This window comes from Bremerella volcania, assembly GCF_007748115.1.
In the GTDB taxonomy this organism is placed as follows: domain Bacteria; phylum Planctomycetota; class Planctomycetia; order Pirellulales; family Pirellulaceae; genus Bremerella; species Bremerella volcania.
Genome location: NZ_CP036289.1, coordinates 3,343,029 through 3,400,699, shown reverse-complemented (window position 1 = coordinate 3,400,699; position 57,671 = coordinate 3,343,029). Strand labels below are relative to the sequence as shown.

Genomic DNA, 57,671 nt, shown 5'->3' with positions numbered 1-57,671 from the left:
CGACTAAGACATCCAGACCGGCCGCGGAAAGTTCACGCTCGGCGGCGCGAATGTCGCGTCGATTCTGCAATAGCTGAACAGGAACGCCAACGCCCAGCATGCTCGAGTCGAGATTGACAAAGTCCCACGAGGTTCGCTGAACCGGCTGAGGATATCGACCGCAAAGGAAGTTGATTTTGTTTTCGATCTCGATGATGTCCTGCTGCACGATCAGAAGCTGGCTTTCGTTCTTGCGAACTTCCGCGATAAATCGCTGGACTGCCAGTTCGGTGCCGCGGGCCGCTGCCTTCTGAGCTTTGGCGACTTCAAGACTTTGCTTTTGAATCGCGATCGTTTGATTTAAGTAGACCATTCGCTGATCCAATGCGGTGAGTTCGTAGTAGTTCTCGGCGATCTCGGCGACAAGGCGCGTCACGAAGTAGTCTCGCACTTCCACGGCCTCGGCGTATCGCTGCATCGCCGCATCGCGGGCGTTTCGCAGTTCGCGCCAGATGTCGACCCGCCAGAAGAGGTTCGCCGTCAAGCCGACGTTCGGCAACGGATCAGGAAACTCGCCGCCGCGAGGAGTGAGGAGTTGTTCTTCCGCGGCACCCAGCGGAGTCCATTTACTGGTCCGATCAAAGCCCCCCTTCGCCCCAACGCTGACAAACGGAAGGTATGCACCACGGCGAGCCAGGATCTCGTTGCGAGCGACTTGGATCTCTTGGTTGCGAATCTTCAACTCCTGATTGGAAGCCAGGCCTTCGGCAATGAGTTGGGCTAGTGCCTGGTCGTTGAAGAACTCGTAGACGCCAACGTTGGCTACGTTATCCGTACTCGTCTTTCCTTTGTAGTCGGTGGGAATGTACGGGTTGGGATCGACGCAGCAGAGCTTGGGAATGCCGCACCCTGATAACCATGGCAGAGTGAAACAAGCAATCAAGGTTACAACAAGGTACGTCTTAGCCCGCAAGATCGCTTTCTGCGCGCAAGAAGATCTCGGTCTCATGTGTGAGCCCTTTATGGCGTCATGCCAATTTGCAACATCAGAATGTGAAGTGTGGGGTTATGCCGCTTCGTCCACGAATGGTCCTCGGACCCCCGGCGCAGAAAAAGCCACATAACTGCTATCGACAGAAAATCGATACCATTAGATATATTGCTCCCCTGCCGCTTCGAACGGACTTAAATTGCCCAGTTTTACATCTGGGTTTGGGGGATGCATAGGGAAACTGCGAGGTTCGCCTTCTGCATGCCATTAGCAGAGCACCACATATTGATAAAAAAAGCCTCGCTACACGCAAATTGTGTAGCGAGGCTTTGTGCTCGAGTTGCTAAAACAGTTACCCAGACGACTAGAAACCTTGATGCTCCCCGTGTGGGTTTTCTCGTTCGAAAATCTCACTTAGCGGCTCGTCGTGCTCGTCGCGAATGAGTTTCTTTCCGTCCGAAATTTTAGCGAACAGGTAATATAGACCGGGAATAACGAGAACGCCGACCAAGGTACCTAAGAGCATACCACCGACCGCCGTCGTACCGATCGTTCGGTTACCGATTGCACCAGGACCGGTTGCCCGAACCAAGGGAATCAGACCTGCGATAAACGCAAACGACGTCATCATGATCGGGCGGAAACGCAGCTTGCTACCATCGATGGCAGCATCCTTGATGCTTAGGCCTTCGTGACGGCGCTGGACCGCGAATTCAATAATCAGAATCGCGTTCTTTCCTAAGAGGCCCACGAGCATCACCAAACCAATTTGGGCATAGACGTCGTTGGCCAGTCCCATGGACTTCAGGAACAAGAAAGATCCAAAGACACCGATGGGCAACGAGATAATCACCGCCAGCGGCAAAAGGAAGCTTTCGTACTGCCCGACCAGCACCATGTACACGAAGATGACCACGATCAGGAAGATCCAAATGGCTTTGTTTCCTGCTTTCGCTTCGTCGTAGGCAAGACCGCGCCAGTCGATATCGAAACCGTGGGGCAAGGTCTCGGCAGCCACTTCTTGAATGGCCGCGATTGCTTCACCACTACTATAACCAGCAGCCGGTGCCCCTTGGATAGGAGCGGTCGGGTACAAGTTATAGCGGCTGATTTCGTTGAGCCCTTGCTTCTTCTCAATTCGCATGAAGGAGGAATAGGGGACCATTTCCCCTTCCTCATTCTTCACGAACATGTTATCCAAGTCTTCCGGGTAGCGCCGGAACTCAGGCGCTGCCTGGACATAGACTTTGTAGAACTGGCCAAAGCGGACGAAGCCCTGTTCCCAGGTACTACCGACGACGATGGACAGGTTGTCCAGGGCATCGCGAATCGAAACCCCTTTCTGCATGGCCACGTCGTTGTCGATGATGATCTCGTACTGCGGATAGTTCGCAGCGAAGAAGGTGAACAGACCTTTGAGTTCCTTGCGTTGCTCGAGGGCAGCCATGAACTTGTCCGTTTCCTCACCAAGCGCCTGGTAGTCGCCGCTGTTGGTTTTGTCTAACAAATTCACCGAGAAACCACCCGCGGCACCAAAGCCTGGAACTGCCGGGGGCTCAAAGAATTCGAGCTTCACGTTGGCGATCGCCGTGCCGCGTTTTTCAAGTTCCTCGATGATTTGCTTCGAGGTACGTTCGCGGTCGGCCCAAGGCTTCAAGTTAATGATACAGGTACCGGCATTCGAGCCACGACCTTCGGTAAGAACTTCATAGCCGGCAATCGATGAGACGGAAACGATTTCGTCCATCTCTTTACAGATGGCCTGCAGTTCGTGGCACTTGGAATTGGTGTACTCAAGCGTCGAACCTGGCGGCGTCTGCACGATGCCGTAGATCATCCCCTGATCTTCCAGCGGAATGAAACCGGTTGGAAGAACCTTGTTGACGACCAGAATCCCATAACTGAAAAGGCCGATGACTACGATTGTAAGAATACGTCGTGTGACGACCAGGCCGACAATACCAACGTAAGCTTGGGTCACCTTTTCCACGGCTCGGTCGAACATGTGGACGAAAATGCCGATCGGTCCACGCTTCTTTTCTTCCCCTGGTTCACTCCCGGAAAGAGCGGCCCGGAAGGAGAAAATCGCCAGGACGGCGGAAATGCCGCCGATGATAATCATCCGCAGTGGCGTCAGCTCTAGCTGCTCCGAAATCACCTCGTGAACGATCTCGACATGCAGAAGTTCATAGATGCCATAACCGGTCGCCAGTCCTAGAACGATCACCAACAAAGCTCGCGGGATGAACGCATAGCTGCCGGCCATCTTCTTCAGCACTCGGTTGACGAAGCCTGCGATACCGCGTTGCGGGCCTTTACGATGGATCGGCTTGAGGATCATCGCACACAGCACCGGAGTCAAAGTCAAAGCCACCACGCCAGACAGAATGATGGACATCGCCATCGTCAAGGCAAACTGTCGATAGAAAACGCCAACCGGACCAGGAATGAAAGTAACAGGAATAAACACGGCGGTCATCACAAGGGTAATTGCAATAATCGCACCGCTGATTTCGTGAACCACTTCCATGGTGGCCTGGTAGGGCCCTAAGTGCTTGGCGTGCATTTTTTCGTGGACGGCTTCCACCACCACGATCGCGTCGTCCACCACCACGCCGATCGCCAGCACGAGCGCGAACAACGTAATCAGGTTGATCGACATGCCAAACATCATCATGAAGAAGAACGTACCGATCAGCGACACCGGCACAGCCAGGGTCGGAATCAGCGTACTGCGGAAGTCTCCCAGGAAGAGGAACACCACCAGCGACACGAGGATAAATGCTTCAAACAGCGTATGCAGCACCTTTTCGATCGACGCGTCCAAGAAGTGAGAGACGTCGTAGGTCACGGCGTAGTCCATGCCGGGCGGAAAGGAGTCCTTCTTGATCTCCTCGATCTTTTCCTTGACCTGTTCGATAACGTCCGCCGCGTTCGAGCCGGGCGTTTGCTTAAGCACGATAGCCGCCGAAGGCAAACCATCGATATCGGAGTAAAGGTCGTAGAAAGAAGACCCCAGCCACACGTGAGCGACGTCGCCCAGCCGAAGGATTTCCCCTTCATCGGTCGAACGGAGAATGATCTGACTGTACTCTTCCGGAGTCTTGTATCGTCCCACCCAGGTGAGAACGTACTCGAGCGTTTGCGACGTCTGGCCGGTTGCCTGGCCAAGTCGTCCCGGAGAACCGATCATACTTTGCTCGTCCAGGGCCTTCATGACGTCTTCGGCGTCGACTTTATATGCCCGCATGCGGTCAAGATCTAACTCAACGCGCATGGCATACGAGCGGTTACCGAGAATGGAGGCCTGGCCCACGCCGGGAATACGCTTAATCTCGTTAAGCACGTTGACCGTGGCGTAGTTGTACAGAAAGTTTTGATCGAGATTCGGGTCTTCACTAAAGACGTTCACGTACATCAACATGCTCGGCATGTTCTGCATCACGATCACGCCTTCACGTTGAACGATCGGCGGAAGCTGGTTCATCACCATGTTGACGCGGTTATTGACGTTCATCACCGCGACGTTGGGATCGGTGCCAGGTTCAAAGACGATCTGAATCGTGCCTTCCCCAGCACTGGTGGCGTCCCCCATCATGTAACGCATGTTGGGCACGCCGTTGATGGACTGCTCCAAAATCACCATCGTCGAGTCGATCAGGATTTTGGCGCTGGCACCCGGGTAGCTAACAGATACCCGGACGCTCGGCGGAGCCACCGAAGGAAATTGGGAAATCGGGAGCGAAAAAATCGCCAAGCCGCCCATAAACAAAATGAGCAGCGAGATCACGATGGCCAATGCTGGCCGATGTAAAAACTTAGTAAACATGACGGAGGGCTCCTTATTCCGCGTGGTATTTCAGATTGCCGAGTACGTCTTCCGGCGCTTGGAATTCGTACTCAATGTGGTCACCGTCACGCACCTGTCGGATGCCCTCGAGAATGATCTTATCTCCCTCTTGAAGTCCTTTCTTAATCACAAAAATGTCGTCTTGTTCACTTTGGATTTCAATGTCGCGTTGGTGAACGATGTTGTCCTTGTCGACGACGAAAGCGTAGCGTTTGGCCAAGATTTCGTACGTTGCCCGCTGAGGAATGACGATCACGTCCTTCAACGTGCGGTGAATGAGAATGGTCCCGGTTTGGCCATTGCGAAGGAGACCCGTGGGGTTCGCGAAGTCTGCCCTGAAAGCGATGTTCCCGGTCGTGTTGTTGAAGTCGGCCTCGATGGCACCAATCTTGCCCGGTTGCGGGAAGATCTCGCCGTTGGCCAGCTTCAATTCAACTTGCAAATGCTCTTCACCGTTACCGGCGGCTTTGTCCAGGTCCAGCTGTCGTTTGTATTCGAGATAGCGCGCCTCGGGCACATTGAAGTAGACCCACATCACGCTGTTGTCAGAGAACGTGGTAAGGACTTCTCCTTCTTCCACCAGGCTACCAAGCTGAACGAGCTGACGGTCGACGATCCCTTCAAACGGGGCGCGCACGTTCGTGAAATTCAATTCGGCCTCGGCCAATGCGACTTTGGCTTTGACCTTGGCCAGTTCTGCCTTCTTGATGGCCAGTTCCTGGGGCGAAACGATGTTCTTGTCCAGTAGGTTCTGGGCATTTTTCAGTTCGATTTCAATGCGGTTCGCCTCCGCGATTTCCGAATCGAGTTTGGCCTGGTACAGCGTGGGGACGATCTTAAACATCAAATCCCCTTTCTTGACCAGCTCACCTTCGTTGATCCGGACCTCTTCCAGGTAACCACCTTCCAAGGCGCGAATCTCGATATGCTTGCAAGAGTGAATCTGGCAGACATATTGCTGGGTGCTAATGACGTCTTTACGTATAGGACTCGTCACGACGATTTTGTGAATCGCGTGATGTCCTCCTTCACCGTGCGACTCACCATGAGAATCGTCATGCGACTCGGCATGGGAATCTTCGTGTGACTCCGAGTGCGCGGCCTCATGGTGCTCTTCATGGGATTCTGCCATCGACTCGCAGCCGGAGATGAGTACCAGCGAAAGCAATGCCAGCGCGAGAGCCGCTGTGGTTGTAGTCTTCATAGGGTTATCTGATACCTCTTATCTAAGAGAAATGACCCGGACCATGTTGGCGGGATGTGGGGAATTGGCGGTTGGTCGCTTGGGGGTGATATCTCGATCGTTCCCTAACGAGCCCACCTCGGCACGACACGTGTGTCGCCTGCCACGCAATGAAGAGCGATGATCAGGCCACGCGCGTTCGACGCGAGTGCTTTTAACTTGGGGGGCTATGATGGGGCACAGAAAGACAGGTCTCGCTCAGCTGTCATTCTCGACGGAAAGAGAGACTGTTTTAGATCGCGACTGCACTAGGCAGCAGGCGGCCCACGAAGGAGGTAACTAGTAGTTACCCGATCCGAAACATCAGGAGTCGGCAGGATGTCGAGGCGTGCTGAGGGGACCTCGATGTAGGGCGTTACCAGGTCAGGCGTCGTCGCAAAGAACGCGATCTCTGCCTTGACTTCGGTCTGACACTCCGAGAGTTCGGCACATTCAGAATCAGCGGAATGCGGATGGCTCGGCTTGCCATTAGGTAATTGGTGAATCTGCGAAAGACCACCAATGATCAAGACCGCGTAGAGCACAACCAGGAAGGCCTGCCACGGTTGGCAGCGACTGGACAGAACCTCAGGCTTGGTTTTGCCGTTTGACAAAAGATCCCCACAAGCAGCTTTCGCTAACCGTCGGAGGGTGTCAACTTGAGGGCCAAAACCAAACACAATAGACTCGATTCTGCGGCGAAGATGTGTAACTCAGTAGTTTTATCGACCCGAGAACACTTAAAAGATATTAGTTTGCATTCCCAATTTACGCAAGTCAGTCTAATTTTGCTCATATTGTTAGGTATTTTCCCCTTAAAGGCCATGTGTCTCCCCGCAATCGTGCGGGAAAGTCTGCCAGAAAGTCGTTGTTGAGCGTGGTCACTGGGCAACGAAAACAATCAAATTCTTGAAATTCGCCCTGAAATGCTGCTGCGATTTCAACCATCTCCGAAGCCGAGAGCGGCTTTGACTGCGTTTGCTGGTTTGCCTACGACCATAAATCTTACGCTGGCAACTGCTTGCTGTGCTAACCGCGATTGGTCTTCAGATCGTGGAGACGAGACAACATCCGATTGGCGATGATCTACCTCATCCTTGGGTAGTCCGAGCGGCTCAGTCCGTTTCGTCGGGAGGTTTGAGTAGCCACACATGGCCTAACTTGGTGGGCCATTTTCGTCCAGGTATATCCACGGCGATTGCACCATAACTCACCGTCCCAGCAGGACTTCCATGCGGTAGTCATCGCCCCAGCCGCATTTTAATCGTTTGTTCTTCACGCCGACCTTGGCTGTCTTGTTGTTCTTCAGCAGGCTCAGGCTCGTCCTTCGTAGCAGGCTAAAGTTGGCGTCGGCGTGCCCTTTGCGGATGCGAGATTGATCTTCACCGAACGTCACGTCCAGTTGCCAGTGCAGGCTGTTTTCAATGCCCCAATGACCGCGAACGGCCTCGGCGAAACGCTTGCCGGAAAGGTACTTGCTCAGGATATAGTATCGCACCTCGCTCGTCTCGTTCCCGCCTTGCTTCACGATATTGATCGTCATCCCGATCGCCCTCAAGTTCGACCAACGATCTCGTGTGATGATCTCGTCGTTCACAGGGCAGATATAATAGGAACGCGACTCCTCGCGACCATGCCCTTTCTCGTGCGTTTCGTGACGGTGTACTTTGGCTCGCTTGAAATTGCTTTCCTGCTGCGCGACAAAAAAATCTTCGATCGAATCGTGGAGGGTCGGCTGATTGCGCTTCACGGCCAGGCAATAATCGGCTCCCTGGTCGACGATCTTCTGAGCGATGTCCTGTTGGCAACCTTGAGCGTCAATCGTCACTAAACTGCCGGAAACCTCGACGATTTCAAGCAGTTTGGGAATGGCGGTGATCTCGTTGCTCTTCGCGTCGGTTACTACCTGGCCGAGACTCACATGATTGGCAGTCGCCCAGGCACTGACCATGTGAATGGCCGCCTTGCTGCTGGCCTTGTCGAAACTCCGCCGCAGCGTCTTGCCGTCAATCGCGATGATCTGCCCGTCGGTGATTTCGTGTAAGGCGGTGATCCAAGTCAGCAAACACTTCTCAAACTCAGCCGGATTCAGCGAAGCCAAGATCGCATTAAAGCGATCGTGCGAAGGGATGCCGGAACTCAAATCAAGGAACTTACCCAGCCACTCCTTCTTCATCTCGGCCCAGTCGGCGATAGCCACAAAATCATCCGCCCCACTCATCACCGCACACAGCGCGATGGTCACGATATTCGTTAACGGATAAGTCACCTTGCGAGTCCGCGGATCGGTCAGATCGGCAAAGCACTCTTGAAGGGAAACAGGCGAACGTGACGACATGAGAAAGGCACCTGAGAACACCGGATCAGGCCGCGACAACCTCCGTCACAAAATCGCCTGACCGCCATTGCCTCAGTGTCGCAGATAACCCATCATGGCGCAATCGCCGTGCAGGTATATCAAGATCGTTGGACCAACGAGGATAATTAACATGGAATCGTGAGGTTGGCCGGGTTCCTGACAAGCGTGCCAGTTTTCGCTCATCAGGAACCGTAGCCCAACCTTCGCGAGCTATTGTGGCTGGTTACCTTCGGTGTTGAAATCGTTGGAACGTCGGATCGTTTCGCAAATACCGCGAACTGTTTCCTTGTAATGATCATCAAGTTTGGCGTCGACGGCGAAGCCGGCGGCGACCAACTGGTTGTTACCTGCATCGAAGACGCCGACGGCGAAGTTCAGGTCCGCTCCGGCTTTCTTGCCCTTGCCGCTGCCTGTGACAGCCACGCCGCCGTTTTTACCCTTGGTGGGCTCGTCGAACTTCAGCGCGGTCATGTAGTTGTTCAAGCCGTCTTCCACCTTCTTCATCGCGGCATTCACGTCGGTGGTCGATTTCATCGCTACGAACATCGCCCAGCAGTGTCCGTCGGGGCTAACCGCTGAAATGTAATTGTCGCCCGTTCGCTGTTTCCAGTCTGTGGGAAACGTTACACCTACAATGGGTTTGCCATCTAGGCGAATGACCGACTCACCCGCGGGTTTCGCGGCAGGTTCGGCCACCGGCTGCGTGGTTGCCGATGGGGTTGTCTCGCTCTCGAGGATCACGTTGGGAGACGATTCGTTGAAGTTGGTTCCCTGGTAGTTTTGGTATTCCGCACTCGACTGATACTGGCTACGGGCCTCTGTTTCGCGATTAATCGCACTCCGTGTTGCCCCGGTAACGACACCGACTTTCGCTCCGGTCGAAGCCCCAGATTTTCCACCGACCAGGCCACCGACAGCTGCCCCTCGCATTCCGCCTCGCAGGGCGCCTTGGGCCATTACCTGGTGTGCAAGCAGAGAAACCCCTAACACTGCCATCCCTAGAACTAGTAATTTTCTCATGGCTTTTCTCCAACGGAAAAGAAAGATACTTGCCCCTGGAACATTACTCCTTTGGATTCGCACTTTGCCGATTTGTGAGACCTGCATGGGTCGATCGCTTAAGCGCCGTGAAGAGGACGGATAAACGATGTCATTTATGGGTAATTGTCTAAGCCCTTGTTTAACATCTACATAACTTGATGTGATAAAGGGTGGTATAACATTCAACCTTCGATGTCTTTGGTTCGATTGTCGTTTCTGCCTGGTGATCGGCAATCCACTTTCGGCAAAAACTCAAGATTCAATTTCCTGGAGGAATGTTGTGTGAACACAGACAATTCGCTAGAAGTCGCGCTTCTAATCGAGTCCAATAAAAGTGGCCCTGGAAATATCTGGAACCGAGGCAACCACCTGTGATCACCCACACGTTTCTAGAGTTCGAGGCATATGCTTCCGCTGTTGGCGATGCCGACGTAAGAATGGTATTGCCGCGTCTAGATAAACCACGTTGGGAGATCTCCGAATTCAACGTGGATGATTTTCATCTTCAGTATGGCAGCGAATGGAGCGGCAACATTGCCGAAGGGGTTACCAGGCCAGACGGCAAAATCTTGTTCATTCCTTTACACGGTCGTCATCATGCCAATGGCTTGCCGCTGGACGAACATTCGGTGTTCGTGATGAATGCGGCCAGTGAGTTCACCATCAGCGTTCAAGAGCCGCACGACTGGTGTTCACTGTTTCTGCCGTCCTGTCCATCCGAGCCCGCTTTAAGTCATAGAGACAGTCAGGCGAGTCGCTCGCCTAGTGCCTACTCTGTGGAATTGGATGACCAGGAGATGGCGAACCTTCGCTGGTTACTGACGCAGTTGCACGATTCGATTCAATGCAACCCCGACATCTTGAACGAGAAAGCAGCCAGCCGTGCGGTGAAGGACGACCTGGTTAAAGTGTGTCAGCGAATCACGTCGGCCAGTCAATCGTCGGCCGCGACGACCGGTCGCCCTCCTTTTAGCCGCGATGAAGTCATCCGCGTTCTCCGCGACCTGATCGCAAACCATTCGCATGAATGCCTGACGATCGATGACTTCACCCAAGCACTCGACATTTCGGAACGCTCTTTACGAAATGTCTTCCTCGAGTATTACGGAATGCCCCCACGAAAATTTCTGATGATTCAACGCTTGAATCACGTTCGCAATGTCTTGCGGGTAGCGGACCCGGAGGAAACCACGGTGACGGCCGTCGCCGCTCATTTCGGTTTCTGGCACTTTGGTCGCTTTGCCGGAGCCTATCACAAGATCTTTCAAGAGTCCCCGTCGACCACCTTGTATGGAAGTTGTCAGCCCTGCTAGTCGACCACGTGATCGGGGCGAACGACTTTCAAAAAAATTTCCAAGCGCACTATCTCACTGAAGCGCTGCGCCTCTAAATTACACGCATCAGACCTCGAAGCCATCTCGCTTCGGGACAACAGAAGTATCGGCACGCAATGGATGTGTGTTTCCATTGCCTACCAAATCTAACCCAAACCCTCTTAACCCCGTTGGGGCTGAGGAAAATTTACTCACAGACGCAACGAGCAAAACCATGTCCTCCAACCACCACACCTCTGAACAAAACGGAGCGCTCTCACGCGAACGCAAACCGCAGGTCGTGGTGCGCGCTGGCAAGACTTACGTTTGCTCGTCGTGCGGGACGTTGGTCGAAATCCCGGCCGACGTCGTCGGGCAATTGGTCATCGCGGTCGATCCTTCGCAGTCGGATGAAACGGTCGAACCATCGCCTGTCAGCGAGAAGCCTTCCCGGGCAACGCCCATTGCAAAGGCACCGCCAAGGCCGAAGCGTCCGCAACCACCCAAGCGCGTTTCTTTCACCGGCGAGACCATCGACGGACTCCGCGTGCCGTCCTCCCAGCAGTTGGATCGCGCATTCAGCTGGGTCACGTTTCATTTGAAGGTGCTCGACCGACAAGGGAGCGAGATCAAACGGCTGAAGAACCTGCTCAGGCAGCAACCGATGCCCTGCCGAGATCCGCGTGAGCATGCTATGAAAGCGTCCGCCGCAGAATCGAATAGGCTTCACGATCAGTCCTGCGAACGGCATGCCCGCGAAGACGAGGACATGGTACCCGAACGAAGACCAAACTGCGCGAGCCAAACCTCCGAACGCGGCCCACCATAATTCCTGTCCCCTCTCCCTCGCAGGGAGAGGGCCAGGGTGAGGGCTTTTGTGCGAGCTTTCACCCAACATCGCCGCGTAAAGTACCCCACCGATGGGAACTCGGTTTGCGCATGCGCTGCTAGTCTGCGATTAGCCCCCTCACCCTAACCCTCTCCCCCGCAGGGGCGAGGGGACCGGAGATGCATGCGCGAACGTTTCCTACCCCATCCTCTCTTCACAACGTAGAGTCGCAAGCCGTGGGGCTTGTCCTCTTCATCAGAAGCGGCAAGAATCCGATGCCCAGGTTAGAGAAGCTATCGAACCCAGAAGACATTCGCTCACTGAATGCCAATTTATGTCTGATTTTTTACTTGATCCTGACGTCGTCTTTTTGAACCACGGCTCATTTGGGGCGTGCCCAAGGCTGGTGTTTGACCAGTACCAACGGTGGCAACGTGAACTCGAGCGGCAACCGGTGCGGTTTCTGCAGCGTGAACTACCCCAACTGCTCGCCGATGCGCGCCGCCAACTTGCCGAATACTTAGGAGCTCATTCGACCGAGGTCGTCTTGGTTCCCAATCCAACGTTCGCGGCCAACACGATCGCACGTTGTCTGCCGCTGGGCGCTGGCGATGAAGTGTTGATCTCGGATCAGGAATACGGTGCCTGCCGCTTTGCCTTTCAGTATGCCGCTCAGAAGAAAGGCTTTCGCGTCGTCGAGCAATCGATTCCTTTGCCGGTCGAATCGGACGAGGCAATCGTCGAGGCGTTCTGGCAAGGGGTGACTAAGGACACCAGGCTGATCTTCATCAGTCACATCACGTCCACCACCGCCCTTACGTTGCCGGTAGCCAAGATCTGCCAGCGTGCCCGCGATGCGGGCATTCTGACGATGATCGACGGGGCGCATGCCCCCGGGCAAATCGATGTGAACCTGAAAGAGATCGGGGCCGACTTTTACACGGCGACCTGCCATAAGTGGATGTGCGCCCCCAAAGGTTCCGGTTTTTTCTTCGTTCGAGAAGATCGGCAGCACCTGGTCGAGCCGCTTGTCGTGGGTTGGGGTTGGGGTCCGGAAAAGACGTTTCATCGTGAGAATGAGTTCATCTCGAACCACGAGTGGCTCGGCACCCACGATCCCGCCGCGTACCTGGCCGTTCCGGCCGCGATCGCCTGGCACAAAGAACATTTTACCTCGGAAGCACGCGAGCGATCCCGCGAGTTCGCGAGGCTGGCCGTTAACCTGGCTTCGCAAATCGACGGAATCGAGCGAGTCCACCCCGACGCGTTTTTTCAGCAGATGGGGCTGATCGATATCACTGCCAAGAAGGTGGATGATCACGTCCAGTTCAAATCGCGCCTGTACGATGCATACAAGATTGAAGTCCCGGTCATCCGTTGGCGAGATCGCACGCTGATCCGTGTCTCGACGCACGCCTACACTACCGAGGACCACATTCACACGTTCGCCCAGGCACTGAAAGAAACCTTCGGCGGATGATCGTCACGTTGATCGTGGCTGCTAGAGACTAGCTGACGTCGACCACCTTCGGTCCAAGCACTTCCGGGCGGACTTGAATGCCCAGCCCAGGCTCGGTCGAGGCTTGCATCCTTCCGTCAACGCGCTGCGGCGCTCCTTCGGCGGTGCTGACGGTTACGTAGCTGTTGAAGTCGGTCGAGGTAAAGCGGAACGCTTCCGGCGTGCTATGGGCCAGGTGAGCGATCGCCGCGGTGGTGACGTCACCTCCCCAGCTGTCCTCCAGCGTCATGGCAATCCCGGTCGATACGCACAGATCACGGAGCTGCCGCGTGCGGGTCAACCCGCCGAGCTTGCTGATTTTCAGGTTCACCACGTCCATCGCGTTGTCGGACTTGGCCCGCAGGAAAGCATGCAAACTATCGATGTTTTCGTCCAGCACGAACGGATGGTCGGTCTTCTGGCGAACGGTCAAGCACTCTTCGTAGGTAACGCAAGGCTGTTCGATGTAGACGTCCAGATGCTTGACGGCACGCACCACGCGAATCGCTTCGTGCAGAACCCAACCGGTGTTGGCGTCGGCGACCAGGCGATCGGAAGGAGCCAGCACCTGGCGAGTCGCTTCGATGCGTTCGATGTCGGTGTTGGCGTCTCCCCCCACTTTCAGTTGAAAGCGGCGGTAGCCTTCTTCGCGGTACTTGGCGACATTGGCTGCCATTTCATCGGGGGGAAGCTGTGAGATCGCGCGGTAAAGCTCGACCGATTCGCCGAAACGTCCCCCCAGAAGTTCGCAGATCGGCAGTTGGGTGAACTTGCCCAGGATGTCCCAGCAGGCGATGTCGATTCCGGACTTCACGTACGGATGCCCCTTGAGGGCGAAGTCCATCACTTCGTTTACTTTGGCCGTTTCGCGAGGATCCAGCCCAATCAAGTGCGGAGCCAGTTCCTTTAGGCCAGCTCGCACGCCGGCCGCATAGGCAGGCAAGTAGACGGGGCCGAGAGGGCAGACTTCACCATAGCCCACCAACCCACACTTGGTTTCGACGCCCACCACCGTGGAATCGAACGTCGCGACCGATTTGCCTTGCGCCCACTTGTAGTTGGACTCGACCAGCGGGAGATCGACCTGATGGGCAAAGATTCGAGCAATTTGCATGACGGAACTTTCGAGACGCTGTGCCGGTCCTCTTCGCGAGGTGGCTATTTTGTAAGCCCAGGATACGAGGTAAGCTTGAGACGGTATTGTCTGCAACGACCTATCCAGCATAGCGTCATGGCTTCGTTGAATCTTGGTAATGGATGGTAGTTCCGCGTGAATCCGCGCACAAAACTGCTTAAAGCGGTAACCTCGGAAAGCAACCGTAGCGTTGACGTCGGTCTGCTGGCTGAGTTATTCGATAACACCACCGACATGGCATTCTTTGTGAAGGATGCCGAAGGGCGGTATATCGCGGTGAACGACTCGCTGGTGCAGCGTCACGGATGGCGGGAAAAGAGTGACGTGATCGGTAAGCGCTCGTCTGAAATTTGTGAAGGAGACCTGGGAAGGATTCCCTCGCAGCAAGATCAACGTGTGCTGCGGACCGGCAAGGCCTTGTTGAATCAGCTGGAAATGCAATGGTATCGACCACCGGTGATGACCTGGTGCTTGACGACCAAACTACCCATGCGAGATGCCGAAGGGACCATCGTCGGGTTAATCGGGTTCTCTAAAGACGTGCGAACCCAAGTGGAACCCGAAGAGATCCCGGCATCCTTTGCGGATGCGTTGGCCGAGTTCGAGCAGGACTTGTCCCCGGAGGTCACGCCGGTTTGGTTTGCTGAGAAGTGCCAGCTGTCGGCCCGGCGTCTGGCCACGTTGACCAAGAAAGTATTCGACCTGACGCCAGGCCAATTCATTGCCAAAGTTCGAATCGATGCGGCTACCAGGCTCTTGCGAGAGACGAATCTTTCGGTTTCCGAAATAGCTCATCAGTGTGGGTTTTATGACCACAGTGCGTTTACCCGTGCGTTCCGAAAAGCGACCGGCACTACGCCTCGTTCATTTCGCCAACTAGCCAGGTAAGTGATCGTTGGATCGAAGTTCTCGATCGTTTTTTCCTAGTTATGCGCAATTCTTAGGTTCCAAGGGATTCGGTGCCAAGTATTGCGGACGTAAACAAAATAGAATGAAGCCAAACCAGGCTGCCCCCAGGAATAGGAAATCATGCGACACCAAGCCCTCGACTCGAAGCTATTTGTTGAAAACCGAGCAAAGCTGACCAGCATGCTCCCTAAAAACGCGATGGCGATCGTGAACGCCAACGATGTGTTGCCGACCAACGCGGATGGAAGCATCAAGATCATTCCCAACGCCGACCTCTTCTACCTCTCCGGCATCGAGCAAGAGGAATCGATCCTACTGCTGCACCCGGACGCTTACGAGCCGAAGAACCGGGAAGTCTTGTTTCTGCGAGAGCCGACCGAACTGTTGCAGATCTGGGAGGGACAGAAGCTGACCCAGGAGCGCGCCACGGAAATCTCCGGAATCGCGACCGTGAAGTGGTTGAAGGATTTCCCTTTGGCCCTCCGCGACTCGATGCTCAGCGCCGACGAGGTGTTCCTGAACACCAACGAACATCGCCGTGCCGCCGCGACGGTCGAGACCCGCGACGACCGTTTCGTCAGCCAGTGCAAGCAAGACTACCCGCTGCATACCTATCGCCGACTGGCGCCCCTGCTGCATCAACTGCGTGCCGTGAAGTCCGACCTGGAAATCGACCTGATCAAGAAGGCGGTGGACATCACGCGTAAGGGGTTCCTCCGCGTGCTCGGGTTCCTCAAGCCCGGCGTGACCGAGTTTGAGATCGAGGCCGAGTTGATCCATGAATACACCCGAAACCGCGGAGCGTTCGCCTACACGCCGATCATTGCTTCCGGCAAAAACGCGTGCGGACTGCACTACATCGACAACGATCAGGTCTGCGAGGATGGAGACCTGGTGCTGATCGATACCGGGTCGAACTACGGAAATTACAATTCCGACCTGACCCGCACGATCCCCGTCAATGGACGCTTCACTAAGCGGCAACGCGACGTGTACGACGCGGTGTTGCGCGTCATGCAGGCCTCGATCGAAGGGGCCGTCGTCGGCAAGGCACACCGCGACTGGCAACACGAAGCGCAGTTGATGATCAATGAAGAACTGCTGAGCTTGGGACTGCTCACCAAGGATGAAGTCGCCGGGCATACCCGCGAGAAACCGGCGTGTAAGAAGTATTTCATGCACGGCCTGGGACATCCGATGGGCCTGGACGTGCACGATGTGGCACCGGTCGATGCTCCGTTCGCTCCTGGCTGGGTGCTGACGGTTGAACCAGGCATCTATCTGCCTGACGAAGGGTTCGCCGTGCGACTCGAGAACGACATCTTGATCACCGAGGACGGCCCGGTCGACCTGATGAAAGACATTCCCGTCGAAGCGGATCACATCGAGTCGCTCATGCAGGAAGCGGCGGCCAAGAGGTAGTCAATTGATGCGCAAGAGTGCTTATCGTGCGGTCGATTACAACTTAAAGCCGAACGCTGCATTGAAGCCGAAGAACCCAACGCTGCCATTCTCGCTGGTGGCGTTCCCGGCATCGCCCCACGATTGACCTTCCAGGGCAACGCTGCCAAACGGCTGCCAGCAGCGGCGCCGGCAGCCTTGCCAGCGGAGGCCCAACTCCACTTCGCCGATGGTCATGACCTCGTCCCGGCTGGTGCTGCTGGTCGTGGTAAATGGCGTCGAAAGATCGAGGTCTTCCCCGGCCGTCAAACGGCTGGTCGCTTCACCGAAGAGGAGCGAGCCGCGAGCCTCCGAGAACAGCTCGACGCAGTTCGTAACCGGAACCGAGGCATACATGCCCATGGTTGGCCCAATGCCTGAGAGGCCGTGCGTGTAGTCGATTTGCCCGGTGAGCGTTCCCGAAGCGTTGGTCGTTTGGGCGAGATATTTCTGATCGATTTCGGCGTAGCGGAGACCACCAAACGCGCCAATTCGCCATCGCGAAATGCAGGTCTGACGCGTCACGTCGAGGTCAAGCGTATAAGCCGTCAAACCGGTGCCTGCCTGGAATGAACTGTTGGGAACGGTCGTTGAGATATCGACTGAGCCGAACGTGGGCGGCGTGATGGAACCAAAACCGTTGGCCGGCGGCTGGGCGGTCAACACGGATGGATCGTTGTCGAAGTGCCACCAGGTCGCACGAACACCAATCTCTTCCCCTTGCAGACCGAGGAACACCCGCGGCGCGAACTGCAGGTCGTAGTCGAACTCGACGTCGGTGTAGTTCTCGAAACTCGTTCCGTCCGACTCCATCAACGTGTAGGCCGGGTTAGAAGAGAAATGAGGTTTGAGAAAGGTCGCTTCGAAACCAGCAAACCAGTGTGCTTCGCAAACGTTGGAATGGCACGCCTGGTAATCGCCAGGCATGGGCCCCTCTTCCATGAAGACAGGCGACTCGAGAACCGATTCGGTCGTCGTCATCTCGACGTGCGAGGTTTGACGAACCGCTGGCGGCTCTTCCTGTGGTGGCGTCGGACGGGCAACCAGTTGATTCGGCGATTTCACCTGGACATGGGGTGCCGGTCGACTGGTCGCCTTTGTCGGACCGACCTGGGCGTGAGCGCTACGCGCTAGTGGGAACGCGATGGTCGCGAGTTGGAACAGAACGACGGCTGCTAGCGTTCGAGTGTGCATCTTCCGATGACCTTGCAAAATCCGTTTTAGCGAGGGGGGATTGCTTGCTAGTGATAGTTGTCGTCAATCTGGGAGGGATAATTCAACTTTTCCGGTTAGATTGAGTTTTCTGCCTGCTGTAACGCTAGCTGACGCCGCTGACCGTTACCGTGAATTCCTCGGAATCGGCCAGTGGCGGTTCCCCATCATCGATCACAAGAACCCGGAAAACTACGCTCTGCCCGGCGAAATCGGAGGTGGGTGTCCAGCGGATGGTCGCCTGGTTGTTGTTGACCTTTTCGATGGTAGCACCCGCTGGCAGGTTGTCGGGATCAAGCTGATAGGTCAGCGTATCTCCGACGTTCGCGTCGGTGGCGGTGACCTCGACGATCATCTCAACGCCCACTTGCGCCGACTGATCGGAAATGGGAGTGATGTCCGGGGCGATGTTCACCTCGTCAAACAGAATGCACGTCAAGTAGGTACCGTCGTGATCAACCGGTCCATCGCCTCCCCAGGCAATCGCAATCGCGCTATCGACAGCCACGGCGGAAGGACGACGTTGATGACCGAATTGATCGTTGGCCGTATCGGTGTTGACGAAGAACTCGTTGGCGGGATTCACATTGCTGGAATTGAATTCGACGATGGTGGCTTTCACGTTCCAGCCGGTTCCGTCGGCAATTCCATTAGTCCAGGTCGCGATCAGTTGTCCCTGGTCGGTCTGGGCCAAAGCGACTTCCAGTTGGTTACCGGTGATGACGTCGTTGACCTGAAGCTCGCCGCCTACCAGGCCATCGGACGGATCGATTTGCTGGGCAAAGATGCCCCAGCCGTCGCCGTCTTGATTGCGGCTCTGCCAGGCAACCGTGAATGCTTCGCCCGAATCGATCACCGTCGCTCCCGATTGCGAGGCGCTGGTGTTGCTGTTCACCAGAAACTCAGCGCCCAGTTTGCTTCCGTCGAGTGACATCCGCTGAGCATAGACGCCCAGATCACTTCCATCCTGGTGACGGCTGCTCCAGGTTACCAGCACGACGTCGCTGCTGTTGATGGCGACGTCAGGCTCGGCTTGTTCCTGGGACGTGGTCGTGTTTACCAGGATTTCGCCGGTAAGCGGCTGGCCGGTCGCATCGAAGCGACGATAGAAGATGCCATCGAAGTCGCCAGCTCCGACTCCTTGCCAAACGAAGGAAGCCGAACCATCGCTCGCGACGGCAACGGCCGGGTTGGCTTGAACTCCGCCGGTGGTTTGATTGATGAGCACTTCGCCCGTGATGGGATTGCCGCTGGAATCGTACCAGCGTGCAAAGATGCCTTCGCGATCGCCAGCCCCGCGACCTTGCCAGACGATCACGAAGCCAGCTTCAGGCAGCATCGCGATCGCGGCATTCGACTGGATGCCGGCGACGGTTTGATTGACCAACTGGGAGGGACCGGTGGCGATTCCATCGGAATCAAGCGTACGAAAGAAAACGCCGTCACGGTCGCCAGTCCCGCGACCGGCATAGACGGTCACGAGCGAGCCGCTGCCGGTTGCCGTCACGGCTCCTTCGGTTTGAACCAGTTGATCGCCGATGATGACGTCGTTGACCAGCTCAACCGAACCGGCAACGACCGCGGTCAGAATGAGGCGTCCTTCGAGGACTTCGCAAAAATGTTTTCTTAACCGGGCGGCCATTGGGCAGTTCGTGTGATGCAGGAGTGAATGGACTTGATGTCCATATTAGTTACAGAAAATTCCGATTGGACTTCGTGTGCGAAACTTCAGAAAGTTTTTGCGCGATTCAACGGTGGAAGGCCTGCCGCACAGTGGCCTGATAAAGAGACAGCCGAGAAACGGAACATTTCTCGGCTGTCGTCTATCTTCCATTGGAAACGAGGCAAACGATTAAAACTCGTCGTCGAGTACCCCGAGCAGGGCCAGGTCGTTTACGTCCGAGTCGCCGGGTTCCCCTTCGATCAAGCTCGCGGGGCTGGTATCGACAACGGTCAAGATGAACGTTTCCTGATCGACCGCACCGTCGTCGTCCAGCACGATGATGGTGATGGTGAACGTTCCGGTTTGTGATGGAGTCCAGCTGAACGTTCCGCCTGGGACTGTGGCTGGCGGGGTGGTGATCGTGGGCTGGGCAATCTCGGCTGGAATTCCGCTGCCATCGAGGTCGAGGATGAAGATCAAGTCTTCTGGAGCGTCGTCCGGGTCGACCACCGTGACGGCGAATGTTACCTCGGTATCGATGTCCACCTCGACGGCCGTTCCGGTATCGTAAGGGCTCGGAAGGGTCAACTGCGGTGGATCGTTCTCGCCCGCAACCGAGACGGTGATGGTCGCGACGGCGCTGTCGCTGAAGCCATCGTTGACGATCACTTCGATCTCGCGATCGGTGGTGTCGGGGTTGTCTGAAACGTTGTCGTACGTCAGCGTTCGGATGACCTGCTGATAGTTGGCTACCAGGTCGCTACCGGTCAGGGTAAGAATGCCGGTCGATGGATCGTACGACGGGGTGATGGAAGTCCCCGTGACGTCCACGGCCAGGAATTCGTCGTCGGTATTGAGCACGTTGGTAATCGTGATCGTCGCCGAGGCGAGATTCGTGCTATCCGCGTCGGTCACCGTAGCCGTGGCATCCACGACACTTGTCGGTCCAGCGTCTTCAGTGAAAGCTGCGGCAAAGTCGATGCCGGTGCCGTCGCCATTCAAGTCGACCGCAGGCGGATCGGTTTGGAGCGTGACGACGAAGGTTTCTGAGTCGGCCAGTGGGGTCGTCGGGTCGTCGTCAATCACCAGGACGATAAACGTGAACGGGCCTGCTCCATCGCCCTCCGAAGGGGTCCATTCAATGACGGCGGTCGTGTCGCTCGTTTTGGTGATGGTCGCCGAGGCCGGGATGTTCGCGCCGATCCCTTCGCGATCGAGCTGGAAGGTCAGGACGTCTCCCTCGGGGTCGGTCGCGGTCACGGTGATTTGGAACAACGTACCGAACTCGGCCGTCTGGTCCTGAATCGGATCCAGATCGGGCGGATCGTTCACGCCTTCGACGGTGATGGTGATCGTCGCCGTCGCACTGTCGGTTGTGCCGTCGTTGACGATCACCTCGACGATTCGATCGGTTTCGTCGGGGTTCTGTGAGGTGTTGTCATAGGTCAACGTCGACAGTACGAGTTGATAGTTGGCCAGCGTGTCGCTTCCGGTGAGGGTCAAAACACCGGTACCGGAATCGTAGTTGGCGACGATCGAAGTCCCCGTCGTATCGACGGCCAGCGACTCGGTGGTCGTGTCCACCACGTTGGTCAGCGTGATCGTGGCCGATTCGAGGTTAGCGTTGTCGACATCATCGACGAGGACGCCAGCGTCGACGATCGAAAGGGGGCCATTGTCTTCGGTGAACGTCGCCGCGAAGTCGATGCCTGAGGCCTCGCCGTTCAGGTCGACCGTGGGGGCATCGTTTTCGGCGACGATCGAAATCGTCGATACAACGATCGGGCTGCTCAGGCCGCCGTCGCTCACCGTGATCTGAATGGTGCGATCCAGAACCGTTGGGTTTTCCGAAGTATTGTCGTACGTGAGCGACTTCAGCACCAACTCGTAGTTGGCCAGCGTATCGGAGCCGGTCAGCGTCAATTCGCCGGTGGTCGCGTTGTAGCTGGAAGCCACGATCGATGTGCCGGTCGTATCGACGGCCAGAACTTCATCGGCTCCGTCCTGGAAATTGGTCAAGACGATCGTGGCCGACTCAAGGTTGGTGCTGTCGGGATCGGTGATCGTCAGTGAAGACGAAGTTGCGGCAACCGGTCCGCCGTTCTCGGTGAAGTCGTTGGAGAATCCGAGGCCTGCGGTCGGGCCGTTCAGATCGACCGAAGGAGCAATGTCGCCAGTCGCCGAGACAATCACCGTCAGGAATTCGACGTCGGCCAAAGCAGGCGTGCCTTGGTCGATCGCGATCACCGGAATCCGGAAGGTGCCTTCTTGCCCAGCTGAAGGGGTCCAGCTGAAAACACCGTTCGAGGTGATCGTCGCCCCGACGGGAGTATCAGTCCCAACATCCGGATCCAACACCAGGCGAATGGTGTCCCCGGTTGGGTTGTCGTTGATATCGAGATCGGCGGCGGTGGCACCATTGGCGTACAGGTCGATCGTGAAAGGCTGACCCACAACAATCTGCAAATCACCAACGCCGGAAAGGTCGAGGTCAGGCGGGCAATCGTTTCCTGGGAAACCGGAAGCGGTCAGCACGAGACGCGATTCGAGCTGTTCGGACATGGGCATCCGGGCACGAAAGCCACGACGTTTCATCGTTCGTTTGGCTTTCTTAGACTTCCTGTCGATAACGCGAGGCAAACGAGGTGTGAGCATAGAGGTTCTCTAGGTGACGTGACTTTTGAACGGCCCGGGGCGGGCGAGGGAAAAACTACGGATTGGAAGGCCTAGGTGAGGCGTGGCAATTGTAACAAATAGGTTGCCTGCGTCGAATCTGACTTTCGCAAAACCAGAAACTTTTCGGACCTCGGAATCGGTGGTGGACCTCCCGTTTGCGCAGTATTGCCAGTTTTCTATTTGACAATCTTCTTAAACAGCGCCCTTCGCTGGGACCAATCTGTTAACAGCATCAACGAAGGTTTCAGCGTACGGTCTTTCCCGTAGGGTCGCGAAGGACCGGCAGTGTCTTTCGCAACTCCTTGGATTGCTACATGACGCATCGGAGTTCCCTGCTTTGGCAGAAATTCTCGAAGGATTCACGGAGATTCGAGCGTATCTTCCGTGGGCTCGGTCGCGGAACTCATGTCGTGCGAACTTTCCCCTGCCCGATAGATCTTGGCCAGGGGGATCAGAATTGTCTGGAGACGGCTTAGATACTCGTCCTCGCTGAGTTCCGATTTCTTTTGCCGCAGCTCGGCCAGCTGGTTTTCCAGTTGATCTCGTTTCTGGATCAGCTCTTCGGAAAGCTGCGACGCGTTCTCGCTGGGGACCAGGATGAACTGGTTGGCAAGCGTTCCGTCGGGAAGCGATCCGTCCTTGGACGACTTGGTGACGTAGATTCCGCGGAACCAATCGGCTGGCGTTCCCTTGCCATCGCCGTTGTCGTCCAGCAAAGCGTGCTCGGTTGCCAACTGGGACTGCGAGTCGTAGTACGTCTGCGTCTGCTTGGCGGCCGCGAGCCAGGCTTCCAGCAGCGAGGTCTGACCATCCTTGTCGAGGTCGCCGGACGTATCGCTTATCGTTTGCGAAAGAAACTCCCCGAAGCGAGCAAAATTGTATTCAAAGCCACTCTGGGTCGCGGTCACGATGACTCGATCGCGGCCTGAGAGCCCGTTGACGAACGGTCCACTCGCCGAGGCACAGTTGATGATCGCCATCCGGCAGGAAATTGGTGCCAGCGCTTCGGCAAGCTCGGTAGCCCTGATGTCGGTACCGCGCAGATTGAACTTCGCCTTCTTGCCGTCATACGTTCCGTGCCCGATCAAGACTAACCACAGCGACGTTGGCGGCTCCTTGGCCAATGCCGCGAGGGTCTCTTCCAGTTGCGGCCGGTCTTGCCGGTCAGAAGCTTCTGGTTCATCCAGGCCGATCGTCACCAGGTTCGCTTCCGCTCGTTTGGCCGCGACTTGCCAGCGTTCGGCCCACTGCGTGAAAAGCTCCTGGTACTTCGCTTCCCCAGGTTCGCCGACGACCACCACGACAGCTACATTCGGGGCCGATTCATCGCCACCGGGTGCCATTAGCAGCGCACATGTCAGAAGCCACATCATCTCAGGCAAGTCCCTTCCAGCGGCGAAGTCCCCATTCCATGCTTAACAGTCCGATTGCCAAAAGGAAGACGCCCCACGTATGCCAGACCGAGCGAACCATCGGCTCGGCGATAGGGATCTCGCGGTCGGAGAGCGTGTTGACGAACGAATCGAGTTGATTCAAACGAACCAGTTCGCCCCCGGACTGCTGAGCGATCGACCTCAGGAAGTTGACGTTGGGGCGGAGGTTGGCGAACTCTTCGGCCGCGGGATCGGCGACCCAGCCGGTCTCGATCCGATCAATTTCGCTTCCGTCCGGGTTATTCGCAATGACGCTCGCTCGGTACATGCCATCGATGCGGGAAACATAGCGAGAGCCGTACTGCCCGGAGACGGCGTCCTTTGGTTCTGCTTTCAATCTGAGGAGTTCGTCCCCCGGCGTGGTGACTTCAATCGCAACGCCTGCGTTATCCAGTGGTTGATAGTTTTCGTCGTTCACTTGGACCGCGACTTCCAGAGGGTGCGTCGGACCGTCCTTCTTGGCGATCGTCTCGACGCGAACCCGTTGTGGCACGTCGGCAATCAGCCAGCGAATCGTCTGCCGCCAGGTGCGTTCGAAGTCGTCGTTATCGTGCGACGACGCATGCAGCTTCCAGCGCCACAGGTCTCCGATCAGAAAGGCCGCCGTGCGTCCCTTGCCAAAGCGCTGAGTGACCAGTCCCGGCCGACTTTCGCCCGTGGCCGATACCACCGACAGAAGCTCGCTGGCCCCCGGCTTGAGTGCCCCGACTTCGTTGAGGATCCTTAGGCTAGGCATTTCTTTCAGCCGCTGCAGTTCTTCCTGCTGCGTCGTGCGAACGCGAACCCAAGGTTCCAATAGCCCCTCGCGCGTCAGCGCAAGGGAGAGTTCACTGGCGCCGGCTCGCGGCGAGACGCCATTCAAATAGACCGGTAGCACTTCGCCGATCGGAGAACGCAGGTACTTCCCTTCGGCAAACGACTCGCCGCCACCTAGCATCAGCAGACCTCCGCCGCGCAAGCTGACGAATTCCTGGATCAGCGACTTCTGCTGTTGAGTGAAGAAGTCGGCTTCCAGGTCGTCCAGGATGATCGCATGGTACGGAAACAGTTCATCGGCCGATTTGGGAAAGCCTCCGGAAAGCTCGCCTGGTTCCAGCTTGCCGACCCGCAGCAAGACAGGCTCGTCATACTGTTCGACCTGCTCCTTCGCTTCGTCGTCGGTGTTGGTGAAGATGCGGTTGGCGTTGGAATCCTTCTCGCGGAATTGAAATCGCGGCTCCTTCTTCGCGATGCGAATCAAACCGTGCAGTTCGACTTCGTCGTCTTCGGCCAGAGATCGATTGAGGAATTTGAACTCCCAGTTGGGGCGGCCTGAAACATACAGCACCTTGTACGGGCCGTGACCGCGGTTCACCATCACCGTGCGGCTGTTGTTCAGTAGGGTTGCCTCGGAGCTCTTGCTGGGATCGTCAAAGAGTCCCTTCTGCGATTGGGCATACGCGCGAACCTGGTAGAACAACACGCCACGCTCGCCCGGCTTGATCTGAAAACGAGCCGTGAACGACTGACCGTCGTTGACTTGGGGGACCGTTTGTGTTTCGACAAGCTCGCCTTGTTCATCGACCAGTTCAACCACGATCGACTCGCCGGGAAAGCCGGTGACCGCGACATCGGCGGTGACGGTGACCGGCGAGGCCTCGAAGTTGGTTTGGCTGGCGGCGACACGGCTGACTCGAATGTCGGTCGCCGGCTCATCGGCTCCGATTTGAACGGGAAAGATCGGCGGGTACTTGCTCCAATCGATTGCTTCTTCAGTCAGGTCGGTTGCGTTGCCATCGGTCAGCAGCAGCACCCCGGCAATGGGACGGCCTGCGAAGCGATCGGCGATGGAATCGAGGGACGCAACGATCGCCGAGCCGCGTCCGTCGGCCTGGTAGTCGTGAAAGTCTGCCACCGGCGAAAGCCGATCGGCGAACTCGTAGCGGCGAACGTCGAACTCTTGCCCGAGTCGTACCTGCCACGGCGCCTGGCGATCGAGTCTCTTCTTCAGAAGTTCGGCCCGCGTATTGCTTTCGCCTGGGTCGATGACTTGCAGGCTCTGCGATCGGTCGGCGAGTACGACGAAGAGGTTCGCGCCGGGGACAGGCTTCGTTTCACTGCGCATCGGCTCGACCAGAAGGGCGGCTAGAAGGATCACGGCCAACGTCTTGGCCGCGGCGCACGCGAGCTTGACGATCAGGGGTGCCTGGATCGAGCGATACGCCCACAAGATGAGGACGAATAGCCCCGCGCCGATCACGCTCGCCGGGACGATCCACTGTTGAGCCGCCCAGACGTTGGGCCACTCGAGGAGCCATTGATCCTGAACCCAGTCGTTCATTCACTGCTCCCCAGACGCTCGTAGTAGCGACGAACGGCGTCTTCGTATTGAGCGGGCACCGGGTCCTTGTCGAGCGGAACCCTGGCTTCCTCGGCAGTTCTCCGGAGAAGTTCCTCAGCCACGCGATTTTGAAGCTGAGCCAACGGCCGAGCGACCTTCTGCTGGATGATATCCCACTGCGGCGGCGCGGATGTTTCGATCTGTTCGCGTCGAAGCTCCCGGGCTTCGTCCCGAATACGAGCCGCTTCGGCACGCAGCTCCGGATCGTTCACGATCTCTTCGACGTCCCGCAGCCGGTCCGACCAGTCGACGAAGTCATCTCCCGAGAACGGCGAGGTATCACGATTGCTACCACCCCCCAAATACCGATCCAATGCACCCACGCCCGCCGCGCTGCCTGGGCCACCTTCGCGACCCGGCTGTTGCTGGCCTGGTTGCTGCTGGCCTGGTTGCTGTTGACCCGGTTGCTGTTGACCCGGTTGCTGCTGTCCCGGTTGCTGCTGTCCCGGTTGCTGCTGTCCCGGTTGCTGCTGTCCCGGTTGCTGTTGTCCCGGTTGCTGTTGTCCCGGTTGCTGTTGGCCGTTGCGGGCTAGTTCGCCTTCCAGGTCTTCGTTGAGACGTTCCAACTCGTCGAGGGCCCAGCGAAGCATTTCGGTTTCGTCGCCGAGTACCTGGTCGGCCGCTTGTTGGATCCCTTCGGCGAGTTGCTCGATCCCTTCGCGGGCTTGCTCTTCACGCTGGGCGGCCTGATCGAGGAATCCACGGTTGAGGAGCATCTCGGTCTCTTTGAGGGCATCGTTGGGTTTTGACGTCCGCGTGTCGCGGATCGATTCGTACAGCTTCTCGGCTAGTAGCGGCTGAGACTGTTCGGCCTCTTCGACGGTCTGACGCATGCGCTCGAGGAGTTGGTCGAGCCGCTGCTGTTGCTCGGCGAGCTGCCCTCCGAGTTCGTTTGGGTTTTCGGTTTCACGCAAAGAGTTCGACTGCTCGAGATTTTCATGGCGCAGGTCATCCAGCTGGCGGGCCACTTCTTGTTCGGCCTCGACCAGTTCTTGCGCCTGATTCTTCATGTCGCGTAGTTCTTGTTCGAACTCTTGCGAAGTCTGCCGCTGGAATTCTTCTCGCAGGTCGTTCAATTCCCTTTGGGCGCGCGTTCCTTCGTTAGCGGCCTGGGTGACCATTTGCTGCTGGATTGCTTCGCTGGAACGCTGGATGTTCTCGCGGGCCTGTTCCAGTTGCTGCCGCTGTTCGGCCATACGTTCCTGGTTCTCAGGCTGCTCCATCCGCTGCTGGAGTTCTTCCGTATCGCGAAGGATCTGTTCCTGCTCTTCCCGCAATCGTTTGAGTTGCCGCTCGGCTTCGGCACGTTCCTCTTCCGTCTCGGCGGCTTCCAGCACGCCTTGCAATTCTTGGATGCGCTCGTTGAGGTCTTCCTGACGCTGGGCAAGTTCCCGCAGCCGATTCAGGATCTGGCGGTCTTCGCGGGCTTGTTGCTGCTGCTCGGTCTGGGCCTGTTGCTCCTGGGCGTAGCGGTTCTCATCTTCGCGCAGTTGAAGTTGTTGCAGCTGCTGCTGGGCCCGGCTGTTTTGTGATTGCTGCGATTGGCTCGACTGCTGCGACTGGCGGGAACGCACGACTTCATGCTCGCGAGCACGCAGCCGAAGCAGACCTTGGTAGGCGGCTTGCTCTGCCTGAAGGGCCTCGGGCAACTTGGCCGGTGATGAAGACTCGGTCGCCGCGCGCAATGCTTCGATGGCCTCCTGCATGGAGCTGCGAACCTGGGCGGCATGCTCGATGGAGGTGACGTCCTGCAGATTGCCCTGCAGTTCTTCGAGCTGAACCATGGCCGCTTCCTGCGACTCGATCAAAAGCTGCGTATCACTGGCAAATTCAGCAGTGGGTTGTTCACGCGTTTCGCGGCGAATGATCTTCCAGGTCGCGGCAATAATTTGCTTCTGAAGCTCGGCCAACTCCTCGGCTTGCTGGGCGTTTTGCCCGCCTTGCTGTTGTTGCTGCTGCTGGGAGCCTTGCGGCGGCTGTTGTCCTTGGCGGAAGATTTGCTCGAAGGGGCGTACCTCGGCAAAGAACATATCGCTCATCGTTCGCCGCGGCTGCCCATCGGGGCCGATGTCTTCCGCCCAGAAGTACCACGACAGAAGCTGGTCTGGCTCGGCTTGCAGCGATTCGAAGGCCAGCAGGTGGGCGAGTTCGACCCGCTCTTTGCTTGGGAACGAGTCCCCCAAGGGTACGTCCTGATCGACCTTGCCGGGGATCGAGTAGTTGATTCCCACGCGCTTCAGCCCAAAGTCATCCCAAGCCGAAGCGGCCAGGTCGACCTCTTCGATGGGAGAGACCTCGATGTCTTTAGTCGGCGCCGCCAGCTTGATGTCCGGGGGCAGGTTCGCGATCATCGTGATCTGCAGTTTGGGCGGATGCTGGTTGGTTCGTTGGTCGTTATCGGTCAGGTGAAGCGTTAGTTCGCGCGAGCGATCAACGACGAACGTCGTGGTATAGGTCAGGGCGTCGTTGGCTTCGGGGTGAAGGGAAATCGCCAGTTCGCCGTCCTCGGTTTGTTCGATGAACTGGGCGGACGCCAGGGGTTTGTTGACGCGGCAAAGCAGAGTTAGCTGCGATCCTTCCACCGCCGACACGCGGCGCACATCGGGCACGAATTTGTCTTCCTGATTCGTATAGCTGGGGAAGACGATCTTGGCATCGGTTTGCAGCATCACCGGATACTCGAACACATCGACGTGAAATTCACGCGTTGCCTGGTTGCCGAACTGGACGCGATAAGCCAGCGGCTGCGAAACTGCGGGAATGCGGCCGCCGAACAGAGGATCGTCGAGCGAGCGGGACATCGGCAGGGTATGCTCGCTACCATCCTCCGTCGTGTAGATGAGCGTGGCTTCGGAGGGCATGTCGTTCAAAAACTTGGCCAGCACCAAGAGGCCGGTGCCCCGTTCGACTTCGGTATCGCCTGGTTCGATCTCGACTTCAAAGATCGTGTCCGCGGATACGACGTCCGGCGAAGCAAGATCGGCCGGTGGGATCGCCGCGAGTAGATCTCGATTGAGTCGACCCAGAGCAACGGCCGCAATCAGCGTGGCGATAAGACCGGCGCAGGCGGCCAGGCGGGCCGCATTCAGCTGACCGCGCGTGATCAAGTTTTGCCAATTGTGGCTGCGAGCATGACGAACGGCCTGACCGACGACTTCCCGCTGCAGATAGCCGAGGCGACCGGTGATACCGTCAGGCTGCTGTTCGACGGCGGTGAGTAACACGGAATCAAGTTGAGGGTAATTGGCTTCCACGAGGTTGGCTACCTGTTGCGCGCTGCGTGCGGAACGGCTACTCGCCCAGGTGACCAGCAGCGAGCCTAGTACGCCGATCACGGCGGTCACCAGAAAGGTGCCGTCGAGGACGCGCTCCGTGGCCTGGCTAATGACATAGATCACGCCGAGGAAGATCGCCGCCGAGACCCAGACGATGCCCATGCCGCTCCAGAAGTGAAACGTTCTCAGGCGATGGGCGACGCGGTCGAGATGGCTGACAAGTTCGCGATCCATTATTGTGCTTCTCCCAAATCCTGGGTGGGAACGTGCGACCTGCGGGCAGCGAGAAACGTTTCAACCGCCAACAGCATTAGCACCGAAACGACCAACCACTTCCACACCTTCTGGTGATTCTCCAGCTCTCGATCTTGCAGCTGTCGGAGTTCCGCCAACTGCTGGGTATGCGTCGCGGCCATTCCTAGCGGAATGCCGAACTGTTCGAGCCGATCCAGCGCAAGTGGCGCCGTATCGCTTTCGGCATCGGCCAGGTTCACGGCGAAAGGAAGTTCCTTGCCCCCTTGCCGCAGCACGTAAGTGCCAGGCTCGGTGGTGTCGTCGAACGTGGTGGCGTCCTCAGTCAATTGTAAGGTGTTACCGCTAGGGATTTGAATGGTTTTCTCGCCACTGGCGGCGGGTAGCGGAACGCTCTGGTTGACGAAATAGGAGTGCGAAGCCAGCTTCTGCCGGTCGGCCAGTTCCAGCCACCGCGACAACAAGGGCAGAAACTTGGTCGACAGGGCCAGCTGGCTATCTTTGCGGCTCCAACCGGCGCTCATGACGTAAAGCTGCCCCTCGCCGCGCGGTAGCGACCAGATTGCAGGCGTATCGTCCTCGAAACGGGCAATCACCTCGGTGGTCGACTCGTCAGCCAGGCGAACGCGGCGATGCTGCCAGAAGCGGATCGTGGTGAAATCGTTGTAGCGAGCCGCGGCGAAGGGGGTGAACAGCGGATGCTGGAAGTCGATCTGCCCGAGCATGGCGTAGGACTCAGTCGAACTGGCTTCCTCTTCCTCGCCTGAGGCCACACTCACGTCGCCGAGCCAGGCACCCAGGTCGTTCACCATGTCATCACTTTGCAGGACCACGACCGCCTGCCCGCCGCGATTTAGGTAGGCATCCAGTAGGTTTCGCTGGTCTTCGCTGGGCGTCTGCGCGATGATCACCAGGCGTGGGGTGGTTCCGGCGACGTCGTTCCAATTGATCGCGGTATCCGCGTCAACGGTTTGAACTTCCACCTTCCGGCTGGCGGTCTCATCGAATGCGCGGCTCAAGTAGAACAGCATCCCTTCCGGATCGTCGGCCGTATCGGAGCCGAAGTAGGCGATCGACACTTGTTCCTGGATCGGGGGCACCACGTAGAACGTGTTGTCGAAATCCATCCCGCGGCCATCGCCGCTCAGGTGCAGTTGATTGGGGCTTGGTGTGCCTGGGTCATAGGGAACGTCGAGTACAAGGCTTTCGCCGGGGGGAACGTAAAAGGAAACGGGACGTGAGGCATCTTTGTCGCCCAAACGCCAGACGACTTCGAATTGTTCGCTGTCGGAGTGGGACGTGTTTCGCACGCGAACGCGGGGAGCGCTCGCCGCCTCGGCCGTTTCTTCTTTCGCTTCCACCAGGCGAACGCGGGCATTGGAATCGTCCTCGGGCGTGATGGCACGCACGTCGACGCGAACCGACTCCGGCCACTGGCTGGTTTGCAGCCGGTCGATCTGCGAACCGGTCTGCATGTCGCTGATCAATACGATTTGCAGCTTCGCGCTCATCTGGCGGAGATCGTCGTCGGCCGACAATCGCTCGGCAACGCCGACCAGCGCGGCTCCCAGGTTACTGGCCGACCACGTTGGCGATACCTCTTTCAGACGCTCGCGAACCAGATCGCGGCGCTGGGAACGATCGATTTGGCTGGTTTCCTCGGCGGTGACCAGCGGCGTGAGCGTTTCATCGAACGCGTACAGGGAGACTTCGTCGGACGTTTCGAGGTCACCAAGCACCTGGTTGGCCTGAGCGATGGCCTGCTGCCAGAGGTCGGCCCGCCGCATGCTGGCACTTTGATCGACCAGGATCGCCACGTGACGCTGCGGGACGTCGTCGGGCGAAAGATTGGTCGACGTCCGAAAGAAGGGGCGCATGAACGCGAATGCCAACAGCAGGATCACCAGCGAACGCAAGAGCAGCAATAACCATTGGTCGAGCCGACTACGCCGCGTCAGTCGTGGCGGTGACGGCTGAAGGAACATGAGCGAACTGAACTCGTAACGCGCCTTGGGCGTTCGGCGAATCAAGTGGAACAGGATGGGGGCGGCAATCGCGGCGGCACCCAAGAGAAAGATTCCGGAGAGTACGCTCATGAACGGCCTCCCGATCGCGGAGACCTTTGCCGTACGGTCGAGCGGCCGCGCTTCAAACGATCGGCCAGCAAGTCGAACAAGATCAGCTCCAACGGACGATCGATGGCGACCTGGTGCAGTTCGACTCCCAGATTCTGGCAGATCGTTTGAATTGCCTGCGAGTGTTCGCGGAACTGCTCGAGGTACTTCTGCCGAGCCTGGTCGGGATCGATGAACAGGTTCCTGCCGGTCTCGACGTCGTGGAACATGGCAGGCTGGTCGAACCGGAAGTCAAGCTCGCGCGGGTCGAGCACGCGCAGGATCACGACTTCGTGCCCACGAGCGCGGAGGAAACCCAACTGTTTGTTGAGCGAACCGATCGGGGTGAGCAGGTCCGAAATGAGGATGACCAGTCCGCGCTTAACGACCGTGGAGGCGATTTGCTCGAGCGGTTTTTCGATGTCGGTTGCCGAGCCAGGTTCGGCACGTTCCAGGCTCATCATGATCTGGTGGACGTGCCCTGGGCGAAACCGAGCCGGGATGCGATCGGTGATCGACTCGTCGAAGGTCATCAGTCCGACCGCGTCGCGCTGCAGCGACAGGAAATGAGCGACGGTGGCGGCCGCCGTTTTGGCGTAGTCGGCCTTGCTGTAGCCGAGCGTGCCGAAGCTCATCGAGCGGCTCAGGTCGACCAGCAAGTAGCAGCGCAGATTCGTTTCGTCCTCGAAGCACTTGATGAAGTAGCGATCCGAGCGACCGTACAGCTTCCAGTCGAGGAAGCGGGTATCGTCCCCCGGCGAGTACTGACGGTACTCGGTGAACTCGACCGAGAACCCGTGGTAGGGGGAGCGATGCAAGCCGGTCAGGAAGCCTTCGACGATGGCACGGGCGCGTAGTTCGAGGTTCTTGATGCGCATGAGCGAACCGGGATCGATCAGCGAAGCCGTGCCTGTGGGACGACTGGCGCTGGAAATCGTGGTCGACGACTCGCTCACAGGACTGCTCATCGTCCTCCCGGCACTGGAATGGAGTTGAGTAGCTGGTCGATGACCTTCTCGACGGTGATTCCTTCCGCTTCGGCGCGATAGCCGACGAGGATTCGATGCCGCAAGGTAACGTGGGCGAGGGCTTTAATGTCGTCCGCCGTGACGTGGGTTCGGCCTAACAGCAGGGCTCTCGCTTTCGCTCCCAGAACCAGGTACTGAGCACCGCGAATCCCGGCCCCCCACATCACCCATTGGTTGATGAAGTCAGGCGTCGAGGGGCGTTTGGGTCGCGAAGCGTCGGCCAGGCGAACGGCATAGCGAACCAGGTTCTCGGCGATGGGGACCTTTTTGACGACGTCGTGAAAACGCAGCACGTCTTCGCCGGTGAACAGCGGGCTGATCGGTTCGGCTCGGCGCGAAGTCGTTTGATTTACGACGGCCACTTCGTCATCTTCAGGCAAGTAGTCCATCCAGATGTTGAACATGAACCGATCGAGTTGGGCCTCGGGCAGCGGATAGGTCCCTTCCATTTCAATCGGGTTTTGCGTGGCAAGCACGAAGAAGGGTTCTTCCAGTGCGTAGCGGACGCCAGCCGCAGTGACCTGGTGCTCCTGCATCGCTTCCAACAGAGCGGCTTGCGTTTTGGGGGGCGTGCGGTTGATTTCGTCGGCCAGGATGACGTTGGCAAAGATCGGTCCCTTGTTGAACTGCAACTTGCGGCGCCCTTCTTCGGTTTCTTCGAGGATTTCGGTACCGGTAATGTCGGCAGGCATCAAGTCAGGCGTGAACTGGATGCGGCGAAACTCGAGGTCGAAAATCTTGGAAATCGAATTAACCAGCAAAGTCTTGGCCAGGCCGGGGGCCCCGGTGATTAGGCAGTGACCGCCAGCGAAGAGGCAGAGCAGCAGTTGCTCGACGACTTCCTGTTGGCCGATAACCGTTTTGGAAAGCTCCGCCAAAATCTTCTCGCGTCCGGCACGAATCTGCTCGACCGCTTGTTGTTCGAAGTCCTGGTCTTCAATCTCGATGCTCACGGTGGTTTAACTTTCTGGTGGGATGAAGGGACGAGGGCTTGGCTGTTACGGGCAGTGCAGGGGGTTAATGGGTCATCGCATAGGTGATGATGTTGATCCCCAGGGGATAGGCGAAGCGTTCGGAATATTGTTTGAAGTAGGTGGGGTCGACTCCTTCTTCTTCCCAGCCGTCTCCCAGGTCGGTGTTATGGCAAATGACGACCATCATGCGGCCTTTGTCATCGAAGATGCCTTTGTAGTGAGGTTCGTCGGCGTCCCAGCGTTCGGTTTCGCTACCGCGCATCCAGGTGCCGATGCTGACGATCATGGGTTTCTCGGCCAGGTCGTACACCAGGTGAAAGATGTCGTGCTCCAGCGGCAGTTCTTCCGGTTCGCGATCGGGGAAGACGCGTTTGATGTTGTGGTAAAACGTTTGCCATTCCTCCTCTCCCCAGAAGTCGTCGACCATCAGAAAGCCGCCGTTTTGGAGGTAGGTTCGTAAACCGGTGACTTCCCCTTCGGTGAGGTTCATCTGGCCTGGTTCAACGATGTAGAGGAACGGGTAGTCCGACAGGTTGTCATCGGTCAGTTCGACGATCACGCTTTCCGGGTGAACTTCCATCGAAGTCAATTCACGCAACCGGTGGGGCAGATTCAGATCGCTTTCGGGGAAGTCGGTGGCCCACTTGTCTCGCCAGCCGTACGAGGTGTACTTCACGCGGGCAAAGCGAAACGCTTCGTGCTCGAACTTCTCGTCGATTTCCCAATCGTTCTGAGCCCCACGCGTGGGAGAGAAGTCACGGCCGTAACGTCCTCGCGATCGAAAGCCGTCCTGAAACTGAGCCCAGACCACGCCAGCGAGTAGCGTGATCGTAAGAAAGAGGCACAGGATTCGGACCGGTTTCGATTTCATCATTACTGGGAATCATCCTTGGCGGGAGAGGGCCGGTCGGGCAAGGGGGAGTCGTGTTCGGTCAGTTCAAGCAACAGCTTCAGGGCAGCACGATACCGGGGTGCTTCCTCCAACGCCAAAAGGACGTGCCGTAACGCTTTCTCGTTCTGCTGGGTTTCATGCAGCCGCTGAGCAAGCCGAAAATGGACATCGGCCGGATCGTAGGGATGTAAGACGGCCAGCGTCGATAGTCCCTCGATGGCGACTTCTCCCTCATCCATTTGCTCTCCGGCCTTGGCGAGCAAGAGATACGGCTCTTGAATGAGTGGATTGACGGCCCGAATTCGCTTGGCATTGACGACCACCGACTGCCATTGGCCTGCTTCGGCGTGCAACTCGGCCAGTCGCCGATAGGCATCGATCGCGTCGGCGCGCAGCTTCGCCAGTTGTTCTAACACCGCCAGTTCTTGTTGGGTTTCGCCCAATTCTTTCAAAATCTGGGCCTTCATCGGCAAGGGGCTTCCGTCGCCGGCATAGTCGGGAGCCAACTGCTGAAGCTTTTCGATAGGCTCCAGGGCCTCGGTGAACTTTTGCTCGCGGATGAGTGCCGCAGCATACATTTGGAGCCCGGGGTAGCTGTTGGGGTGCTCTTTCAGCCACGCCTGAAGCTCGGTGATACGCGGTTGGGGAAGATCTTCAGCGCCAAAGTCGGCCTCCGGTGCAAAGGCCTGGGCGCGATCCTGGATGAATTGCTGAAAGCCAGCGTCGATCGCATCCAGCGGTGCCGCGTGCCGGGCAATCGCGTCGTTGATTTGCAGTCCTTTGCCGAGTTCATCGAGGATCGAACGAACGGCTTCGATGCCAAACTCGTCGACCAGGAACTCGACTACCAGGGATGACTCGTAATAGGCGAACATCAAATGCTTCGAGCTGGGTGGACGCAGGAAAGCACCACTTAGCTCGCTGACCGGCGTGAGATCGTCCCCCAGAATCATTTCTCGATAGGCAGGCGAGATCGACTGGCCCCACGACGGGTCTCGCTGGATCTCTTCGTAGACCGAGATCCCTTCGCTGAGCCACCGCGGCATCTTGTTGTGGGTCTTGTTCAGCGTGACGACGTGACAGAACTCGTGCCATAGCACGGCCTCCCAGTTGGTTGGGTTATCGGTCTGGGAGGCTGGCGAATTCATGGTGATCACGTTGCCGAAGCAAACCCCCAGAAAGCCGGCACCGCCGGGAAGTCCGAACGTGCGGATGGCGAAGTCTTGCTGTTTGGGGAAGATCTCGATCGCGATCGGCTCGTTCAGCTCGACATCATATTTCTTGCACAAAACCGACTTGGCCTCGCGCAGCAGTTGGAGCACGCGATCACCGTAGATGGCGGCTTCCTCGGCATCCATGCGCACGATGAAGCCATCGCTTTCAATCGTGCGGAACTTGGCCACGTGCTCTTGGAGGGTCGATAAGTTGTGAGCGACGACATTGTAATTGTCGGCGTCGAAGACCTCTTCGGCCAGCTTCCAGCCTTGTTCTTCCTTGCCCAGCCGCAACAGATCGTTGGAGAGTTCCATCTTCGCGGGAAGATAGTTGCTGTCGAACTGAAGTGCCCGGCGCTGGGCGGCAGCGGCTTCGGCAAAGCGGTACTTCCGCGCCAAATGCTTTCCGATGAGATAGTCGACTTCCGGGTTGTCTTTCCAGTGAGCCAATGCTTTTTCGCGACATTCTTTCTCCCGGGCAGTGTCATTGGCCAGATGTGCCAGAACGGCCCGAATGGCCCAGGCACTGGGGTGATGAGGGTTGATCTCCAGCGCCTTGGCCAGCAGTTTCTCCGTTTCGTCGTAACGTTCGGCCGAGAGGTGGCTCTCGGCAATCATCAACAGGCCTGGGATGTACTTCGGATTGATCTCGAGGGTTTTCTGAAGGTACTCTTCCGCCTTCTCGGAATCACTCGGCTCGAAGGCCTGGGCCAGGCCGAACAGGACGCGCGGGTTGTCTTCATCCACTTTCAAGGCGAGCTGAAAGTCTTCGGCGGCTAAGGCATAGTCATTCTTGGAAAGTGCCAGTTCGGCGGCGGCGATGTAGGCGTTGGGCAAGCCGGGAGCTCGCTGTTGAATCGGCTTGAACAGATCGATTCGTATCCGCTTGGCGTCGGCACCGATTTCGAGGAAGAACTTGCCGATCACGAGCGAGGTTTCCAAGTCGCGATAGATTCCACTGGTGCGTTCCAGCTGAGCCCCGAGTTGAGCGAGGACTTCCTTGGCTTGATTCGATTGGCCATTGAAGCGGCGGACGTCTCGTTCCAGCCACAGCAGCCGCAGATTCGTCGGTGAGACCTTCTTGGCGTCATCGATCGTCTGGGCGGCATCGGCGTAGCGGCCAAGGGTCAGTTCGCTTTCGGTCTTCAGGACGTACCAGTCGACGAAAGTCCGACCCCCTTCAATCTCTTGGGCGGCCACCTCGACGCACTTGGCGTATTCTCCGGTGCGGAACAGGTCTTTGGCTTCGGTCAATGTCTCGGCGTGAACGTTTGCCTGCCCGAGGAAGACTCCCATTACGGCAAGTAAGCTCGCCAGCGAGCACACGCGCATTGAGAGAGGCACCATCCAACTACCAGGGTCATTTCGCAAAGCCAGAAACTCCGAGCCAAGGTTACGGTTCGATGAAGCTATTGTAGAGTTCTGGCTTCTTAGTCAACAAGAATTGCGTCCGTATTACGGACGAGCCCTTCCACCAAGGGGGAAGCAGCGAAACAGAAGCACGATTTGCAGCGCTTGTTGCAAAACGTTCCTGGATGGTGCGGTGGGTGAGTCGATGAAGGGTGAGAAGACAGGCAAAGGGGGCGAGATTCGTCACCCCGATTGCCCATGCCGGTTTGCTTATCGCGTCGGATCGACGATGACCTTCATCGCGCCGGGTTCGCCCGAGTAAAGACGAGCAAACCAATCGACGCTTTCTTCCAGCGAGGCGGTCGCGGTGATCATGTCTTCGACGCGGATGAGGCCGCGTGCCATCAGGTCGATGCATGCCGGGTACTCGCCACTCGACGCACACGAGCCATAGACCGAAAGCTCGCGCGTGACGACGGCTTGCAGCGGAAACTCGACGTGAGGGGCCAGGTTGCCCACCAGAACAATCGAGCCACCTTTCTTGGCGCAACCGATGGCGGTCTTGACGGTCGGGGTTGCGCCGACCACTTCCAGCACGACGTCGGCACCGCGCCCGCCGGTTAGCTCGCGTACTTTTTCTTCGACGTTTCCTTCGCTGGCGACGATTCCGACGTCGGCACCCAGCTTCTTGGCAACTTCCAGCCGATTGGCGTCGAGATCGACGGCGATGACCTGCGAGCATCCGGCCAGGCGAATCGCTTGAATGGCAAGCAGGCCAATCATGCCGCTCCCTACGACCACCGCCGTATCGCCAAGCGTGACCGGTGCCCGGCCGGCGGCGTGAACGGCCACAGAGACCGCTTCGATCATGGCCGCGTGATTGAAAGGAATCGAGGCCGGCAGGTGGTAGCAGATGTGCTGCGGGACGGCGACGTACTCGGCAAACGCTCCGTGTCGGCGGTATTCGTCGCACGAAACACCCAGCACCATCCGGTTGTCGCAAAGATTGATCTCGCCGCGACGGCAATAGAAGCAATGTCCGCAGGAAACGGTCGAGTCGAACGTGACCCGGTCTCCTTCCTTAAACCCGGCCACCGATTTGCCGACCTTCGCCACGACCCCGGCGGCTTCGTGCCCCATCACCAGCGGAGGTTGGCGACGGCCGGTGCTTCCGTCGTATCCGTGGATATCGCTGCCGCAGATGCCGCAAGCTTTGACGCTAATCAGCAGATCGTGGTCGCCAATCTCAGGCTCGTCAAACTCGACAACGTCCAGCTTCTTGTATTCCGAGAGTAGTAGAGCCTTCATCGATAAACCTTCCTCGTTAGGGATTGAGTCCCGGCGTGATGGCAGGCGAAATTCCCCAGGGGATATTCGCTCCGGGAGGGGGTGTCGTCTTGTGTCGCGCCAGTTTCGGGCGGGCCGCTGATGATGGTGACGGGCTTTCCACTGGTCATTCTATTCTTAACGTTGTAGTTGGCGACATGGGGGGAGGGCAATGAGATGTATCGTCGGCCACCTAAGGTATATTGTGAAACCTATCAAACCGCGGTAAGGCTTACCCGTCGGCTCGCTCAGCAGCTAGAATAGAGACTTCCTTTTCATTCGCACTCCGCTCAACCTGCACAGGGAGTTTCTCGAGATGAAACTTGCATCGTCGCTCGTCATGACTTTCCTCGTGGCCATCACCTGGCTTGGTGGGACCTCTGCTGATTGCCTGGCCGAGAAACTACGCGTTGTGGAATCGGAGAACACGATCGTGGTTCAAGATGGAGACCAATCGATCCTGACCTATAACAAAGTCTCGCCGCCGGTTCCCAAGGGGCTCAAAGGTGTTTACGAGCGCAGCGGATGCTTGCACCCGGTATGCTCGCCGAGTGGCCAATCGGTGACGGCGATGTTCGCGAAAGACCACCCGCATCAGCAAGGCATCTTCGCGGCCTGGGTGAAAACAACCTACCAGGACGAAACGATCGATTTCTGGAACCTTGGCGGCGGTACCGGTCGCGTCCTCCACGAGCAGGTCGTGTCCACCTTTCAAGAGGACGACCGCGCCGGGTTCGAGGTCGATCTGATCCACCGCAAGGAAACCGAGCCCAAGGCGGATGTGCTGCGAGAGAGGTGGAAAGTTACCGCTTATCCAACCGACGGCAGTTATCGTATGTTCGATTTGGAGTCGACCCAGTCATCGATCACCACGCATCCATTGGTCATCAATGAGTACCACTACGGAGGCTTCGCGGTACGGGGGCCTGCCCGATGGGTGACGGATAGTAAGGATAAGGACGAGCTCGAACCGAGCGGTTTCTTGAACAGTGAGGGTTCTAAGCGAGCTAAGGGAAACCATCAGCATGCCAAGTGGGTTTCGCTGTGGGGCGAGATCGACGGAAAGCCGGTGAGCATTACCGTGCTGAGCGATCCCCAGAATTTCCGGGCTCCTCAGGCTGCTCGAATCCATCCTACGAAGCCCTATTTCTGCTTTGCTCCGTGCGTCGATGGAGAGTTCGTAATCGACGGCGACCACCCTTATAAGGCTCGCTATCGATACCTGGTTACCGACGCCATGCCGGATCCGAAGTGGCTCGATCAGCAGTGGGAGAAATGGTCGTCGGAATCGACGGATAAGGGAGGTTCAACCCGATAAACTACCGCTAGGACGACGATCTTGCAGGTTTCAAGCGCATTCATGTCGTTGAGTTCTCTCGATGCATGGGTGCAACGACTAGCGGTAACGTGTTACGGTGGAAAATGTTACCGTTGGTAGCGGTTGGCTGGTTGCGATGCCAGTGGAGAGCAATTGCCCGAATCCGCGAACTGGTTTATCTTTGTTGTGCAGCGATTTCTTAACCTCCTCTTTGACACCATAAGTAGATTACGCGAATGGGAAGAAGCTTCGAAAACCGGAAGCATTCGATTGCTAAGACGGCCGCCCAAAAGTCCAAGCTTTACTCCAAATACGGCAAGATGCTGTACGTTGCGGCGAAGAATGGGGTCCCTGATCCGGAGTCCAATCCAACGCTCAAGAGCCTGATGGAAAAGGCCAAACGCGAGCAGGTACCGGCCCACGTCATCGATAAGGCGCTCGAAAAGGCCAAAGGGGCAGGGGGAGAGGACTACTCGGAAGCTCGCTACGAAGGGTTCGGCCCTGGTGGCTGCAGCGTCATTGTCGACTGCCTGACCGACAACCCCAATCGCACGATCACCGACGTTCGCAACTGCTTCAACAAGAGTGGCGCCAAGCTCGGCAATACGGGCTCCGTTTCGCACTTGTTCGATCATCTGGCAGTCTTCTCGTTCAAGGGTGGCGAGCAGGATCAGGTTCTTGAGGCAATGCTCGAAGCGGACGTCGATGTGGATGACGTCGAAGAAGAAGACGGCCAACTGACGGTCTTTACCACGGCCACCGACTTCTTCAAAGCCAAGCAGGCCCTGCAGGACGCGATTCCCGATGTGGAACTGGAGGTTCAGGAAATTACGTTCATTGCTCAGGCAAGTACCCCGCTGACTGGCGACGACGCCAAGGCGTTCGAGAAGTTTCTCGACATGCTGGATGATTGTGAAGACGTGCAGAACGTCTATCACAGCGCTCAGCTCCCCGAATAGTGGCGAGTCGAATGCGACATTTCTAACAGTGGCCAAGAGAATCGCCCGCCTGGTGGCGATTCTCATTTGCCTTCTCCCTTTTGGCTGCCTAATCGCTATGACGTGTTGACTCAGCAAAATCGCGCCAACCAGCACGGTCCTTTCAAGGGGAAGGTTGCGAACTAGCGGCCTAAGAATCTTGCCTGGCTGCGCATTTCTGGAAACGCCGCGTTTGCCGCCGAACCCTAAGCAAACTACGGTTTTATCGGCAGCAGAAGATCAGGATTCGGTTTACCGTCAAACCGCACCTGAGGGATCGCTCCCACCATTGGTAACGGGTTGCGATTCTTCTCTCTTCTTGGAATTTCACGAAGTCGAACATTGCTTACTCCAAGTTCCCATATCGCCCTGCTCGAGTCGAACGTAGGACAGCGCAAGCGACTGCTCGATCGCCTGCAGGATACGTCGCGGCACGTTCATTGCCTGGATAGCATTGACGCTTTCGAGCAATCCCTGACCGTGTTTGACGCGCTGGTGATCGACGTTAACTTTGAGGGTGGTCGCGGTGAATCGCTGATCCAGAAGCTTTGCCAGAGCACGGAGCTTACGTCGATTCTGATCTCGGCAACCGAAGCCCAGCTGCATCGGGCCCTGGTGTGTCTGGAAGCGGGAGCAATGTCCATTTTGGAAAAGCCCTTTGAACTGGACCGAGCGAAGGTCGTTATCGATCAGGCGATCCTGGGTACGCGGCTACGCCGAAAAACGTACTGCGAGCGACAACGGCTTGGCCGTCGCATCACGACGTTGACCGACCGTCAGCGCGAGGTATTTCGCCACATGGTGGCCGGAAAGCACGTCAAAGAGATTGCCCTGGAAATGGGAATCGGCATCAAAACCGTTCATACCTTTCGGACGCAACTGTTCGACAAGCTCGAGATCGACTCGCCGCTGCAACTGATTCGCGACATCGCCATGGTGTTCGGCCGGCGAGGGCTCGAGAAGTTAAGCGCTTCGGCCGACGACCAGACGATCGCTCAGCTGATGCACCAGATCAAGAAGCCGATGTACGTTGACCTTCCGGTTAGCTAAAAGAGTATGGTTCTCCCACCTAAAAGAGTCGTAGGATGGAAAGCGACTCGTCTTAATCGTTGCGCCAATTAAGCCGAAACTGATTGCATCAAGGGATACTACGAAAACGCCGAAAGCTCACGGAAGAGGAAACGGCCGAATGCTAGCAGTTATGCGCTTCAGCACGAAGGCGATTTATGGCCTGTTTGTGGTCTGCGCGCTAATTATCTGCTCAGGCTGTTATGCTCCGCTGGTCAGTGGTGGCGTGCCTGCCAGCACGCTACCGGAAGAATATCGTCTTCCGCTCCGCACCGGTGGAACTCCGTTGAACTTCACGATGCTGACGGCACCGCCTCCCAAGGATTACCTGTTGGGGCCGGAAGACGTGCTGGAAGTCACCGTCCCTGAATTATTTCCCAACGGCGAGTATCGACCCCTCTTGGTACAAGTCATGGGCTCGGGTCACGTCCAACTTCCGCTGGTCGGATCGGTTCCGGTTGGCGGATTGAATCTTGCGCAAGCCCAATCGGAAATCACGCGAGCCTACGCCGCGGGTTTCTTCAACTCGCCGACGGTGAGTATTTCGCTGGCCCAAAAGGCGACCTTCAGTGTCGTGGTGCTGGGTAAGGTTTCGGCTCCTGGGGTTACGGAGCTACCTCGCTACGAAAACGACGTGGCCCATGCGATTGCACTCGCAGGCGGCTTGACGGAAGACGCTGCCGAAGCGATCGAGATTCACCGCAGGGCACACGGCGTAACGCCTGAGGTCGTGAAGATCGACCTGCGCGGCATGGACAACCTCAACTTCGGCCCGCACGACGTGATCCTGCATGAAGGGGACGTCGTGGTCGTACCCAATCGCCGAAACGAAGTCTTCTACGTGGTGGGTAAATTGAATCCGACGAATGTGGTGCGATTCTCAGCTGGCGAACGCGAGCGAGAGCTGGGCGGTGGGTTTATCCTTCCACGAGATCGCGAAGTCGACGTCGTTACCGCCGTGGCCATGGCCGGATATATCGATCCGATCGAGTCCCCCACGACGGTCACCGTCCATCGCCAGATTCCTGGCCAGTGTCCGATGCTGATTCACGTCGACTTGATCAAGGCCCGCAAGTGCCGTGAAGAAAATATCAATGTTTGCCCCGGCGACATCATCTACTTGAACCCCGATGCAAACTGGTACTTCCGCCGCACGTTCGATCGCCTGATCGACGACGTGTTCCTGTTCCCCTATCGAAGCGTCTGGGGATTCTAGGCGGGCTGACGGGTGGCCTTCAGCCCTCGGGCGTACGAGAGGAATTGCATTCGCATGACGTTCGTCGAGGTGCGCGCTCCGACATTGATTCGATGGAGTCGCATCGCGTCGCAGGCGTCTATGTCGTTCACGCCCCGCTGCGTGGTAAATGCCGCGGCGTAGCCGATCTCTTTCAACATCGCGGCGACTTCATCGCTGACGCCGCCGGCCGGGTAACAGAAAGTGCGAATCTCCTGGCCCAGATGCTTCTGCAGTTTCTCGCGAGAGCGAACCGCCTCGTCGTAGGCCTCTTCCAGCGTGATTTGATTCATCAGCGGGTGCGTGTGCGTATGGGCACCCATGGCGACCCCTTCCTCGGACAACTCGCGCAGCCGCTGCCAGGTGAGGACCCGGTTGGGCCTGACGTCCTCTTGCAACTCTTCGCAAATCGCGTCAATCCAAGGCATCGCTTCGCGGTGAGGAAGCTCCTTGACTTTGGCGGCAATCTGGCGGACAGCCTGGTTCTTTTGATTCAGACCATCCAAAGATAGCGTTTGTCCATCCAGTGTTATCTGCGTTTGAGGGGTCGACTGAATCGCCCAATGAACCCGATCCCACCAGAACGTTCGCTCCGGATGATCGGGAAACGAGGTAGGCACGAACAGGACGACTGGTAGATTGCGCGACTTCAGGTGATGCCACGCCGCTTCAAAATTCTGGTAAGCGTCGTCGAAGGTGATCAATACCGACTTGGGAGGTAAACGGCGGCGTCCTTCCAGGGCGTCCAGGACGTCGTCGAGTGAAACAATGTGGCAGCATGCTTGAAGTTGGTCGAGCTGAGTAGCGAACTGCTCTGGCGTCGCACTATGCACGCCTGGGTAAAGGTGTGGGTGCTCGCATGGAAGATCAACGCGATGATAGGTGATCACGCGCAGGATGTTGTCACGCCGATCGGTCGACTCGATCGACGAGAGGAGGCCACTTCCTGCCCAGGAATTTACCAGGCCAAGCGCACATTGGGACAACATTCTATTCATCATGATTAATGCCGAATGGTGTTCTTCTCAGGCAGTGGCACTTCGCGAAACCACATCCACTTCCCCCAATAAACTTCAGGCGGACTCGACAAAACCGGATCACTTTTGGAGTCCGCGACCTGGTAGATTTCGTCCCCTCGGCGATAGGTCACGGCGATGCTGTCGGCCTCGCTGGTCTGGCGGTGAAACTCAAACCACGTTAACCGGATACCTTCCTTCGCGGCGTGCTCAAACGGCGGGTAGGTCGAGTCGATAATGCTCACCAGGTCGTCTTGCCAGTGAAAGACTTTCATCGCTTTGGGCATCAACAGGTGGTTCCACTGATTTCCTTCCGTCTGAAGGTTACTATACATCGTGAATGAGCTTTCGGTCTTCAAGCCGATGTAGGGGCACAATGCGTTCAGGATGACGACCAGCGGAACGATCGCCAAACCGATGCTGGCCAGCTTCAGCGATGCCGGGCGCGGCTGATCGCTGGGGTCAAGGAGCGTGCGGCCGTACATTTTCCAAACGAAGAATGCCACGCCGCCGTAATAGAGCGCGAACAGCAACTGCCCGACGCGAATGACCGCCATGCGAACCTGGTCCGGCGGAAGCCAGGCATACGTTCGTGTGCAAGCGATTAAAAACCAAGCCAGGCACAAAGTGATCGGTGTTACTGGGCTGCCAAAGACTCGGACGATCGCGGTACATGACTTATCCAGCCATGGCATCTTGGTTCGAAATTCAGAAAAGCGAGCCGGCACGTCTTCCGGCAGAAACAAAAAGAGAAATGCGACCGCAAAACCAGAGAACGGAATAAAGCCCGACACCCCCATGGCGAAGTGAAACGAGAAGGCCAGGGCAATGCCAAGCCAGCGAGTTTTTCTGATGGACAGGAGAAACGGCAACGAACACTCCAGAGTGGCCGTTCCCCAGATGACAAGATGGAAAGCCCAGGTCTCTTGAGGCAGGATTCCCCCTAGCTTCTCCGACAGTCCGCCATACAAGGAGACGGCAGCACTTAACTCTGGCTTGAAGAAGTCAGAATTAAGTTTCGCCAGTGCGGCAAACGTGTACATCATAAGCACCGACCAGCGTATCACCGGGGCAAGCACTTGGAGGAGTTCTCCACCGGTCAGCCGAGCAAACCGATGCCGCCCCCATAGAGCCAGCGCCGTCAGCAGGATCGCGACGTCGATGACGCCAACAAAGATCCAGTGATTGACGACGTAAGGAAGATCAACGAAGACACTGGCCAAATGCGCGGCGGTCATCACCGGGAATGCCACCAGCGACCTTGGACGTGAGAGCACGATGATTGCCGCCAATGACGGCAAGATATGATGGGAGAGTGGATTCCAATCCGAGAGAAACGACTGGTGAAACAAAATTCCACATGCCATCAGAAAGGCAAAGATGGAAAATTGCCTGCCGAAATCAGTTGGATCTTGAGGATGATTTTCTTCACGCATGAGACCGCTTTGCCACAAAAGTTATTTGCGTTTCAAAACCCGACGAAGTCGATGCCAGGTATCCATCCACGCAGGCAGGGGGTCACTCCATTGGAAGATCTGAAGGGTCACGTTTGTCTTGCTGATGCTTCGAATCCACTCCCAAAAACTCAACTCCCCGCGGATTCTCAGCTGAAGAAAAGCCCGCAGGTCGTCGACCGGATTCCAGAGGTAGGCTTCATCGGGGTAGTCCCCGAACTGCGGTAGCTCACCCTGGACGACGCGTTGATACAGAAACGACGCCAGATCATATCCACAGCGATCGAGCAAAATGTTCGCTGCGGTAATTCGGGCGTTGCATTCAATGAGCTTTAAAACCCCGTCCCGTGGGTCTTGTTTGAACTCGACGTTGGCCAGACCGCGTAAGCCTGCTTCGGCGAACAGTTTCGTGGCAGGCTCTACCAGTTCCGGAATGTGAGCGGTAACGTGCCGACACGCGACCCCCATCTCGGGAGGAAACCTTCGGATGATACGCTTGGTGAACTGAAACAGGTGCTTGCCATCTTCATCGATGTAGGTGTAGTAGCTGCAAAGTTGGCTGTCGGGCCCGGGAATCTTTTCCACGAGCATAACCTCGTGGTCTTCGTCGATCTTGTCCCAAGCAGACTTCAGCTGCTCGAATGTCTCCGCAACCAGGAATTTCACGCCAAACGTGGCAACAAATCGATGCGAGTAAAGCGGCTTCACCAGCAGCGGAAAGACGAGTTCATCCTGAAGACTCATGACTGAGGATTTTGAGTCGACGAGCCAGAATTTGGGGGTTGGGACACCGACGCGCGCCGCGGCCTGGTAGGTTTCCAACTTATTGAGCATCGAGGCCTGAGCATCCGGCACGAACAGATCAAGACGAAATTTGCGTTTCAGCTTCGCGTAGTGCTCGATCAGCAGTTCCAAGGCAACATCACTCGCGGGAATGAGGACGGCCCCTTCCAGGTCATCGGAAGCCGAACCAAGCAGGAAGTCTCCCCACGCCGACTTGCCCTGCGACGCTCCGTCCAGAGTCAGCCACGTGGCGAATCGAGAGTAACGCACGGGAGAATGGGCGTAGTTGAGTACCCAAACCTGGATGCCTTGGCGACCCAAGCTGCGGGCAATCGAGAGGGCATTCGCTCCGCCACCAATGATGATGGCCGGAGGCCTGGTGGTCATTGAACAGGCCGTTTCACGTGGTAGGGACGGCTTGCTTACCGCGGGAGGTATCGCAGACATCAGTTGGCCACCTCCCACTTTTCGTTGAGCTGCGATTTGAGAGAAGAGTTTGACTGCCGCAAAGCCGCGTCCAGAATCGCAGGGGCGACGCGGCACTTCAATTCGTCGCAATCCAAGTGATGATAGAACCCAGGCGTCGTATTCACTTCCAGCACAACGCCACCCGACTGCTCGAGCGGGACGCTTGGATCGGTCGTGATGATATCGACCCCTGCCAATTGAATGCCCAACTCGCGAGCGCAATCGCGACACGAAGCGACAATCTCGGGACACAGATCATCCACAACTTCGTTTTCGGCCGCTTGGTTCTCGTTGATGACCGTCTTGAGCGTTACCGGTTGGTCCGCCGGGGGAACCGATCGCAGAGTCAATCCGGAAGAGGACAAGGTACGTCGCATGTCGTCATCGACCGTCAACATGGTTTGCGCGCGTCGCCACCCCTGTTCGCGGCGAAGTGCGTTCTCCGCCGCGACCAATTGTCGAATCGAACTTCTGCCGTCTCCTTGAATGGCAGGAGGATCACGACGAACGACTTCGAGCAACTCGCCATACAGAAACAGGAGGCGATAGTTGGCTCCTGCAATCTGCTTTTCGATCAGCAGCGTCGAATCGAAGGCCGATGCAATTGCCGCTGACGTTCGGAGATCGCTTAAAGTCCGTACGCCTGTGGTGACACCCGATCCGGCGCCGGTGTTGCGGGCAGGCTTCACAACATGCGGGCTACCGTCGAGCAGTTTGCGTGCTGTGTCGAGGGACGCGATGGTGAAGGTTTTCCAGGGAGACTGCGGGGCGACCTGCTTCAGCTTTTGCAAAACCAGCGGCTTATTGCCAGCCAGGCGAAGGGTGCCCGGATCGTCGTGCGGTGTATAGTTCTTCCAGACTCGGGTGCTTTGGCCGTGGCGACGAATCTCGTAGAGCCCGCCTTCCAGGTGGTCGAACGAGGCTCCGATCTGCGCGGCCGCTTGCTCCCAGGCATGCGAATAGAATTCGTCACGCTGCCGCTGCATTGCTTTGCCTATTCCGCGACGAGCTGCCAGCTTCGTCCGGGCCAGCGTCCAAAGACTTCGCGCATGAAGGTCAAGATGATTCCACATCACGAAACCTACGCGTGTTCTTCGGATTCGATCGGACCAGGTAGGGTAACGGAGTCCTTCAACACGGAGGGAAGAGGATCGACTTCAGGTGTCTCGATGACGCAGTTCTGTTCGGCAAGGAGTTCGTCGACCCAGGCATTCGAGAATTCGCCCCGCTGCACGGCTTCGATGTACTCGCGGGAGCCAGCCTCGTGGACTTTCAAACGGCGGATCAGCTCGGCGACGATGTCTTGAGGGGCAGCGACGATGCCTGCGGCGTCAGCAACAATCACATCCCCAGGGTTCACGACGATGCCCCCCAGAGCGATCGGGAAGTTGATTTCGCCAGGACCTCGATGCAGCGGTCCGATCGCGGTCTCGCCGCGAGCAAACACCGGAAAATCGAGTTCCTGAATCTGTGGTAGGTCGCGAATCAGTCCGTCGACGATAAAGCCTTGAATGCCGCGATGGCGCGCCTTGGTGCAGATGATGTCGCCCAGGACGGCATTCATGTGGGAACCGCCCGCATCGATCGCCACGATATCACCCGGCTTGGCGATATCAAGTACCTTGTGAACCATCAGGTTGTCGCCAGGAAAGACTTTCACCGTGCAAACGGGACCGTAAATGCGATGATTGGTACTGGCGAGCGAACGAATGTTGGAGTCGACCGCATAAAGACGGTTGAGCATGTCCGAGATGTCCGGCGTCTCGAAGCGGGCCAGTTGTCGATAGACGATCGCTTCGAGACGGACAAAGTCGGTGCGAATTCGAAATCCCGGTCCGGGATTCAAAGCGGCTGACCTTAGGCGTTTATTCATGATGCTGTTTTTTTGCGTTGCTGGCGTCCGGCGAACGTTGGCTAGTGCGAATCTACGAAGGGCTGACCTGTAGATAACGATAAGAACGATGATTGATGCGACAAAGCTCGGATGATTTCGTGAACGTTAGCTGTTTTGAGTTGGGCGCTCGACTGTTCCAAGTCCGTTTGCGAGCAACTTTGAAGAAGTCGACCACTCCCGGCAACGACCTGGCTTTCGATACCACATTCGGCCAGGCATGCGGCGACTTCGTGTAGCTCGTGGGCACGCCGCCCGGCATGTTGTGGATAGGTGGGAAGAACCGATTCCATGGCCGCCATGACGTCTGGGTAATATCGGCCCACTCCCTGCAGAAACCGGTCAAGAATTCCGGCACGCTCGGCACCGACACCCAGTTCCATGACCAGTGTGGCGACTCCCTTGGAAAGTCCTCCCATCAGCATCTTCAAGAGCGATGCGCTGCCAACTTCGTCGCCCAGATCTTCTGTCTCGATGGGACGAAGCAGTGGAGCAATCCGCTCTAGCTGTGGTCCACTCAAGTAGATCGCACCCTGCTGAACGAGTTTACTTGCCAGACCGCGAATGGCCATGTCGACCATGGTCATGCCTGCGGAGCTTACCAACTGATGAATATGCCGCGTCGTTTGGGGCGCGATCGAGTTCGCGTCGATGTACAGGGTGCCCTCGCGTGGAACCAGGTCGACCACTTCCTTTGCCAGATCTGCCGCATGCTGAGGCGGCGCGGTCGAGATCAAGATCGACGACTGATCGACAACCTCTTGTAAAGTCGGCAAAGTTTCGAGCTGTGCCGCCTTGACGATTTGCTTAGTACGATCGCTTCGGTTTTGTACCGAAGTGATAACCCGGCAGCCGTTCCGGCGAAAGACGTCCGCCAAGGCGGAACCCATTTCACCGGGAGCCAGAATGCCGATCGTTTCTAAGGGTGTCTCTGTCACGATGTTCGCTGAAGCGGTTGTTGTTGATTGGAATGCGGATTTCCGCAACGTTATCCATTCTGATTGGTTAATTTATGGATGGGATCAGAATAATTCTGAGATGCTTGATTCGTCGGCTGCGACGTTGTTGTTCGAGCGAAAATGGTTGCCGTAGCGCTGGCCATTGCAAACATCAGCCAGAAATAGCGGATGTACGAGTAATGTAAGAACATGCCTGACATGAGATAGATCAACAGCGTAAAGACCAAGGCCGTGGCCGTTAACGCGACCGCCGGATTGGTTTGCAGAAACTGACGGCGGATGCGATGAAGGCGCACGATGACGACGCCAATCGCCGCCAGGAAACAACTGAGCCCAAGGAGGCCACTATCGGCCCCGATTCCCAGGTACAGGTTGTGAGCTTCCCAGTTGCCATGCACCACGCTGTAGCCGCTTTTTTTGCCATACTCGCGAGCGTAATAAGGAAACATTCCCTGACCGACACCTAGGATGGGGTTTTCGGCAATCACGTTCGCGGCCGCCATCATGATGGTGGCCCGGCTTCGCAGCGAACCATCAATTTCCTGGCTGCCTTGGGTCGACGTAACTAACTGGCTGGCGGCCAATAGCGAGGTAATTCGCTCTCGATAGGCAGGCATGACCGCGACAAACAGCACGGCGGTGATTCCCATGACGACCAAGACCCTCGGACGCAAGTACCCGAGGAAAACGGCTATCACGATGGCCCCTGCCAGACCAACGACCGAGCCTCGCGAAAACGTCACGGCCCAGCCGAAGATGGTCAAACCTGTCGCGCCCCAGGCCAGCGCTTTGAGCCATTGATTCCGCTGCGTTAATGCAAGGCAAACGCCTATGGGCAGCAGCATTAACATGTTTTGGGCATAACGATTCTTCTCACCGATGGGGCCAGCTGAGCGTGCTCGAACGATCGAGACGCCACGTTCGTTGACTTCGCTAAAGCCGAGTTGATCGGCCTGAGCCAGTCCGCCGTAATCGCTTTGATAGTTATTGGTCAAATACTGATGGCCGGTCACCGCACCCATGAATGCGCCGGTCGCCAAAATGGCCCAAAGCGATCCACGGAGAATCTCCGGCGTGCGAATCGCGTTGATCACCAGAAAAAACAAGCCCAGGCCTTCGAATATCGACCGGACCAGATCCGAGAACGATTCATCCGGGGCCCGCGAGAACATGACCCCGAACGACTGGACGACGACCATGCCCACGACGAACATTCCTTCCCACGGAAAGATGATGCCTTCGCCTCGTACCCATAGAAAGTAGCCCAGGGGAAGCAGCAGCATCGCAGGCGTCATCGCCACGATTGCATAAGGCAAGCCGTGGAACTGTGCCGCGACGACCGGCAGGTTGGAATAGATTAAAAACACGCAGGCATAAGTCGCGAGGTGGGGTTTCAAGTAGCCTGCGACGAGCACGACCGGAAGAATGACGATCCCAAGCCAAACCGGACTGGCACCCGAGAGCACGTGAAACGCCGCCAGGATCCAGAGGGTGATGATGGCGAACCAACTTCCCCAGAGATAGGCGATCTGCTGAATATCGGACTTGCTGGAGCTTGCTTCCATGGAGCGACGATTAGGCCGTTCTACTGAACTCCAACGGCAACTGTCGCGGAGCGCTGGATGGTTCGACTGTCGGGTTGTACTGCTTCAACTTCTCGGATGCGAAGACCAGGCAAAAGCCACTTGCCAATCCGGCAAGTACGCAAATGCCAAACAACGGCTTGGGCTGCGGCCAAAGCAGTTCGTCGGTAAGGATCGGGCCATCGAGGACGCTTACCAATACGCTCGACCGGCCTTCAGTGACCGCTTGATCGGCGACACGTAGCTCATTCAATTGCATGACGATCGTATCGTGGGCCGATTTGACAAGCTCGATCTCGTCCAGTTTCTGCTGCTGCTTCACGAGATATTCGTCGATCTTCTTGGCTTCCGCGAACTCTTCTTGGTACAGCGATGCCAGTTGCGTCTCGCGACGACGCAGTGACGAAGTCTCCTGCCGAATTGCCGCCGGTGCTGAAGCGGCGATTTCATTCAGGCGGTTCTCAATGGTTTGGATCCGATCGGCGACTCCGAGCACACTGGGATGTTTCTCCCCGTAGCTTTTACGCAGTTCTGAATACTCCACTTCGGAAGCGAGCAAGGTATCGAGGTCCGTCTGCAAATGCGCTCCGGCCAGGAGGCCTTCGGCGTTCAAGCGCGAAAGGAGTTCGACGATCTTTCGCTGATTGTCGAACTCGTGTGGGATCGCAGGCTTGGCGACCCAATGGATCTTCGGATCGGCCACGTCGCCCGACATTGCCAATAGCGTTTCCAGTTGATTCTCGAGAGCGATCCGCTGGGTCTGAGTGCGAACAAGCTCTTCAACAACACGCATGAGCTTGTTTCGCTGCACGGATGCCGCGTCGGCGTCGTTGCCAAGCAGCGGGCTTTTGCTTCGTACCTCTTGGTATTCGACCTGGAGATCCGCAATCTCCTGCCGGAGCTTCTCGGTCCGCTTGTCGAGCAAAACGATCGTTTCCTGATGTCCCGATTGCTCTCGTTCGGAGAGATATTCGCGGTACGAGTCGATGATCTTGCTGAGACCATCGATCGCCCACTCGGGATCTTCGTCGGTGTACGTAATGCTGATCACGTTAGTCCCGGCGAGAGGACGGACTTCGAGGCGTTCGAGTACCTTGTCGATCGGCGACTTCTCTGGCGAATCGACCTTAGCGCTGAGAATGTAAGGTACGGCACGACTGATGACCGAGGGACTGCTGAGGATTTCGGCATGGGTGGGCAAGAACGCCTGGTCTAAAACATTCCCCTCTTGCGGCGTTAGCGGACGGCCACGCTCTTGGATGAGAATGCGTGCTGTGACGACGTAGGTTGGCGTCACCAGGAAGTAATGAACGACACCGAGACCAATGCACACCGGAATGGTAATCGCGAAGTAGTACCACTTGCGCAAGAAAGTGGAGACGCGAATTTGGTCTGAACTGCCCGAATGGTCTTCAGTTTGGGATTGGAACATCAGAGCTGAATTCAAGGGGAACGGTTAGAGCGTGCTGTGCGCGAAGCAAGAGGGTCGTTCCACTCACATTAACGCATAAATATTAGATTATTCTGAATCCATATTGCTTGCCATGTACTGTTTTGTGAATAGTCTGAATAAGATAACTCCAACATTTATACCAATGAATCGCAATCAAAATGACCCTTCCGTGCGTTACGTTATGGCTGGCACTGTCAGTGGTAATCTATGCCTATGTTGGCTTTCCTGTTCTTCTTGTGGTTCGGGGAGTATTGGCACGTCCGATTCGAAAATCGCCTTCCACTCCCAGCCTTACTTTGGTGATCATTGCGCACAACGAACAGGAAGTAATTGCGGAAAAACTGCAAAACGCAATCTCATTGGACTACCCGCGTGAAAAGCTTGAAATCCTTGTTGGTTCAGACGGTTCCGACGATCGCACTAACGAAATCGTTCAAGGGTTCGAGCAGCACGGCGTGCGCCTTGTCGCATGTCCGCGGCAAGGAAAGATCAGCACGCTGAACGAAACCGTCGCCCAGGCCCAAGGGGAAATTCTTGTATTTTCCGACGCCAACAGCATGTACGAAGCAGGCTCCTTGAAAGCGATCGCCGCGTGCTTTTCCGACCCTAATGTGGGTGGTGTCGCTGGGGACCAGGTATACACCACCGACAAAGGAAACGCAGGTAGTCTCGGCGAGCGAATTTTTTGGAATTTCGACCGATTTCTGAAGAGAATGCAATCACGATCAGGGAGCGTGACCTCTTCGACGGGTGCCATTCATGCGGTTCGTCGTGAATTATTCGAACCGGTTCCATCCGGTGTGTGCGACGACTTCCTGATTTCAACGCGAGTGGTCGCTAAGGGATACCGCCTGGTTTTCGAGCCGGGCGCGATTGCCTACGAGGAAGTCGCGGCTTCCGACAAAGCGGAATTTCGTCGAAAGTCCCGTATCATTGCTCGTGGAATTCGTGGGCTTTGGGTGATGCGGACTCTTTTGAATCCGTTGGCCTATGGGTTCTATTCGTTCCAACTGGCATCGCACAAACTGCTTCGCTGGAGCGTGATCTTTTTGCTGCCCGTGATCCTGCTGTTAAACCTGGCGTGCGTCGAACAAGGCTTCGTTTATCAGCTGCTATTGGGCCTGCAACTGGCATTTTACTTCCTTGCCCTGATTGGAATCATGCTGAGAAATACGCCAATCTTCCGCAATAAGCTGGCGAAGATTATGGCGGTTCCTTACTTCTTCTGCATGGCCAACTTCTCCGCACTGAGCGGCTGGTACCAGTTCCTGACCGGACGACGCGTCGACATCTGGAACTCGAACCGAGTTGCTTAACTGGCTATCGATAAAGCCACGAGTCGAGCCAACGCTTCGAGCCTCTTAGCAGGCCTCGAAATGGCAGCTGACGAACACCCTTGCGAGCCATGTCATAGACGCTATTGCAGTAGTTAGCCCAAGCGTTCGACGTCACGGCGCCTTGGCAAACGATGGTCGCACCATTGGAGAGTCGCTGCTTAAAACGTTCGTCCCCTTTGCCCAGGTCAAAACGTTGAATGCCTCTCGAGTCTGCCTCTTCCAACATATTCAACATCAGACAAACACCAGGCGAATAGCTGGCAAATTCGACGCTGTAAGCGGGGAACCACAGGTGCATGACGCGATTGGCAATGAGTCCGAAATGTGCCGCGATCAGGCGGTCTCCCGCATAGAGCGCCGACAGGCAGCCGCTGAATTGGTCGGTCCGAATTGTGCGGAGATTCTCTAGCACGGCTCGAGCCCAGTCCATCTGCAACACGTCGAACGTCTTTGTACTGCGGCGCTGGGCCGACTTCCAATCAAGTAATTGGTCGAAGACCTCATCTTCATCTGATTGAAAGACAAAGCGAATGTCTCCCACGTCGCGGGCAAGCTTGCGTTGCTTTCGCCTGGTTTCGCGAATGATGGACGAGTGGGCCTGAGCGCGGTCTTCTTGGTAGGCTTTCCAACCGTTTGAAAAATCGATGTACGGCGAAGATGCGCCGCCGTTACACGTCGACAACAGGTCGCACTGCGTATCCGGCAGATGATCGAACGCCCAGCTGAACAGGCCGCACTCCTTCAAAAGCGCTGGAATTGACAGAGATTCAGGGATCTGGCCGATGATTCCTTGAAAGTCATTTAGTTTTCCCCCCACCGGTAGTCCCAATCCGGAAGCTCCTCGTTGAAAAGGAAAGAATGCGACCGGTGTGTCACCTTGTTCAATCACAGCGACATGCACGTCAGCGCGCACCTGTCCGACCGCTTGCGTGTATTCAGGTTGGTAGAACGGAGATTGGAGCGTGGGATCGTTCGCCAGGATGACCTTCCAAGCCGATAACTGAGCGAACGTCAGCTGGGCAGGTTTCAGGACGATGGGACGCACGTGCGAGATCATTCGTTGCGGTACCAGTTGGGAGACAGCGCCCATCTTACAAGAGTCCTGCAATTGTTCGCATACACCATGTGGCTATTTGAAAGATGCTAATAAGCACCTTCGCGTAGTACTACTGTCTTTATTGTCCTTGCTAAGATATATAAGTCCAGCCACGGTGACCAATTCCGCACGTAGAATGCGTCGAGCGTTATGCGCTCTTGATAGGTTGTATTGTTTCTTCCGGATACCTGCCACAGGCCAGTAATCCCAGGAGTGACCTTGAGATAGAGCGGGAACACGTCGCAGTACTTCTCAATTTCGGAATCGACAATGGGGCGCGGGCCGACAAGACTCATGTCGCCGCGAAGCACGTTCCAGATCTGGGGAAGTTCGTCGAGGCTGAATTTGCGGATGATATGCCCCACGCCAGGGATGATTCGGGGATCGTCTTTCAGCTTGTGGTCACGTTCCCACTCGGCACGCAGTTCGGGGTGTTCTTTCAGGTAGTTTTCGAGTACTTCGTTCGCGTTGGGAATCATACTCCTGAACTTCCACGCCATGAACGTTCTTCCCAAGCGGCCAATGCGTTTATGACCGAAGAAGACGGGGCCGCGGGAATTCAGTCGGACCAAAGCCGCGATCAGCAAACAAATGGGGAACAGCAGCGGCGCAAACAGAATGATCAGCCCAATGTCCAAAAGGCGTTTCGCGAGAAGTCGCCAATGAGAGAGCAGCTTCGCCCTGGCATGCAGACCCATGATACCGCCAATGTCCCGGGCTTCGGTCCAGAGCGTCGGCCACTGGAAGTCAGAGGGAACAATGATGACGTCCTTGGCCTGGGTCGACCAAAAGTCGATATCGCTGCAGTAAGAAGCGGGGTCACTATCTTCGACGGCCATCACAACGATGGTGGCGTGACTTTTGGCCACGGTTTCGCGGGCCAATTGTTCTTTCTCAGGCGTGGTGGTAACGGCTTGAAATTCGTCGGAAGTCAGAAGGCGGACAGGACGCATGGCCAGTTCCGCGTTCTTCTCGATATGTCGCATGACCCGCTGTGCGTGATCGCGATGCCCCACCACGACAACCGACCATCCCCACCATGGCTGGGTGCTTAGTAGGGTTCGGCTGGCTAGGCGAACGCCTGGATGGATCACGTTGAGCAGGACCAAAGTCAGGCAGATCAACGAGAGTTCGTACGAAGTACTCGACTCGCTAAGCAGAAGGTTTGCCACCAGTAGCAGCAAAAGCGACGTGTTGTCCAGCAATGCGATTCGACGCAACTCTTGGCTGGGATGTAGCCCGCAGATGCGATAGGCACCTCCGATGGTGAACGTGACGATGGCGATGGCCAGTAGGGGGAGAAGTTGTCGCGTGATCGCGTAGTGCACCTCCGGAAATACTGTACCCACCAGTACTTGCGCAAGCGCCATGGCGACCACGATGCTCACCCCGTCGGTGACCATCATGGGCACGACCGTGAGTAAAGTCTGCAGGAATTCCGACTTGCTTCGACGCGAAATGCGAAGTTCGAAATCCTGTTCTTTGGGAGAGGCAACGATCGACACAATCTGACAACGATGCTACTTGCGAAGTGGTTGGTGGGTAGGCGCTCACCAACCATCGTTTTTGAGCGTCCTGGAGATGTAAATCAGAATTTTTCCGACCTTCAGGCAGGTTGGGGGCAAGCATAATGGGCGCTAAGGTCCCATTTCGAACACGCGGATATCTCACTGCCCATCTTGATGAGTAAGAGCACGACAACACCCCCCACCCCAAATAGTGGGGAGATCGCCCGGGGCATTCGAGGGTCCTCGCTCCTCTTCGCTGGGCGGTGCCTATCGCTGGGCATGAACTTCGCGATTCAGCTTGCGGCCGTTCGGTACTTCTCCAAAGACGAGTTCGGCGTCTATTCCGTGGCGTTGTCCGCGGTGGCGGTCACCGCCGTCTTCGCTGCGTTTGGAATGGATAAGACGGCGCTGCGTGTGCTTCCTCGGTATCAGAGCAGCGGCGATCTTACGAAGTTCTCGGCTGCGGCGTTATTAATGGCGGTGGCCACGTTTCTGTGTTCCTTGTTGGCGATCGTGGTCATCTACATTACCTGGGGAGCAGAACACGCTTATTCGAGTCCGTCGCGATCGATGGACCTGATGCTGGTCATGATTTGGATGACGCCCTGCATCGTTCTCGATTGTTTCGTCACCTCGCTCTTCTCGGTGTTTGGCAAACCACGGGCCATCTTTGTCCGGCAGCATATCCTGGGCCCTCTGTTGCGGCTGGTGGCCGTCATCGTGGTTGTATTGGCAGGCGGAGGGGTTTTTGCCTTCGCGGCGGGTCAGCTGATTGCCTCGCTGATTGGCGTGCTTATCTACGCGACTTTGGTTCGCAGTTTGATTCGCGAGCGCAACGACTTCGTGCGTGTCACCTGGAAGGACATGAAATCGACCGCTCGCGAAGTCTTCAGCTACAGCCTCACGCTTATCTTCGGCGATGTTGGCTTTCTGATGCGTGGCGCGATGGTCGTGTTGATCATCGGCCTGTTTCACACGCCGTCCGAGGTCGCCGGGTTCCAGGCGGTATTTCCTGCCGCACGCCTGAACGACATCGTCATCGCGACGTTTTCGATGCTCTTCATGCCCAGCGCTGGGCGTTTGTTTTCCGAAAATGCGATCGATTCGTTGAATCACCTTTTCCGAAAAACGACCGTCTGGACCACGGTCCTTTCCTTTCCGCTCTTCCTGG

The 57,671-nt window shown here is 56.9% G+C and carries 40 protein-coding genes (2 of these 40 cut by a window edge); 11 read left to right on the top strand and 29 right to left on the bottom strand.

What is annotated here, in order from left to right; translation table 11 throughout:
• The 6 genes from Pan97_RS13700 to Pan97_RS13675 all read right to left on the bottom strand — a co-directional run.
• Nucleotides 1–952: the 5' portion of a TolC family protein gene (locus tag Pan97_RS13700; RefSeq protein ID WP_241676303.1), read on the bottom strand. Its footprint begins 668 nt before the window's first position; 952 of the gene's 1,620 nt are visible here — the first part of the coding sequence; the start codon lies at nt 950–952; its stop codon lies off the left edge, out of view.
• A 382-nt stretch (nt 953–1,334) separates the two neighbouring features.
• Complete coding sequence (locus tag Pan97_RS13695) at nt 1,335–4,799, bottom strand: efflux RND transporter permease subunit (protein ID WP_144973414.1); 3,465 nt, start codon at nt 4,797–4,799, stop codon at nt 1,335–1,337.
• A 13-nt stretch (nt 4,800–4,812) separates the two neighbouring features.
• A complete protein-coding gene (locus tag Pan97_RS13690; RefSeq protein ID WP_144973411.1) occupies nt 4,813–6,024 on the bottom strand; it encodes an efflux RND transporter periplasmic adaptor subunit in 1,212 nt (403 codons plus the stop codon).
• Between the two features lie 287 nt (nt 6,025–6,311).
• Nucleotides 6,312–6,656, bottom strand: a complete 345-nt coding sequence (locus Pan97_RS13685; protein ID WP_144973409.1) for a hypothetical protein — start codon at nt 6,654–6,656, stop codon at nt 6,312–6,314.
• Nucleotides 6,657–7,252: 596 nt separating this feature from the next.
• On the bottom strand, nt 7,253–8,380 hold the full coding sequence (locus Pan97_RS13680) for an ISAs1 family transposase (RefSeq protein ID WP_144970136.1): 1,128 nt from the start codon (nt 8,378–8,380) through the stop codon (nt 7,253–7,255).
• Between the two features lie 231 nt (nt 8,381–8,611).
• Complete coding sequence (locus Pan97_RS13675) at nt 8,612–9,421, bottom strand: hypothetical protein (RefSeq protein WP_144973407.1); 810 nt, start codon at nt 9,419–9,421, stop codon at nt 8,612–8,614.
• Nucleotides 9,422–9,930: 509 nt separating this feature from the next.
• Between Pan97_RS13675 and Pan97_RS13670 the strand changes: the two genes are divergently transcribed.
• From Pan97_RS13670 to Pan97_RS13660, 3 genes are all read left to right on the top strand, one after another.
• Complete coding sequence (locus Pan97_RS13670; RefSeq protein WP_206668892.1) at nt 9,931–10,755, top strand: helix-turn-helix domain-containing protein; 825 nt, start codon at nt 9,931–9,933, stop codon at nt 10,753–10,755.
• Between the two features lie 235 nt (nt 10,756–10,990).
• A complete protein-coding gene (locus Pan97_RS13665; protein ID WP_144973402.1) occupies nt 10,991–11,584 on the top strand; it encodes a hypothetical protein in 594 nt (197 codons plus the stop codon).
• Nucleotides 11,585–11,918: 334 nt separating this feature from the next.
• Entirely contained in the window at nt 11,919–13,064 is a 1,146-nt protein-coding gene (locus Pan97_RS13660) for an aminotransferase class V-fold PLP-dependent enzyme (protein ID WP_144973400.1), read from the top strand.
• 28 nt (nt 13,065–13,092) lie between these two features.
• Here Pan97_RS13660 and Pan97_RS13655 read toward each other — a convergent pair whose 3' ends face one another.
• Nucleotides 13,093–14,196 (bottom strand): cis-3-hydroxy-L-proline dehydratase, encoded by a 1,104-nt coding sequence (locus tag Pan97_RS13655; protein WP_144973398.1) that lies wholly within the window; start codon nt 14,194–14,196, stop codon nt 13,093–13,095.
• A 156-nt stretch (nt 14,197–14,352) separates the two neighbouring features.
• On the opposite strand from Pan97_RS13655, the gene Pan97_RS13650 reads away from it, so the two are divergent.
• Together Pan97_RS13650 and Pan97_RS13645 are read left to right on the top strand one after the other, a co-directional pair.
• Nucleotides 14,353–15,105, top strand: a complete 753-nt coding sequence (locus Pan97_RS13650; protein ID WP_196782098.1) for an AraC family transcriptional regulator — start codon at nt 14,353–14,355, stop codon at nt 15,103–15,105.
• A 141-nt stretch (nt 15,106–15,246) separates the two neighbouring features.
• Complete coding sequence (locus tag Pan97_RS13645) at nt 15,247–16,548, top strand: aminopeptidase P family protein (RefSeq protein WP_144973396.1); 1,302 nt, start codon at nt 15,247–15,249, stop codon at nt 16,546–16,548.
• Between the two features lie 36 nt (nt 16,549–16,584).
• On the opposite strand, the gene Pan97_RS13640 is transcribed toward Pan97_RS13645, so the two are convergent.
• From Pan97_RS13640 to Pan97_RS13585, 12 genes are all read right to left on the bottom strand, one after another.
• The gene (locus Pan97_RS13640; RefSeq protein ID WP_144973394.1) at nt 16,585–17,760 is read right to left on the bottom strand and encodes an Lpg1974 family pore-forming outer membrane protein; all 1,176 of its coding nucleotides are present in this window, start codon (nt 17,758–17,760) and stop codon (nt 16,585–16,587) included.
• Between the two features lie 124 nt (nt 17,761–17,884).
• On the bottom strand, nt 17,885–19,420 hold the full coding sequence (locus Pan97_RS13635; RefSeq protein WP_144973392.1) for a putative Ig domain-containing protein: 1,536 nt from the start codon (nt 19,418–19,420) through the stop codon (nt 17,885–17,887).
• Nucleotides 19,421–19,630: 210 nt separating this feature from the next.
• Complete coding sequence (locus tag Pan97_RS13630) at nt 19,631–22,036, bottom strand: beta strand repeat-containing protein (RefSeq protein ID WP_144973390.1); 2,406 nt, start codon at nt 22,034–22,036, stop codon at nt 19,631–19,633.
• A 440-nt stretch (nt 22,037–22,476) separates the two neighbouring features.
• Nucleotides 22,477–23,490: a hypothetical protein gene (locus Pan97_RS13625; protein WP_196782097.1), complete on the bottom strand. Its 1,014-nt coding sequence runs from the start codon at nt 23,488–23,490 to the stop codon at nt 22,477–22,479.
• A 1-nt stretch (nt 23,491) separates the two neighbouring features.
• Nucleotides 23,492–25,870, bottom strand: a complete 2,379-nt coding sequence (locus Pan97_RS13620) for a glutamine amidotransferase (RefSeq protein ID WP_144973388.1) — start codon at nt 25,868–25,870, stop codon at nt 23,492–23,494.
• On the bottom strand, nt 25,867–29,439 hold the full coding sequence (locus Pan97_RS13615) for a hypothetical protein (protein ID WP_144973387.1): 3,573 nt from the start codon (nt 29,437–29,439) through the stop codon (nt 25,867–25,869). The genes Pan97_RS13620 and Pan97_RS13615 overlap by 4 nt, the downstream gene beginning before the upstream one ends.
• Entirely contained in the window at nt 29,439–31,553 is a 2,115-nt protein-coding gene (locus tag Pan97_RS13610) for a BatA domain-containing protein (RefSeq protein WP_144973385.1), read from the bottom strand. Before Pan97_RS13610 ends, Pan97_RS13615 begins: the two co-directional genes overlap by 1 nt.
• Nucleotides 31,550–32,539 (bottom strand): DUF58 domain-containing protein, encoded by a 990-nt coding sequence (locus Pan97_RS13605; protein WP_196782096.1) that lies wholly within the window; start codon nt 32,537–32,539, stop codon nt 31,550–31,552. Before Pan97_RS13605 ends, Pan97_RS13610 begins: the two co-directional genes overlap by 4 nt.
• Entirely contained in the window at nt 32,536–33,552 is a 1,017-nt protein-coding gene (locus tag Pan97_RS13600; protein ID WP_144973383.1) for an AAA family ATPase, read from the bottom strand. Before Pan97_RS13600 ends, Pan97_RS13605 begins: the two co-directional genes overlap by 4 nt.
• A 64-nt stretch (nt 33,553–33,616) precedes the next feature.
• Nucleotides 33,617–34,447: a DUF4159 domain-containing protein gene (locus Pan97_RS13595; RefSeq protein ID WP_196782095.1), complete on the bottom strand. Its 831-nt coding sequence runs from the start codon at nt 34,445–34,447 to the stop codon at nt 33,617–33,619.
• Nucleotides 34,447–37,026 (bottom strand): tetratricopeptide repeat protein, encoded by a 2,580-nt coding sequence (locus Pan97_RS13590; RefSeq protein ID WP_196782094.1) that lies wholly within the window; start codon nt 37,024–37,026, stop codon nt 34,447–34,449. Before Pan97_RS13590 ends, Pan97_RS13595 begins: the two co-directional genes overlap by 1 nt.
• Before the next feature lie 273 nt (nt 37,027–37,299).
• Nucleotides 37,300–38,337 (bottom strand): zinc-dependent alcohol dehydrogenase, encoded by a 1,038-nt coding sequence (locus tag Pan97_RS13585; RefSeq protein WP_144973381.1) that lies wholly within the window; start codon nt 38,335–38,337, stop codon nt 37,300–37,302.
• 334 nt (nt 38,338–38,671) lie between these two features.
• On the opposite strand from Pan97_RS13585, the gene Pan97_RS13580 reads away from it, so the two are divergent.
• The 4 genes from Pan97_RS13580 to Pan97_RS13565 all read left to right on the top strand — a co-directional run bounded on the left by Pan97_RS13580 (nt 38,672) and on the right by Pan97_RS13565 (nt 42,934).
• Nucleotides 38,672–39,673, top strand: a complete 1,002-nt coding sequence (locus Pan97_RS13580) for a DUF6807 domain-containing protein (RefSeq protein WP_144973379.1) — start codon at nt 38,672–38,674, stop codon at nt 39,671–39,673.
• 236 nt (nt 39,674–39,909) lie between these two features.
• Nucleotides 39,910–40,632 carry a YebC/PmpR family DNA-binding transcriptional regulator gene (locus Pan97_RS13575; RefSeq protein WP_144973377.1) on the top strand — a complete coding sequence of 241 codons (723 nt, stop codon included), beginning with the start codon at nt 39,910–39,912 and terminating at the stop codon, nt 40,630–40,632.
• A 360-nt stretch (nt 40,633–40,992) separates the two neighbouring features.
• Nucleotides 40,993–41,700, top strand: coding sequence for a response regulator transcription factor (locus Pan97_RS13570; protein ID WP_144973375.1), 708 nt, complete (start codon nt 40,993–40,995; stop codon nt 41,698–41,700).
• A 139-nt stretch (nt 41,701–41,839) separates the two neighbouring features.
• Nucleotides 41,840–42,934: a polysaccharide biosynthesis/export family protein gene (locus Pan97_RS13565; protein ID WP_144973373.1), complete on the top strand. Its 1,095-nt coding sequence runs from the start codon at nt 41,840–41,842 to the stop codon at nt 42,932–42,934.
• On the opposite strand, the gene Pan97_RS13560 is transcribed toward Pan97_RS13565, so the two are convergent.
• From Pan97_RS13560 to Pan97_RS13525, 8 genes are all read right to left on the bottom strand, one after another.
• Complete coding sequence (locus Pan97_RS13560; protein WP_165698744.1) at nt 42,931–43,941, bottom strand: polysaccharide deacetylase family protein; 1,011 nt, start codon at nt 43,939–43,941, stop codon at nt 42,931–42,933. The two genes, Pan97_RS13565 and Pan97_RS13560, sit on opposite strands and share 4 nt — an antisense overlap.
• A 14-nt stretch (nt 43,942–43,955) precedes the next feature.
• Complete coding sequence (locus tag Pan97_RS13555) at nt 43,956–45,245, bottom strand: HTTM domain-containing protein (protein WP_165698743.1); 1,290 nt, start codon at nt 45,243–45,245, stop codon at nt 43,956–43,958.
• A gap of 180 nt (nt 45,246–45,425) precedes the next feature.
• Nucleotides 45,426–46,652, bottom strand: coding sequence for a carboxylate--amine ligase (locus tag Pan97_RS13550; protein ID WP_144973367.1), 1,227 nt, complete (start codon nt 46,650–46,652; stop codon nt 45,426–45,428).
• Nucleotides 46,652–47,746 (bottom strand): cyanophycin synthetase, encoded by a 1,095-nt coding sequence (locus Pan97_RS13545; protein ID WP_144973365.1) that lies wholly within the window; start codon nt 47,744–47,746, stop codon nt 46,652–46,654. Before Pan97_RS13545 ends, Pan97_RS13550 begins: the two co-directional genes overlap by 1 nt.
• 8 nt (nt 47,747–47,754) lie before the next feature.
• A complete protein-coding gene (locus Pan97_RS13540) occupies nt 47,755–48,546 on the bottom strand; it encodes an RraA family protein (RefSeq protein ID WP_144973363.1) in 792 nt (263 codons plus the stop codon).
• A 41-nt stretch (nt 48,547–48,587) separates the two neighbouring features.
• Nucleotides 48,588–49,502 (bottom strand): NAD(P)-dependent oxidoreductase, encoded by a 915-nt coding sequence (locus tag Pan97_RS13535; protein ID WP_144973361.1) that lies wholly within the window; start codon nt 49,500–49,502, stop codon nt 48,588–48,590.
• Nucleotides 49,503–49,552: 50 nt separating this feature from the next.
• Nucleotides 49,553–51,088 carry an O-antigen ligase family protein gene (locus Pan97_RS13530; protein WP_144973359.1) on the bottom strand — a complete coding sequence of 512 codons (1,536 nt, stop codon included), beginning with the start codon at nt 51,086–51,088 and terminating at the stop codon, nt 49,553–49,555.
• Nucleotides 51,089–51,098: 10 nt separating this feature from the next.
• Nucleotides 51,099–52,538 carry a GumC family protein gene (locus tag Pan97_RS13525; RefSeq protein ID WP_144973357.1) on the bottom strand — a complete coding sequence of 480 codons (1,440 nt, stop codon included), beginning with the start codon at nt 52,536–52,538 and terminating at the stop codon, nt 51,099–51,101.
• A 179-nt stretch (nt 52,539–52,717) separates the two neighbouring features.
• Between Pan97_RS13525 and Pan97_RS13520 the strand changes: the two genes are divergently transcribed.
• Nucleotides 52,718–53,875 carry a glycosyltransferase family 2 protein gene (locus tag Pan97_RS13520; protein ID WP_144973354.1) on the top strand — a complete coding sequence of 386 codons (1,158 nt, stop codon included), beginning with the start codon at nt 52,718–52,720 and terminating at the stop codon, nt 53,873–53,875.
• 4 nt (nt 53,876–53,879) lie between these two features.
• Here the strand turns inward: Pan97_RS13520 and Pan97_RS13515 are convergent, their stop codons facing one another.
• Both Pan97_RS13515 and wbaP read right to left on the bottom strand, forming a co-directional pair.
• Nucleotides 53,880–54,986 (bottom strand): GNAT family N-acetyltransferase, encoded by a 1,107-nt coding sequence (locus Pan97_RS13515; RefSeq protein ID WP_144973352.1) that lies wholly within the window; start codon nt 54,984–54,986, stop codon nt 53,880–53,882.
• A gap of 53 nt (nt 54,987–55,039) precedes the next feature.
• The gene (gene wbaP, locus Pan97_RS13510) at nt 55,040–56,497 is read right to left on the bottom strand and encodes an undecaprenyl-phosphate galactose phosphotransferase WbaP (protein WP_144973350.1); all 1,458 of its coding nucleotides are present in this window, start codon (nt 56,495–56,497) and stop codon (nt 55,040–55,042) included.
• A gap of 177 nt (nt 56,498–56,674) precedes the next feature.
• Here wbaP and Pan97_RS13505 point away from each other — a divergent pair, with 177 nt between their 5' ends.
• A protein-coding gene (locus tag Pan97_RS13505) for an oligosaccharide flippase family protein (protein WP_144973348.1) crosses the window boundary here: on the top strand, nt 56,675–57,671 show its 5' portion. It continues 557 nt past the right edge of the window; only the first 997 of its 1,554 coding nucleotides appear in the window; it begins with the start codon at nt 56,675–56,677; its stop codon lies beyond the right edge, outside the window.

Coding starts and splice junctions, on each gene's coding strand:
- Pan97_RS13695 (WP_144973414.1), bottom strand. CDS start 4,799: ATGTTTACTAAGTTTTTACATCGGCCAGCATTGGCCATCGTGATCTCG.
- Pan97_RS13690 (WP_144973411.1), bottom strand. CDS start 6,024: ATGAAGACTACAACCACAGCGGCTCTCGCGCTGGCATTGCTTTCGCTG.
- Pan97_RS13680 (WP_144970136.1), bottom strand. CDS start 8,380: ATGTCGTCACGTTCGCCTGTTTCCCTTCAAGAGTGCTTTGCCGATCTG.
- Pan97_RS13675 (WP_144973407.1), bottom strand. CDS start 9,421: ATGAGAAAATTACTAGTTCTAGGGATGGCAGTGTTAGGGGTTTCTCTG.
- Pan97_RS13665 (WP_144973402.1), top strand. CDS start 10,991: ATGTCCTCCAACCACCACACCTCTGAACAAAACGGAGCGCTCTCACGC.
- Pan97_RS13660 (WP_144973400.1), top strand. CDS start 11,919: ATGTCTGATTTTTTACTTGATCCTGACGTCGTCTTTTTGAACCACGGC.
- Pan97_RS13655 (WP_144973398.1), bottom strand. CDS start 14,196: ATGCAAATTGCTCGAATCTTTGCCCATCAGGTCGATCTCCCGCTGGTC.
- Pan97_RS13645 (WP_144973396.1), top strand. CDS start 15,247: ATGCGACACCAAGCCCTCGACTCGAAGCTATTTGTTGAAAACCGAGCA.
- Pan97_RS13640 (WP_144973394.1), bottom strand. CDS start 17,760: ATGCACACTCGAACGCTAGCAGCCGTCGTTCTGTTCCAACTCGCGACC.
- Pan97_RS13635 (WP_144973392.1), bottom strand. CDS start 19,420: ATGGCCGCCCGGTTAAGAAAACATTTTTGCGAAGTCCTCGAAGGACGC.
- Pan97_RS13630 (WP_144973390.1), bottom strand. CDS start 22,036: ATGAAACGTCGTGGCTTTCGTGCCCGGATGCCCATGTCCGAACAGCTC.
- Pan97_RS13625 (WP_196782097.1), bottom strand. CDS start 23,490: ATGATGTGGCTTCTGACATGTGCGCTGCTAATGGCACCCGGTGGCGAT.
- Pan97_RS13620 (WP_144973388.1), bottom strand. CDS start 25,870: ATGAACGACTGGGTTCAGGATCAATGGCTCCTCGAGTGGCCCAACGTC.
- Pan97_RS13615 (WP_144973387.1), bottom strand. CDS start 29,439: ATGGATCGCGAACTTGTCAGCCATCTCGACCGCGTCGCCCATCGCCTG.
- Pan97_RS13610 (WP_144973385.1), bottom strand. CDS start 31,553: ATGAGCGTACTCTCCGGAATCTTTCTCTTGGGTGCCGCCGCGATTGCC.
- Pan97_RS13605 (WP_196782096.1), bottom strand. CDS start 32,539: ATGAGCAGTCCTGTGAGCGAGTCGTCGACCACGATTTCCAGCGCCAGT.
- Pan97_RS13595 (WP_196782095.1), bottom strand. CDS start 34,447: ATGATGAAATCGAAACCGGTCCGAATCCTGTGCCTCTTTCTTACGATC.
- Pan97_RS13590 (WP_196782094.1), bottom strand. CDS start 37,026: ATGGTGCCTCTCTCAATGCGCGTGTGCTCGCTGGCGAGCTTACTTGCC.
- Pan97_RS13585 (WP_144973381.1), bottom strand. CDS start 38,337: ATGAAGGCTCTACTACTCTCGGAATACAAGAAGCTGGACGTTGTCGAG.
- Pan97_RS13580 (WP_144973379.1), top strand. CDS start 38,672: ATGAAACTTGCATCGTCGCTCGTCATGACTTTCCTCGTGGCCATCACC.
- Pan97_RS13575 (WP_144973377.1), top strand. CDS start 39,910: ATGGGAAGAAGCTTCGAAAACCGGAAGCATTCGATTGCTAAGACGGCC.
- Pan97_RS13565 (WP_144973373.1), top strand. CDS start 41,840: ATGCTAGCAGTTATGCGCTTCAGCACGAAGGCGATTTATGGCCTGTTT.
- Pan97_RS13560 (WP_165698744.1), bottom strand. CDS start 43,941: ATGTTGTCCCAATGTGCGCTTGGCCTGGTAAATTCCTGGGCAGGAAGT.
- Pan97_RS13550 (WP_144973367.1), bottom strand. CDS start 46,652: ATGTCTGCGATACCTCCCGCGGTAAGCAAGCCGTCCCTACCACGTGAA.
- Pan97_RS13545 (WP_144973365.1), bottom strand. CDS start 47,746: ATGTGGAATCATCTTGACCTTCATGCGCGAAGTCTTTGGACGCTGGCC.
- Pan97_RS13540 (WP_144973363.1), bottom strand. CDS start 48,546: ATGAATAAACGCCTAAGGTCAGCCGCTTTGAATCCCGGACCGGGATTT.
- Pan97_RS13530 (WP_144973359.1), bottom strand. CDS start 51,088: ATGGAAGCAAGCTCCAGCAAGTCCGATATTCAGCAGATCGCCTATCTC.
- Pan97_RS13525 (WP_144973357.1), bottom strand. CDS start 52,538: ATGTTCCAATCCCAAACTGAAGACCATTCGGGCAGTTCAGACCAAATT.
- Pan97_RS13520 (WP_144973354.1), top strand. CDS start 52,718: ATGACCCTTCCGTGCGTTACGTTATGGCTGGCACTGTCAGTGGTAATC.
- Pan97_RS13515 (WP_144973352.1), bottom strand. CDS start 54,986: ATGGGCGCTGTCTCCCAACTGGTACCGCAACGAATGATCTCGCACGTG.